The sequence below is a fragment of the Psychromonas ossibalaenae ATCC BAA-1528 genome (genome assembly GCF_000381745.1).
GTDB classification, from domain to species: domain Bacteria; phylum Pseudomonadota; class Gammaproteobacteria; order Enterobacterales; family Psychromonadaceae; genus Psychromonas; species Psychromonas ossibalaenae.
The window spans coordinates 1-57,671 of the sequence record NZ_KB906976.1 but is presented as its reverse complement, the minus strand read 5'-3'; the positions used below and the strand labels follow the sequence as shown (position 1 = coordinate 57,671).

The window sequence follows — 57,671 nt, the reverse complement described above, 5'->3', positions numbered from 1 at the left end:
GAATAGTATCAAGTACCTGCTTATATTTTTTTGTTTTAGCACTGCAAATGTTTCTGGCGCTCCTCTAATTGAGCATCCCCGTCCCATAGTATTACCCAAAATAACTAATCAGACTCCTATTACTCTGGTAGCTGAAAAGGGTTTCTGGACTGAGTACCTGAAAAATAATCTGATCAGTGAATTTACCCGTGCAACCGGTGTGCAGGTTCAGGTGAAGTCGGTTTCGCTTTCTGATATGTATCAACTGCAGACTGTTTCTATGCAGCGGGGGCTGGGGAAATATGATGTGCTGACCATTGAAGCCGGATGGGCAAAAGAGTGGGCGGCTAACGGTTATACTGTCCCGATTGCAGAACTGGTAGAAACATATGATGCGGCTAATATTAATGAGTTTACAGAGCTCTCTGGTAATTATTATCCAGCCTTGGTGAATATTTTATCCTACAACAATGATCTGCACAGCCTGCCCTATAACTCCTATGTGATGGGTAATCATTACCGCAAAGATCTGTTTGACAACCCGTTAGAACAACAAGCCTTTATCAAGCGCTTCGGTTACCCGCTGCGGCCTCCCGTGACGTTGGAGCAGCTCCGTGACACCGCTGATTTCTTTACCCGTAAAAAAGGCCTGACTCTGGCAGGAAAAGTATTAAACAAAGATTTTTACGGTGTTGCACTGATGTTAGGCAACCGTCCGCATATTAATGATGAACTGTCGTCAATTTTATGGGGATTAGAGGGCAAATGGTTTTTTCCGGAGTATGAAAAGGGCAGAATAAAAGGTTTTCATGTTAGGGCTGATTCAAAACAGGCAAAACAGGCTGCCCGGTATTATGTAGACCTTATGCAGTATGCTTATCCGGCGAATGTAAATTTTGCATTTTTGGAGGCGGCAACTGTGTTAAAAGAGGGGCGCGTTGCTATGTGGCCTTTTGCTTACAATAATTTATGGTCGGTTTCGGGGCAAGTTAACAACAGTATTCCGGGAGCACAATTAGGTATCAGCAATGTTGCCGGTGGGAAACCTTATCAGGGAGCTTACTCATTTGCAGTTAGCTATGATAGTAAAAATCCACAAGCCGCTTACTGGCTGCTTAAGTATCTGAATAGTTTTGAGAGTCAGCTGGCGTATGCTAACGGGGGGGGAAATCCCTGCCGTCTTGATGTTATCTTGTATTTAAAAGAGACATTAGCGCACGATTCCGCACAAAGACAGGCACTGCAGTCCAGCTATCTAGCAGATCAGAGCTGGCAGGGAAATGTGGCTCAGTATGGACATTTTTCAAGTACCGCGATGGGCAGTATTTATCCCGAACTGATGAAAGCCGCTTACCGCATTACACAAAAACCGCAGGATACCGACAATATTCTGCAGCACCTAAAAGTGCAGATCACAACTTTACAGAACCTTTATGGTGAGGAAGCCATGCTGGCGGAATAACGGATAATGAAAAAAAGGTCGTTAAAAAGACAGTTTAATATTGCTCTGTTCATCATTGCCGGGTTAACTCTGGTTACGGTACTTATCGCGAACCATACTGCCAGGCAGTTAAGCGATGCTTATCAAAGAGCTGCTTTAGATTTTATCCCGTTAATGCAGATCAGCAGTAACCTACAGTCCAGCAGTGCAAATTTAAAATCAGAATTGTTTGCGCTTAAATCGGAAGCGGAAAGTGATGTCATTTTGGCGCACCTGGATAAGGTCAGCCGCTTATGGACTAGTATTCGTGATGTTTCGGAAACGTTATCCTATTCTTCCCTGCTTAAAGAGCAGCAGCAGCAGTTAAATGAGAAGAATAAACGTATTACATTATACATTACTCATACCCGCCATCTTGCCCGTTTATTTAAACTGCGGGCTGAAATTCGTAGTCAGCAAAAAATAGTCAGTCCCAAAATTATTAGGTTATTTAGAAATACTGAAGCACAGCTGCTGCCTGAACTGAACCTGCTCGGTAATCAATTGGAAAATTCATTTGATAATAGCGGGCAGCTCGGACTGCCGCAAAAATTGTTAAAAAACACACGTAACTTTTTTAAAATTTATAAACGTGCACTGCTTCTGGCAGAAATGCTGGTGGAAGCCAGCAGTACAGACAGCACCGTGAAGCTTAATAAGCTCAAACGCAAAGTTTATCTGCTGGGTAACGAGATCGAGCAGCTGTCCAGCTTAAGTACAAACCGGACATCTCGTGAAGCTGCTATCATCTGGCTGCAGCAGGCTCAGGACATTTACAAAGGAAAATATTCAGTTTTCAATTCACGGTTAAGCGGTCTTCGTACTCAAGTGGTTATTAATACGCTGATAACCCAGCAGGTTGAAACTGCAGATCAGCTCCTGCTTAATGCGGAGAATATTCATTTTTATCTGCAGAACAGCTTGTCTCAGGAGGCGACTGCCGCTAAATCTGAAGTGGAGATTAAACAGTACCTTTTATGGGGTATTGCCGTTGGCGGTATTACTTTCAGCCTGTTTATCGGCTGGGCTTTTATTCATACCAAAATTATAAAACGGGTACTGGCTATCCGTGCCAATATGCTGCTTCTTTCTGATGGCAATACGCAGATGACCATTAAGCAGAAGCACAATGACGAATTCGGTGATATGGAAAGAACCCTGCAGCAGCTGCAGGGCTATGTAAAACAGGTTCAACTCATGGCGAACACAGATCCGCTTTCGCAGTTGAAGAATAGACGGGCCTTTGACACAGTGCTGCAGCAGGAAATAAAACGCAATCAACGCAGCCGCCTGCAGCTGGCATTATTAATCTTAGATATTGACCACTTTAAACAGTATAACGATCATTATGGGCATCCTCAGGGGGACGAAGCAATAAAAGATATTGCCCATATTCTGGTTAAGCACTGTCAGCGGGAAAATGATCTGGTTGCCCGTATCGGCGGTGAAGAATTTGCGGTTGTTCTACCCAATTCAGATCATCAAAGTGCTAGAGAAATTGCCAATAAAATTCAGCAGTCGATATTGAAGTTAAACAGAATTCATTTGTATTCAAGTGTTGCCGGGTACTTAACTATTTCTATTGGTATTAAAATTATTGATGGTAATCAGCCGCTAAGTCCTGATCAAGCTTATCGCCTTGCGGATGCCGCTTTATATCAGGCAAAAGAAAAACGCAACTGCATTGTGATCGATTAAACTGATCACAATACGGTTACGTTTTTCGCTAGAGCACAATAAACCAGTCGTTGTTTAGGTTTGTTGATTAAACTTTTTGAGTAGTCATAAAGTCCAAAGTTGGCGACTGGAAATTAATCAGGTTAGGAAACAGGCTGTGTATCTGTCCTGTGTTTAAACCAAACCATTCGCATAGAGAAGCATTTACCTGGTCCGTTGAAATTGAAGGAATAACCCGGCCGTTACTGTAATCATCCTCACTCTTAGAGGTCAGCTGCGGCCAGTTCCCGTAAGCTTTGCCGCCTTTGACTGCGCCGCCGGTTATAATCTGATGTCCGCCCCAGCCATGGTCCGTTCCCGTTGAGTTTGCTCTGACTCTGCGCCCGAAATCCGACATGGTGACAGAAGTGACCTGTTCTTCAAGTTTATGTGCTGCGATATCCTGATTAAAAGCAGCAAGCGCGTCACTGACCTGAGTCAGCAGCTCTCGATGTGTTGTATCCTGGTCATTATGTGTATCAAAACCACCCAGCTCAACAAAAAACACCTGACGTTTCTGGCCCATTGTTTTATTTGCCTGAATCAGACGGCTTACCATTTTCAGCTGATCTGCTAAATGAGTATCAGGATAGCTGCCGGTTGCCGGGTAAGCCTGCAGAACCTCATTTAGTTCTTCGTTCTCTAATACACTTGAAGACATACGCTTTGAGAAATTATGAGAATATAAATTTTCGTAATCACGGTTCACAAAATGTGAAAAGTAACCACTGACACGGTGTGAGCTATTCCAGCCGGTATAACTACCTACACCGTCACTGTTGACTACCGTCTGTTTGTATTTAGCACTACGCAGCAGTTTACAGTCATTACCGATCGCAATTAATGGAGACACAGAGCTGTTGACACCGATGATGTCCATCATACGTCCGGCCCAGGCATAACGGTTGGACATGCTTACGGTACCTGACTGAACCATTTCCTGCTGTAAATTATGCGCCATTAAAAAATCAGGTAATACTCCAAGTCCTTGCTCTATCGTAGAGCGAGTCAGCGGCTCAACAAGCGGGCCGCTGTTAATGACTGCTGTTGCCTGGCCGCTTTTGAACAGCGGCAGCATCGCAGACATAGCGGGGTGAATACCCAGTTCGACCGCATTGTCGGTGTTTAATCCGAGAGGCAGAACATCTTCTTCTTTTATCGCTAAAGCGGGGCGGGCAAGTGCATAATCGGAATAAGCTGATTCAGATAATGGTATGAGCATATTATAAGCATCGTTACCACCGTTTAAAAGAATACATACAATGGCTTTATGTGTACTTTCGCTGCTGTCTGCTGAAGCGATGCCGGGTATTGTTGTTAATGCGGTTGATGAAGCAACGGTTGCTCCCATCTTTAAAAAATTTCTACGTGATAATTTCATTATATTACTCTTGAGTGAAGAATTCAGGGGAAGAGAAAGCAACATATAAAGTATTTCTTATGCGCAGGTTCGGGCCGACTTTCTCCATTTCACTGGAGAGCATATTATGAATATAATCGTGCAGTTCAGTCGATATCAATCCGCCGAATAAGCGCTCGTTCAGCAGTGCCATATATTCATCTGGTGATGATTCTAAAGCGAGAAACTCACTATGATCCCAAGTCCACCCAGTAGCACTGTTTCCCCAGACTGCATAAATGTTGCCCCATAAACGGTTGTGGATGCGGCGCATGTTATCGGTTGTTAACAGGTAAAACTCAGGTGCAATTAAACCTGCATTAGAAATCTCGCCCTGAGGTGCAAATACAGGTGTGTAGAAATTAAAGACACTCGGCGCCAGCAGCGGTGCCTGGCCTAATTGTGATTCGGTGTACTGAATATCATACCAGCGTTCTTGTTTTGACTTCATATCAAGTGCACGGGCCTGGTTAGCAATAGTAATAACAGGCTCCTGCAGACGACCGAAGGTTTTTCTTTGTGTCGCTCCTTGTTCTGCTTCAGCATTGACCACATCACTGTCGGTGAGTACTGCAGTCAGCACTGCCTTAAAATCGCCTCTGACACCGTCACCGTTATTTTTGAAGGCACTGGCTACGCGTGCGATATACTCGCCGCGCGGGTTGCTGCCGGTCAGGCGTTTGATTAATAATTCAGCAAAAAGTACGGGAGTGTTTTTATGATTAAATAAAAGATCCATAGCCTGAGTCAGGTCCTGCTGAGGCGTTTTTCCTGAAGGGAAATATTCATTTAAAATTAATTTTTCGTCACTGTCATGGCGGTTGTCCACACCATGCATAGGTGCAGTATAATCACTGCGGCGCCATCCTGTTAATGCGCGCGCCAGTTCTTCAATATCCTGTTGTGTATAAGTGGGGATTTTGTTCCCGTCTACATCAAGAACCGCTTCACCGTTTTCCTGTAGTTCCCATAAACCCAAAGTAAATAACTGCATTACTTCGCGTGCGTAGTTTTCATCAGGATAAGTTTTTTTATTATGGTTGAACTTCTGGCTGTTCTGCAATGTAAGGTAATGCCCCATTACAGGGTTAAGTGTTACTTCTTCCAGTAAATCACGGAAATTACCAAAAGCATGTTTAACTAAGATATCGTAATATTGAGCCAGCTCAATATGCTTACCCGGTATACCGTGTTTCGACACTACAAAAATCTGACTTAAGGAATAAGCCATTCGCTGTCTGAGCTGGTCTTCTGCTTGTATGGTTCTCTGCCACCATGCGCCTAAACGCATATTTTCACTGACTTTCACATTAGTCAGATCAGCAAACTGCTGTGCTTTCGGGGCATGATAAGATGCCGGGGCTGCAAACTGCTCTTTAAACCAGCTTTCGTATCCTGCTTTCTGCAGAGCGTCTATTTGCCCTTTTTTAGGGCCAAAAGTTGCTCGATACAAAAATTTTGCATACTGCTCTCTTTCACTGTCAATCTTTATGTTATTTTCCATTGTCTTCCAAATAAGAAATGATTAGTTCATGTTAGTATCCGCAAGGGTGCCGATCACGATAATTAAGCTTTTTGTAAAGTTGAGCGGCACAGGATGAATGTTTTGTATCCATGCCGGGACAGGGTAAAACTGCCTTTAAAAGCACATATCGTAACAGCGGATAAGCGAAGTAAATTACTATCGTTTTCTTTCATAATATCGTAAGCACCTTTCTTTTAGTACCTAATTGGTGGTATCTCAATTTTTCAGTGCTGAGAAACAGTGTTTTTGTTGTGATTGTTTTTAATATTTTTTGACTAAATGTTGGTTTTTTAAGGGCTTTGTTGTGCCGGGGACAAAAATCCCGGCCTAAGCAATAGCTGTTCAATTTTTGTATCCCCTTGTATTTAAAAGACTTAAACTCAAGGTCTATATTTTTTATTTCACATAACGGCGTACAGCTGCATTGCTGTGGGTACCCCCCGTTAATTTTCCCGTCCCCTGAACGTTTTTTATCCTTATGCTGTTTTTTTATAAACAGATCATTGTTGTTGATGTTTTATTAAATTAAATGATTTAATTTAATATGATTGGTTTCACAAAAAGAAAATGCTTCTGTTGATCTTTTTAGCTGTAAAACTGTACATTTACATCATTGCTTAGGGTGCTTTGTGTTTTTAGGTGCCTGTTTATATAAATCAATAACAACATTAAATAAATTAATTTAATTTAAATTGGTTTTTATAGAAGCTGAATAATGAGTTGTCGTCTTATTAACATTTAAGTCCTTGTCATGATTGAATTGTTTGTGTAGTTCAGTATGCATTGCCTGGTTATAAGACCATATTTTTATAATGTATGTGGAGCGGGAATGAAAAAATCAATTGGAGCAGTAATTTTATCAATGGCTTTCCTCGGCGGTTGTTCAAAACAAGATGACAAGCTTGTTTTAGGTATATGGACGACAACACCTCAAGAAATGGCGTTTGTTCAGGAAAGGGTGGACAGTTATGAGCAAAGTACCGGAACAGAGGTTCAAATCGAGGTGATCAACGGTACCTATAATGATGCAATTCAGCTGCAGATTGCTTCAGGAGGCGGTCCAGATGTCTTTTATATGGACAGTTTATACCTGGACAGATTTGTCAATGACGGTGCTGTTCAGGATATTAAACCTTTTTTAAAGAAGACTGATTTAAACGACTTTAATGAACCGCTGCTGGCCGCTTACCAGAAGGATGACGCGGTTTATGGCCTGCCGAAAGATGCCAACTCTTTAGTCCTGTATTACGATCAGGATACTTTTAATAAATACAATATGAAGGTGCCGGCTAACTGGGACGAGCTGTTAAAAACGGCTCATTTTTTTGCCGATCTTGATAAGTATGATGCCGGTATAGTATTAGAAACAGAATTCCCCCGATTTTCACCTTTCCTTTTTCAGTCCGGCGGTAAAGTCTTTGATGAAAAAGGAAACTTTGCCTTTAATAGTGCTGAAGTCGCATCTGCCTATGATTTTTATTACCGACAGCTGCTGGGAAGCAAGGCCGCGAAAACAGGTCAGGAACTTGACGGTAATGAAACTGCATTTACCACTAAGCGCGTACCTATGATGATTTCCGGCGGCTGGGCAGTTCAGACACTGGAGCAGGAATCAAAAGACTTAAACTGGAAAATGGCTAAGCTTCCTGCTGGAAAAGAGCAGACCAGTATGCTCTTTACGGTGGCTTATGTCATGAATGCAAATACCGAAAAAACTCAGGAATCCGTTGATTTTATTGAGTATATGGCAAGTGAAAAAATTCAGCGCATGGTGGTGGACAGCAAAATAGCCGTACCGACGCGTAAAGCAGCCGGCGAGTATTATCAGGAAACGAACAAAGACTTTGTCGCTAATTCTGAACAGTTTGCCTATTCAAATGTGAATTTATACGGAGTGGACGGCGCAAAGATACATTCTGCATTAGGACGGGCCGGCGAGAAAATATACATCAATAACACCGACGTTGAGCAGGCACTTGAAGAAGCTTTACTTGAACTTCAATAGATTATTTTCATTTTTTAAAAGGTAATACTAATGAATGTTTCAGCATGGGTTAAATTGAAATTCGGCATGCCGTTTTACATATTTTTCGGATTGTTTTTTATTATCCCGTTATTTTTAAGTGTTTATTTAAGCTTTACAGAATATTCGCTTACTCAGGGCGGACTGGCAAATGCAAGCTGGATCGGCCTGGATAATTATATTCGTGCCTTTGGGGATGAGCGTTTCTTATCTGCGGTTAAGAATACTTTTATCATTGTTATTTTTGCGGTGCCTATTCAGCTGGCCGCGTCATTAGCTTTGGCACTGATTATTGAATCAAGCGCACTGAAGCTGAAAAAGGTGTTTAACGTTGGTTATTATCTGCCCACTATCGCAAGTACGGTGGCTGTTGCATTAATGTTTACCTTTTTGTTTAAGTCCGGCGGGGCGGTTAACTCTGCAGTTGCTTTTATTCCCGATAACTTTAACTGGTTAGAGTCAACACGTTTTGCCATTGTGCCGGTTATTTTAATGCATTCCTGGAGTCACCTGGGGCTGTATATGATTATTTTTGTCGGCGGCCTTAAGTCGATTCCTGCGGAGCTCTATGAAGCAGCGGATATGGATGGGGCGAATAAATTAACTCAGCTGCTGAAAATTACCATACCGTCATTAAAACCGGTCATTTTCTTTGTCTTTATTACTTCCATGATTAACGGCTTCAAGCTTTATGATGAAGTGGCGGTAATGACTAAAAATGAAGGCGGCCCCTTAGATTCAACGCTGACCACGGTTTTGTATATCTATAATACCGCCTTTAAGAGTTATGAAGTGGGGTATGCAAGCGCGATGGCAATGATCTTTATGTCATTAATATTAACTGTTGTATTTATTGAACGTAAGGTAAAACATGCTAAGTCTTAAAAAGATATCATTTCATTTATTTGCGCTTGGAATGTTGGTGATTACTGTTATTCCTTTTGCGCTGACCATTATTATTTCTCTGTCTCCGCTGGACTTGATTGCTCATGGAGAGGTTGATATATCGAAATTCAGTCTGGACAGTTATGTTTACATCTTAACTAAATTTCCCTTTGACAGCTGGATGATCAACAGCGTTATTGTGGCATTTTTTGTCACCGTGCTGAATCTGGTTATCAACAGTATGCTGGGTTATTCCATGGCCCGCCATAAAGGTATGGGCTGGTTACTGTTTGTTATTATTGCCTGCATGATGATCCCGTCGCAGGTATTAATGGCGCCGACCTATATGCTGCTTGCAGAAATGGGGCTGATTAACTCTTATCTGGGGCTGATTTTACCTTTCATATTTAATCTGTTTTTTGCCTTTTTAATGAAACAGTATTACGAAAGCATGCCTTTTGAGCTGGAAGAATCTGCGTATATGGACGGCTTGTCAGAAATGAAAACATTCTGGCTGATTATTTTTCCAATCGCCAAAATTCCGCTGATTTCTCAGGCAATACTGCTGTTCACTGCAAACTGGAATGCTTATCTGTGGCCGAGCATTATCGGCTCCAGCTCTGATATGTATACCCTGCCCGTCGGTCTGAACTCATTCCACGGCCAGCATGAGCAGTTCTGGAATCAAATCATGGCCGGGGTGGTACTGCTGACCATTCCAACCATTATCATCTTTTTAATCTTTCAAAAATATTTTACTAAAGGTATCGCGACCAGCGGTCTCAAATAGAGGAACAAACATGAAAATTGCACTTTCACACTATCGAGTCGGCGAAACAGACGGTGTTTCACTGGAAATGGATAAGTGGGCACTGATTTTAGAACGGCTCGGCCATGAGGTTGTTTATATTGCCGGCTCTAAAGGCACCTGTTCACGTGAAACCTATCTTATTGATGAAATCGCCATTCTCTATCCGGAAGATGAACAGCTGCGCATGGAGATGTTTAAATATCAGGATAAACCTGAAAGCGAGCTTAAACAGCGCTCTGCAGCCCTTAAAGAGACGGTAGCACTGAAATTGGAGTCTATTATCCGCGAGCAGAACATAGATATTCTTGTGCCGAATAATATCTGCTGCATGGGGCGCAGTATTGCTATCGGCGAAGCGTTTGCCGAGGTGATTAAAAAAACCGGGGTGCGTGTGGTTAACCATCATCACGACTTTTACTGGGAGCGGGAGTTCTTTTCCGGCTCTAAATATGATTTTGTTAAAGACAGTCTGGAGGAGAATTTTCCGCCTAAAGGCGATAATATTCAGCACTGCGTTATTAATACCCTGGCTAAAGAAGATCTTTTTGCTAAAAAAGGTGAGGACTCAACCTATGTGCCGAATGTGTTTGATTTTTCAATAGATAACTGGAAAAAAGATGATTACAACAGTGATTTTCGAGCGCGCCTAGGTATTAAAGAAGATGATATTCTGTTCCTGCAGGGCACTCGTCTGGTGGCGCGTAAAGGTATCGAGCTTGCCGTTGATGTATTAGAAAGAATTGAATCACTGAAAAGCAGCCTGACAGGTAAAACCCTGTATAACGGCAAAGTGTTTACTTCCGAGAGTAAAATTTATTACGTCATGGTTGGTCTGCATGAAGATCATGGTGATTACGTACAGCTGCTTGAACAGAAATGTAAGGATTCGGGCATTGAGTTTATTATCGATCCGACCATTGTTGACCATGAACGTACTACGCGTAACGGTAAAAAAATATACAGTCTGTGGGACGCTTATGTAGACTGTGATTTTGTGATGTATCCGAGTATCTATGAGGGCTGGGGAAATCAGCTTCTGGAAGCGATGTTTGCCAGAAAACCTGTGATGGTGTTTGAATATTCAGTTTATGAGAAAGATATTAAACCTGTCGGCTGTGAGTTTACTTCGCTGGGTAATCAATATGAAACTCTGGAAAGCGGTCTGGTGACTGTCAGCCCGGAAATTACCTGTAATGCGGCTGATGAGATCCTGGAGATTCTGTGTGATAAAAGGCGTTATCAGCAGATCGTTGATAAGAACTTTGCGTTAGGGCTGACTCACTTTTCCTATGCGACTTTACAGGACAGATTAGCCGCTGTGTTTTCTTGAGGTAATGAAATGAAAGATTATGTGTGTTTAAAAGATATCTGTAAGCAGTATGATAACTCCGATTCTCTTTCTGTAGACAGTTTCGAGCTGTCGATAAAGAAAGGTGAGTTCATTGTATTTGTTGGCCCGTCAGGCTGTGGGAAATCAACCACTCTGCGCATGATTGCCGGTCTGGAAAAAATCACATCGGGCAGCTTGTCGGTTGACGGTAAGCAGTTAAATGATGTGCACCCTAAGGACCGGGATATGGCTATGGTTTTCCAGAATTATGCGCTTTACCCGCATATGTCGGTCAAGGAAAACATCGTTTTTGGTTTACGTGTGCTTAAGCAGTCTGCTGAAGAGATTGCCGAAAAGCTTAAATGGGCTTCGCAGATTCTCGGCCTTGACGAGCTGCTGCACCGTAAACCGAAAGACTTGTCAGGCGGACAGCGTCAGAGGGTCGCTTTAGGGCGGGCGATTGTGCGTAATCCCAAAGTTTTTTTAATGGATGAGCCGCTGTCTAACCTGGATGCCAAGCTGCGTGTTTCCATGCGTAATGAGATAACTAAACTGCATCGCGAGTTAAGCGCAACCACTATTTATGTCACCCATGATCAGGTTGAAGCGATGACCATGGCGGACCGGGTTGTGGTAATGAAAGACGGTATTATTCAGCAGATAGGTAAACCCATGGATCTTTACCATAATCCGGCAAATACCTTTGTGGCCGCTTTTCTCGGCGCGCCGCAGATGAATCTCTTTGAAGTTGAAATTGTCGGCCGGTCACTGCGTTTTGCATCGGGTTTAACGATTGCGATTAATGAGCAGCAGTATGAAGCGGTTAAACATTTGATGCGGGTAAAGGTCGGTGTGCGCCCTGAAAATATTGTTGCAGATAAAGACAAACTGACGGACTTTCCTAAGGATAAGCTGATTTCAGCGCCAATTCACAATATGGAACGCATGGGTAATGAAAATTACGTGCATATTACACTGGGTGGTGAATCTGCTACGCTGCGAGTTGACAGTAAAAAAATGCACGAGTCAGTCGGGGACAGCTTCAGCTTTGCATTTGCCGAAGAGTATTTAAGCTTTTTTAACTCGGCAACCGGTGCGGCAATCCCTGTTGCCGCGTCGTAAAAAAGAGAGGTCCTTTATCTGCAGAAAAGGACGCTTTATTTGTTAAACCGGCCGGCTGTGCAGCACAGCCGGTCATTCAATTTATTATTACACTCAGCACCCGTAAGGCTGCTGAACTATCTATAGGCTTGATTAAATGGTTGATTTTGGTTCTAAAACCCAACGGACAATATTTTCGCTGATCCACAGCTCGGCACCTGTTACGCGAGCTGAATTAGCCGAACTTAGCGGCTTAACGCCGCCCGCGATAACCACCATCACCAAAAAGATGCTGGATGAGGGATTATTAGTTGTATTAGGGCGGCAGAAAAGTGCCCGCGGACAGCCGGGTATTGAGCTGGGCATTAATCACCAGGCAGCCTACAGCTTAGGTATTAATATTGAGCTGGAGAAGATCAGTATTGAAATTGTTGATCTCGGCGGCAGTGCTTTTTTCTCACGCTCTATATCCGGTATTTATAATTGTCCGGAAAAAGGCCTTAGCGAGCTGTTCAGTCTGCTGGAGATGGTTAAAATCAGCTATCCGGAGCAGTTCAGTGCGCTGATTGGTGCCGGTATTACAACCAGCTGCAACTTTAATCAGTCCAGCGGTCAGCTGCGCCTTCCCCCCTATTTTAAAGAGTGGGAGAGTGTCGATTTTCAGGAGCAGATCTCAGAATATTTACAGCTGCCTGCATGGGTTGAAAATGACGGTACAGCCGCCGCGCTGGGGGAACATATCCGCAACTGTAAGAGTAAGCAGGCTAACCTGTTTTATCTTTACCTTGGTTACGGTGTCGGCGGAGGGCATTTTTATAATGATACAAGTTATCGCGGTTATCGCGGCAACGCAGGCAGAATAGGGCGCCTTTTCCCGCATAACAAAAGCCGTCCCTCACTTAATGATCTGTATCAAAAACTCGGTCTGCATGAACCGAGCCCTCACCGTTATCAGGCTTTAGAGGTGCTGGTTGAAAAACATCAGGAAATCATTTCGCATTGGCTTAATGACGCCAGTGAAGATCTAGTGAACGCAATTCAGACCATCCATGCCTTAATTGACCCTGAGGAGATAGTGCTCGGCGGACTGCTGCCGGCAGCGCTGCTTAATGAGCTTTATCTGCTGACGGTTAATAAATTAAATGAGCATGAAGAGGACGTGCTGATGCCGACGGTTTCTTTAGCCACAGTGTCCGGCGATCAGGCCGCGGCTACGGGGGCTGCACTGATCCCCTTGTATAAATCTGTCTACCAGTAATTCGAATTATATTTATTCATCTACTTAGAAGCTATTTTATGTCACTCAATCAATATCAGCTCACTGCCGGGCAGTGGGAAAGTTTTGTTATTCAGCCGCAGACATATTGTAATACTGAGGCGCTTAACGGATTTCAGACTAATCAGTCTGCTAAAGGCAATCCGCTTCATCCGGATCTGCAGAGTGAAAAGGATTTTGAGCAGTCACTTGAACAGTCATTTCAAATTTCACAGCAGCAGCTTAGCGTTTTAAAATTCAAACGTGTGCATATGCTGATGCCGGCCGTTAATGCAGACAGGCTGCCCGGCGTACAGGATTATCAGCCGACAGCGCATCCGCTGCCGTTAAAAAGCACATCGGTGTCGGCAGTGTGGTTCGATCAGGAGGATATTCACCGCAGCGCTATCGGTTATCATTATAAAAACAGTCAGTTAGCGACTTTAAAGGAACGCCTTGCAGAGCAGAAGCCTTTTAAGGGGATCTGCGGCAATCTGGGTTATTTTATGACCCGGGAGCTTAACTGCGGCGATCATATCTGGTCTCACAGCAGGCGTTTTGCCGATCAGGAGTTTCAGCTTCCTGAAGTGTTATCTTACCTGGGCTTTTATTTCTTTAATAAGGCCCATGGTGAACGGGGAAGCTGCGGTTTTCAGGGAGTACACCGTGGTGCGCTTGCGGTAACTGCTGCCGGCAGCGTTGAAATTCTACCTGAGATTGAGATTCAGGCTTATGACCTGGAGATCGGCAGCGCAGCACTGACAGTGGATATTATCAATCCGGATTTTAACAGCCTGGATCAGCATGACATAGTTTTGTTTAACAGTGCCTGTCAGCTGGAACATGAAGGGGCTCTGCAGGAGTTTTCGCCGATGCTGCCGGTGCATAATCGGGTAAATTTATTTATAAGCAGCCGAGGTGACGGCAGTCAGCCCCATGAAGAGGTGATTAAAGTCTGGCACGGCAGAGCACCTCTGCCTTCTTTTGGTGTGGTTATTTCTATCAAAGAGGCGCTTTTTAATGAACTGTTTGCAGACCGGAAGCTGAGCGGCCTGCGGGTGGATGTCAGGCCGTATTCAGACAACTGTGATTTTTCCCGCTACCGTCAGATTCTCGGAGGCCTGGTGCCTGCGGTTATCGATGGCGAGCCTGTTGTACCTACCGGTGAAAAGCTCAGCAGTGCTGATGCTGAAAGGGGGCTGCATAAAGCCGCCGGCACTTTGTCGCCTTTAGCCAGAACCGGCAGAGAGAGTAATAATTTTGATGCGTTAATTCGAGAACCGGCCGGGCTGATTATTCAGACTGAACGCAGCATCGGCTGGCTGCTGTTTGACGGACGCCATGAACTGAGTATCGGCGCTAATATCGTTGACAGCAGTAATCTGCTGGTGCGCCTGCAGGAGCTGGATATAGATATCTTTGACGGTGAAAAAATCACTGCCGCGCTGTTTATTGACGGCGGCTCTGCGATGAAAGTTTATGCACTGACACAGTCAGAACAGGGTACAGATATGACCATCCTCAACCGTGTAGCCGCCGGAGGACGAAACGGACCGGGTAATGATCAGCAGGGCCTGAACCTTTACTCCACTGCAGTATTTGAATTCCCCCCTCTAGAATAAATTTTCCATCTAAATAATTTACCTGCTCGTTGTGATTTCAGGCACAGAGCAGAGGTTTAAACCTCTGCTCTGCACTGCCGGAAATCACTGTGAGGGGCTTGTTTTGCCTTTTTTTAGCCTTTACCACTGATTTTGTATAAAAAAATAGACAGAAACAGGCTGTTTTAACCGTTAAGCAATATTGTAAAAAACTCTTTTAACCACAGTAAACAGGAAGAAAAATGAATACAAAAACACTTTTATTACCATGCTTGTGTCTCTCTTTGTCTCCAGCAGTCTGGGCTGAAGATGCTGTTTCTAATGAACCGCTGGTGGAGAAAAAAAAGGCCGCCCAGGGGGTATTTTCCGGCAGCCTGCTTAAAGTAAGAGATGAAAACGGTAAAGTGATGGAGGGCAGAATGTCCTCCGAAAGTGTTATCACACTCGGTGACAATAAGTATGCCATTGTTGAATATGATAAACCTGAAGATGACGGTTTCGGTCTGCATGGTAACTGGCTGACCGAATATAAGGTTGAGCATTTTAAAAACGAAGGGACAGGGGGAAATACACGCCCGGTACATGAATGGGTATTTGGTGACGGACGGGTCAACTTAGGTGATACCGGCTTTAATCTGGGTTTTCTGTTAAAGAAGGTATCCTTTGAAAACGATCTGAACACTGCGGATCAGGATGAAACTGATTTCCGCATGACAGAATTAGAGTTAAGACCCGCTTATGCAAAGCATATTGGTAAGCACTGGTTTATGTTTGAGGCGATTTACCTGGGTAAAACAGGTTATGAAAAGAACAACTGGGGAGATGATACCAGCCTGATCGGTGGTGACGGTTACGGTTTCCGTCCCTATTACCGTTATCAGGTCAATGATAAGTTTGCTTTTAATACCGATCTTAAATGGCTGACTGAAGATAAAGACGCTAACGGCGCCGATCTTGGTAAATTTGTTTTTTATGAAGCACTGTTTAATTTTAATTATCAGCTGGCCGATAATTTAACTGCCGGTGTTGAATTCTTTTATAAAGATGGTAACGATTATGATACTGACGGAGTTAAGGGCGCAAATACAACTGAAGTTGAAGTTCGCCCCTGGGTTTCCTGGCGTTTAGATCAGCATAATCTGTTTTTTAAAATAGAGCCGAACGACAAAACAGTTACCCAGGCTGACGGACGTACTTCCTATGAGTCGACTGCGGTTAAATATATTTTCAACTACAGCTATCCGATCACAGATAGTATCTATTTTGTGTCGGAATATTTTTACCGTGTAGAGACTGATAAAGTGATTGACGGTAATTCAGGGTACGATGACACCATTACTAATTTCGGTAAAATCGGTCTTAATTTTGTATTTTAATTTAGCTCAGACCTGCTGTTTTTTGCGGGTCTAAATTATCTTTTTGTTCTGATGATGCTGATTCACAGGACAGGTTTTTATCTTCGGACCTTTATCTGCTGAGTGCGGTAAAGGTCCGGAATGTTTTTGAATTATTACTGTTTGTTTAGGTAGAGCAGCGGTTCAAAGGCAAACATATCACTGAAACGGCAGAAGGCGGGCGGGTTGTGGCTAAGCTGTCCGAATGATTCAGAGAGATGCTGGTTAATCCGCCGGCTTACCTGCTGCAGTTCTTTTTCGTCATCTTCATTTAATTCAATAATTTTATAACTGAGTGTTATATGAAAACGGTAACTGTGATGATCTGCATGACGAATCCCGGTTAATTCGCTCAGCTGCTGACGGCTTTGCTCCAGTGCCTGCTGACACTGCTGATCTGCCGGGAGCAGATGCAGTATGGTGCCGCCAACCGGACTGTTATAAACCGCATCATAAACCATAATATAATTTTCACTGTCCTTTACTGGTGCCAGTTCCTGCTGCAGTTTTTGTGTCGCTTCAGGCAGAGGCAGATCCAGCGGCAGTTTTGAACTCCATAATTCAGGAACTCTAACCTGATCACATAAACCTTCAAATAGCGTCATGTGAAAACTGGATGCAGGCAGGAAAGCAAACTTATGCGCACAGTGCATTTTTTGTAATGTCTGCTGCGCCCATAACAGTTTTTCAAAGACCGGATTTTCAGGTTCGATATGACAGACAAAAGTGTTGCCGGCGAATTGACGAACAGATCCGTTTTGATTAAATTTTTGACCTACTGCGGGAGCAAATTTCATAAATGTAATATTACCTGAGTTGAAAAATAGATGTACCAATAATACACCTTATTCTATGGGGGTTGGAGCGGATTTTTGTATCTTTACACAGCAGTTTTATATCTCTAAATAGTCAAATATTAGAACCTCCATATTGGCTTTTATATGTTTGTTTTTTGTCTTTGTTGTGATTAGTTTAAAGGGAAATAAGGACGCTGAAAAATTTCATAAATAATGTAAAAAAACGGCGTGTTCGAGAAAACAGCCGTTTTTTAATCGCCTTATTTTGGAACTGCTGTTTTTACTGTATCGGCAGCCGCTTTTCACCCTGAGGTTCAAGATAGGCAATCTGACTTGCTGTAAAATAATTATCTGTACGGCATCTATAAGCATAAATATCGGAACCCTGTGTCCTAAACTTATACATTTTGTACACTTTTTGTTTGTGTGTTTTCATGCAGATTAAACTCAACCCAGCGGTTTGAATCGGACTAGAAGCAGCGGTAGTAATGTCAGGTTGGCCAGCAGTGCGATTAACATCGAAAAGCCGGTTAACAGGCCGAAATAGATCGTGGGGATAAAGTTAGACAGCGCTAGGATTGAAAATCCTAGTATTACTGTGACAGAGGTGTAATAGATGGCATGTCCAATGCTTGCGTGGCAGTGCCGCACGGCGGTCCAGTAGTCCTGATGCCTATGGTATTCATCGATAAAACGATGCACGTAGTGAATGGCGTCATCAACTGCGATGCCGATGCAGATTGCTGCTATGGTAATAGTCATTAAATCCAGCGGGATCCCGAACCAGCCCATCAGACCCAGCACCATAGACGCCGCCGCCAGGTTTGGAACCAGCGTGACAGCCGCTATTTTCAGATCCCTGAACAGCAGTATAAACATTATGAAGATTGCCAGAAAAACCACGCCGATGGTCAGGATCTGAGAGCGAAACAAGCTCTGCAGCATGTTGTTGTAAAGCACTACCATACCGGTCAGGTGTACCTGTTCGTGATTCAGACCAAGCTGGCCGGTCAGGTGCCTGCGGATCTTATCTAACAGCACGTTTCGCTGCAGGGATAAATCTGATTCAAATACCCTCACGCTGAACCTGAGCTGATCACCATTCTCCGATAGATAGGGGGCAAATAGTACCTGCTTGACCTCATCGGGCAGATTCTTGTACAGGACGGACAGATAGAAGTTGTCAGCCAGCGAAGGCGGATCCAGGGTTTCCAATATCTCCATAGCGGTGGCGATAGACAGCACCTTGCCGGATTCCGGCAGCCCGTCTAGATAGTTGTGGATGGCCATGATCTCCTTGAACTTGCTGATTTTGAACCAGTAACTGCGGGCGGTAATACTGGCATCCTCTTCTGGGTCCGGCTCAAACTCTTCGGGATCAAAACCCAGCTCCTCCAGTAGAGCAATTTCTTCGATTCCCAGCTGCGCTTCATCCTGATCTGATAGTTCGGCCGGTGCATCGATCACTATATCCAGCGGGGTGGTTCCTCCCAGTTTGCGGTCAATCAGCTCCATACCTTGATAGATCTCGGTCGACTTCTTGTAGTAATCGATAAAGCGGTTTTCCACTGTCAACAGGCTGATGCCGATGCAGCTAAGCAGAAATAAAGCCGAAAAGACCGCTAGAACTACTTTCCCATGGGATTCTATCCGTCTAGCGAGAAAAGTGGTGATCACGCTGGTAATATTGCGCTGTCTGCTCGGGCGACCCGGCTTCAACAGCATTAAGGTGGTCGGAAACAGGGTAAATGTGAGTAAAAAGGCGACCGCCATGCCGATGGTCATCATCCAGCCGAAGTCAATCACCGGGCGTATATCGCTTACCAGCAGAGAGGAGAATGCTGCCATCGTCGTTGCTGCAGTATAGAAACAGGGCAGAAGCTTCTTCTTCACAGTTTCCAGCACCAGGGTATGCTGGCTGGCGTAGGGCTGCTGGGCATGCAGTTCCTGATAGCGAACAATCAGGTGGATGGTGAGTGATAATGTGATGATCAAGAGCAGAGAAATAAAGTTGGCAGACACAACTGTCACCGGCCAGTTGCTTAACCCGAGAAAACCGATCATCACTATCCCGCAAGAAAAGCAGGTAAGCAGGGGGAGAACAACCCAGCGCAGCTTGCCGAATGCAGCTGCCAGCAGAACGACTAATAAGGCCAGTATTCCTAGGCCGAAATTAAGCAGATCGTGACGGATAAAGTCGATGGAGTCGACCGTGATCATCGGTACTCCCCCCAAATACAACCTTGCACCTTTCCGGTGCTCAACCATTATTTTCCGGATATCTGCGATCAAGCTGCTCTGCCGTTCGAGCGACTCCGTGCTGTGGGCCGTAAATAGTTGTGAGACCGACGCAAGCTCATCACGCTGCTCTGCAGTGAGATCGCCGTCGATACGCATTTCACGCAGCTGGTTACGGCGACTGCGCAGTTCATAGTACGCCTGATCGCGGTTCATATTAATCTGCAGGGCGGTTGTTTCGCCGTCCTGGCTGATCAACAGGTTAGTATACAGGGGACTGGAGAGCAGTTCTCTACGGGCAAGGTCTCTGTCGGTATCCGGATTGTCCAGAGTACGGATTGAGTCGCGTATCTCCTCTAGGCTCACCGGCGGGCTGTCAATCAGCGGCACATCCATAATACTGATCACAGAGTCAACTCCCGGCAGCCGCCTCAGGCTGTCTCTTAATTTCTGCAGATCGGCCAGCACCGGCTCATCGAACAGCTCCTTGTTCGGCGTATAGGTAACAATCAGAAAGTCGTCTGAACCATAACGGGCTTTGATCGCGCGGTAATACTGAAGAGCTTGATCATTTTCCAGCACCAGAGTATCGGCGGAGGCATCCAGCCGGAACTTGCCCGCATAGGATCCGAAGAAGGCCACGATCAGGCTGATAACTATTAGGGACAGCCAGGGCCTGCTGAGCAACATTCGGTCATAAGTATCTGATGGTGAAAACAACATGCATTTGATCCTTCTGCCTGGTTAACATAAGAAATCATGCCCCTCGGTTAATAGGGGAATAGCAGAAATAAACGGCCTTTTTGACTGGAGTAAGTTGTCCACTATGTATCGTTGTCTTTTCATTTCTATGATTCCGACAATAGCGGGGTGTTCTGCACCTTTCGTTATATGAGTCGTTAAATCTGTTTTTCTTCGAAACTCAAATGAACGCAGTGCGACTACTTAATATTAGCCTAGTAGAGTATCTGTGCTTTTCTAATTAAATGGCATTAGTTGTGGCGGAGCTCAAGTATTCGTTCATGGGTTGGCAGGCACATATTAGCAAACAGGTACAATATGTTGATTTCTGCATCTTGAAGTAGTTTGGGTATAATACCAATCACACTAAATAGATGGCCTATTTTAACCTGCATAATAGATTAGATAATTAGTGCGATTGGTATAAAGTGAAAATCGGTTTCAAAGATAGGCTTGAGACCGATTGTGAAGTTTGCCGATGAATATTTAAGTCAGCTTAAATGCGATGGTTATTTGTATAATGTTCGTTCGCTGTTTAAACCTTTAATCAGGCTGAAACACATCAACAACAGGACAAAGGTGAACGGCAGGGCAGTTGCAACAACACCGGACTGCAGTGCCTGAAGTGCTTCTTTGCCGCCGATCCAGAGCATCACTGCCGCGATGGCTCCTTCTACTGCAGCCCAGAAAATTCGTTGTGGAATTGGCGCATCTATCTTGCCGCCGGCAGTAATGCTGTCGATTACCAGTGAGCCAGAATCCGACGAGGTAATAAAGAATATCAGTATTAATACAACTGAAATAACCGAAATTGCAGAGCCGAACGGCAGTGCATCATATACTTGGAACAAGGTTAGCGAAATATCAGTCAACCCATTAACACCCAGCTCGCCGACTTTATTGACCACCTGGTCGACAGCAATACCGCCGAAAATAGCCATCCAGATAATAGTCATTAGAGTAGGAATAAAGATCACTGCAAACAGGAATTCGCGTACTGTACGACCTTTAGAGATACGCGCAATAAACATACCTACAAATGGAGACCATGAAATCCACCATGCCCAGTAGAATACTGTCCAGCCGTGCATCCATGTTGTGTCTTCACGGCCGTGAGGGTTGCTCAGAGCAATAATATTTTCTGCATAAGCCATAAATGTGTCAGGAATAGAGACCTTTACAATATCAAAGCCGACGTAAGTAACGAACAGCAGCAGGGCTAATGCAAACAGCATATTGATGTTGCTCAGTACTTTAACGCCGCCTTCGATACCGCGAATAACAGATAAAATGGCAATAAAAGTCACGAAGACAATGATCCCCAGCTGCATACCAATGCCGCCGTTAGTACCAAATACGTGGTTAATACCGCTGGTAGCCTGCTGTGCACCAAGACCAAGAGAAGTTGCCAAACCAAACAGGGTCGCCAGTACCGCCATGATATCGACGACATGACCTAACCAGCCCCAGGCTCTATCGCCGAATATCGGGTAGAACACAGAACGAATTGACAGCGGCAGGCCCTTGTTATAGGTAAAAAATGCCAGCGAGAGAGCAACAATGGCATAGATAGACCAGCCGTGGATACCCCAGTGGAAAATAGTTGCCCCCATGGCCAGTGATTTCGCTTCCGGCGTATACGCCTCTACGTTAAACGGCGTCCCCCACCAGTCAGTAAAGTAAGCCGTTGGTTCTGCTACTCCCCAGAACAGAAGACCAATACCCATACCGGCGGCAAAAAGCATCGCAAGCCATGAAACCGTAGAGTGTTCCGAGGCGGCATCTTTGCCGCCGATCCGGATCTTGCCAAGCGGCGACAGCATCAACAGCAAAGCGAAGAGAAGAAAAAAGTTAGTTGACCACATAAATAAGAGGTCGAAATCTTCCATGATGCCGTTCTTAAGGCTGTTTAATGCTTCTTTAGCGGTACTGGGATCGACGATCAGAAGTGTTGAAAGGAATAGAAAAATAAGACCTGCGCTTATTCCGAATACGGGGTTATGAATATCGAAACCCCACTTTTGAACGTTGTCTTGACCAACATGATAGTCAGTCGTTTCTATACTGTATTTGTTTAATGTGTTATCCATAAATGCTACTCAAGTGTTTGTCCTTTAATACCTTTTTGATCGAAAAGTAAAAACGAAATGCTTCTTAGAAATAAAAGTGATTAGACCACTAAATAAAATTCTGCGGCGGATATTAACAATTTCAACATGAAAACTCAAAATTCATTGGTGATGCAAGGCCTAGTTGCCAGTTTTAATATTGGCTATCTCTTTCATATGATTTGTACTCTAAGTATTTGTTTGGCGGGGTTAGTCCTTAAATCCCGCTCTGATAAAATTCAGAGTCGAATACAGGGGAAATGAGCTGGTGAAAATATTTCGAAGTTTGTATCGATTTTACTTTAGGCTGCGTCTAGTTTGATTTCGTTTAAATTATTTAATGCTTTTAAAGGCGCTTAGAGCAAGCGCCTTGAGTCGTGAGTTGTTATTGTTCACTTAAATATGTCGTTTAATTTCATCGAACTGGTCTTTATCAATTTCGCCTTGTGCAAAACGCCTCTTTGCTATTTCTAGTGCAGAGTCGGATGTGCTTTTCTCACTCCGCAGGTGTCGAACTAACCATACAACAGCTAATATCATTAAGATCCAGAATATCAGCGTAGATAATCCCATGCCGAATCCCATTCCATGCCAGCCGAACATATTACCTCCTAAACATTGCGTTATACTCATTGTGCATCACCTGACGGCTGAGGTGCTGCATAGGGACAGTTATTTTTGCGCTGCATGTTAGCGTTTCTGCCCATTCCCGGCTGCATCTGGCCCACCTGCTGTGAATTCGCGGTTTGTCTCGGACAGTTAATATTGTGCTGCATATTTGCTTTTCTACCCATTCCCGGCTGCATCTGGCCTGCCTGCTGTGAATCGGCGGTTTGTCTCGGACAGTTATTTTGGCGCTGCATGTTTGCGTGTCTGCCCATGCCCGGCTGCATCTGCCCCGCATCGTTCTGGTACTGCTGGTTCATATGCCAGCCGTGGTGCCCGCGGGCGGCTGCTGCTGCCGGTAGTGACAGGGCAATAATAAATGCTGCTATTAGTGTTTTAGTTTTCATAATTTTTTCCTCCTCTGTTGTTCCTGCTTTAATTAAAGCAAAAAAATAGCGGGAAAGTGTGTCGCTGATCTTTTACTTTATTTCAAAGTATGTCAGTTTTAAAAACTGACATACTTTGAAATACTTGCGTATGAATACTGGTGTATAGTGAAGACATATAGAGAAGCAAAGAGCATAATTTATGGAATCAAATAATCGAATCTTAGTGGTTGATGACCATGCTGATATTCGTAATCTACTGAAACGTTTTTTAACTCAGCATGGCTATCGTGTTCAGACCGCTGCCGATGGTCACGAAATGGAAGTATTTCTTAAGCATCACAGTGTTGATTTGATTGTGCTTGATTTAATGATGCCCGGTAAAGACGGACTGACTTTATGCCGAGAGCTGCGCGCTGTCTCTAATGTACCGGTGATCATGCTCACGGCACTTGCTGAAGAATTAGATAAAATTGTCGGGTTAGAATTAGGTGCGGATGATTATCTGGCAAAGCCGTTTAATCCGCGAGAACTGCTGGCACGCATTAAAGCGGTATTAAGAAGGCATTACAGCATACCAGCTGCATCTGGCGATATAGCCGAAGCTGATTCACCGGTCAGGTACCTTTTTGCATCCTGGTCATTGGATACCACCACTAGAGAGCTTATCAGTCCTGATAACTGTTTGATTTCGCTAACCTCAACAGAGTTTTCGCTGTTACATGCATTTGTCAGTCATCCGCATGTGGTGCTTAGTCGTGAGGTTTTATTGAATTTAGCCAAAGGGCGGGGCGGGGATGTTTATGACCGCTCAATTGATACGTTAATCAGCCGCTTACGTAAAAAGATTGAACCGGACCCGAAGAAACCGTGTTTTATTAAAACCATCTGGGGTGGCGGCTATCAGTTCAGCTGTGAGGTTGAAAATGTCTAACTGGTTTAAAAGCAAAAGTTTACTGCTGCAGATTAGTTTGATTATGCTATTAGGTTTTAGTATCGGGACCCTGCTGACTGCGCTGTTAGTGACCAATGAACGGCAGCAGAATATCAGCAGTATTTCCAGCTCAGTAACAGTAAACCGTGTACTGGCCCTGGTAGAAATACTGTCAGGGGTGCCGGAGACACTGCATGGTAATATTATTGAAGCCAGTCAGGGAGCAGATCTGCAGCTGTCTATTGCTCACCAGCCTATGGTTTCAAAGCACCAGTTATTAAAGCTTTCTAAAGCGCAGCGGGCACAGTTTGCCAGAGTACAGGCTGTTGATGTCCGCCTTAGAGCGGTTAACAATAAACGCCATAATGGACATTCGAATAAGGGACATGCTAGAGGGCGGCACGGCGGCAAAGGTATGCAGGGCATGCACAGGCAGTCTATGGGATATCTGCCGGTCGTTTCCGGCTCTGTGCAGTTAGGCTCTGGAAAGTGGCTGAATTTCACCTCTTCGATTGATGAAAAATCACTGCAGTGGTCATGGTATCTGCTTCTGTCGTTGTTATTTATTGCTCTTTTAACGACTTTGTTAATGTTGTGGACAATAAAAAACTCTTTAAAACCGGTGAAAGATCTTGCTGATGCGGCTGACCGCATGGGGACACATCGGGACTTCACGCCTCTTAAACTCGATGTGCCCAGCGATATTAAGCCGACTATTGAGGCATTTAATAAAATGCAGCGTCAGCTGCAGGAATACATAAATGACCGTACTAAAATGATGGCGGCTATTTCCCATGATCTACGTACTCCTATTACCAGTCTGCGTCTGCAGTTAGAGTTTATCGAAGACAGTGAAGATAAAACCAATATGCATAATACGCTGCTGAATATGGAAAAGATGATTGCCGCCACTCTGGCGTTCGCACAGGATCAAAGCAATCTTGAAGCGTCTCAGAAGATCAATTTAGACAGTTTAATTCAGACAATTGTTGATGATTACCAAGATCGTAATATTAAAAATTTAAAATATGATCAAGACAGTATAGGTACCTGCAGTCTTCCTCCCATTAATCTTCGCCGTATGATCGAGAATTTAATTAACAATAGTCTGCAGTATGCAGGAGGGGAACAGGCCTGTATTTCTATTTTATGCAGATATTCTGGTAATAAACTGATTATTCAGGTACTGGATAGCGGGCCGGGTATTACTGAGGACAAGCTCCAGGAAGTACTTAAACCTTTTGTTCGTTTAGATAAAGCGCGTGATACTAATGCGTCGAGTGTGGGTTTAGGTTTAGCAATTACCCGTTCACTTATTCAGTCATACGGTGGTCAGTTAACCTTAAGCAACCGATCTGAGGGAGGGTTGTGTGCTGAGCTGATGTTTCCGTTTAACGCTGATCGGGAAAAGCTTAAATAGCATTGAGCCGGCGATAGTGTCGCCGGGTTTATTTATCCTGCCTGCGTGTTATCTGCAGAGACTGTTTATCTGTATTCTTTCGCTGTTTTACGTCCAAAGTATTCTCTTGTTTTTTGAATAAATTCCTATACTAGATATCCATCCTGAATGCATTTTATATTATTTCAGGTTAGTGTTTGCTCACTATTTCTTATTAAATTAAGCATATCTGGTTGTTTTCAATCACACATTGCAGTGGCTCTATTTGACTGTGTTAAACAGCATGCGGCTGTGAATAATGTCCTTTTATATGCATGCATTACCGTCGGTCATGAAATGGTTTATTAGCTCATTCATCACGGAATCACTACTTTTCACTTTTATTCACTTTATTTCACTGCCCTTATTGATGATTTTACTGTTAATTATATCTGTCGCCATGACATTTATGTCAGTGGTGATTTCTGGTGATTTTAAGTGATTAAAATAATGTTAAAAAAGGATTCTAACCATGAATAAATTTAAACGAACGCTATTAGCGCTCTCTATAACTGCGGCAATGCCGGCCACTGCATATAACAACTCTACTTCGATGCTGACTTATGGTGCGGAAGATGCGATTCTTACTGGAGCGGTATTAAAAAACCATTATCAGGGCTATAGCGGCGCTGCCTATATCAAAACAGAAACGAGAAAGGGAGATGTAATTTCTTGGACGTTTGATATTGCAAAGCAGGGGGATTACCAGCTTAGTTTCCGTTATGCGAGTAAAAATGACCGTCATATGCAGCTAAGTGCCAATGACAGTGAAGCCAGTACTTATCAGTTTCCCGCAACGACTAACTGGAGAACCTGGGAGCAGAGTGAAGCCGTTACTTTCAGCCTGGAGCAGGGCAGCAACACTATTAACCTGGAAACATTAAAGTCGCTGGGTCCTAATATCGATAACCTGCAGGTCACGTTTGTGCCGACGCCGGCTGATGAACTGCTTGCTCAGGCAGAAGGTATTTATCAGGATATTTTTGTAGAGCTGGAGCCACTCGGCTCTGCGCATGTAAACAAAATTATTCCGGAGATTTTCCCGGATCCAGTCAATTATAATCCCGGCCGTCATTCAGCTTTTATTTCTCTGCAAAAAGGAAACAGTCTGTGGGATAGCATCGCTCTGCCGATAATCAGTGCTGATAAAAGTAAAAAAACGCAGGCTGCTGTATCTACCGTTGAAGGTAATAAAGTGGCGGCCTTTTCCGGTGATGTTTTTAAATCTCTTGCCGCACCGAATTTAAACAGCCTGATCAGCTGGCTAACGGCTGGCAATGAGGGAACGATAGCAGATTCGCTGAGTGTCGCGACTTTAGGAAGTTATAACGGAACAAATATTGAAACCTGGGCGGCAGAGCGTGACATAGCATTCAGCCAGCAGGCATTAACTGAAATAGATCCGGAAAAACATATTGATCTGGTTGTTGTTAAGTCTAACGCAGATCAGGCTTCCCTGCAGATGCTCCAGGATCGTTTAACCCGCTTCCCGGAAACCAGTGTGCTTATTTATCATTATCAATACACTGCCGGAACAGCGCATATGAATGACTTTCTGCTGCAGTTCGGCATGAAGTTTCAGTCCGACGGCGCAGGAAATTATCACAGTCAGGACAAGGTTGTTGAGCTGCCGCCGCAGGAACAGATAAATCGTGTACTGCAGAATTCGATATATTCGGATTTGGATGCTGTTGAAGCGGCGGTAACCAATATGGCCGCCGGAACAGATACCTTTGAACTGGTTGACGGTAATGATGCTAATTTCGCCGAACTGTACGGCGCTGGTATTGTATCCATAGCGACTAATCAGAAAGCAGTTGAGTATCCCAACAGTCCGACTAAACTGCAGATGCTGTTTACTGAACTGGCGCGGGTGAAAGCAGAATTGACGCCGCTGCCGCTGGGCCTTGACAGCGGTGATAAACAAGCCTTTATTAATCGCTATTTTGCTAAAAATGTACTGGCTTTAGATTCAACTATCTTTGTAGAAGCACCTTTATTTAGTCTCGTCAATGGTTTTAGTGAAATGGCGGAAAAAGCGCTGCTGGATAGAGATGTGAAAAATTTCACTGGCAGCGATATTATTTATGATGATTTAAACAAAGCATTTGCCCTGCTGCCCAACGCAAAGGCAACACAAACTATTAACTATATTTTTTCTGAAACAGTAAATTTCAATCCAGGAAAAAATGCGCGTTTTATTGAACCTCTAAAGTCTGAATCAGCCTGGGGACCGAATGCTTTTCCATTGATTGTTGGCGAGAAAAACTCTGTATTTGCTTCTGCAAATGCGGCGCCGGGTAAGCGTTCGGCGGCATTCGGCTATGAACCGCTGAATCGTCTGGATAAAGCCGCCGTTTCTCAGTTGATGAGCTGGTTAATGAATACCTCATTAACCCAGTTAAAATGGGAAGAGGTAACGGTGCTGATTGCCGGTAATAACAGCGGCACTCAAAAACACCTGAATGCCTGGGCTGTCGATCAGGGTATTTCACTGAATGTGGTTTCCTGGCAGGAGTGGCAGGAAGGAGTCAAGCCGGATCTGATTATTATGCAGACCAGTCAAAATGAAATATGGACAGACTTGGTGAGCCGCCAGCATCAGTTATTCCCTGATGTGCCGCTAATGTTTACTCATTACGGCAGTTGGGACTGGAAGTTAAGCGAGCAGGCACAACAGATCGTGAGTGATTTCGGTTACCGCTCATCTGGACATAATTACTTTAAACAGGATAGTGCTGTGTGGGAGAGCAGCACTGAGATGTTAAACCTTGCTTTAAATAAACTAGATGATGATGCACTTGACTCTGTACAGGAAATGTTCGTTAACCTGCAGCATGACTCTTTTAACTTTACTCTGAGTGAAGGACGGGGGCCTGCATATCAAGCTGAATTTGTTGATCCGATGACCTACTTAAATGCCAGTATTGAGAAACTTAATGAACTGGCTGTGGATCCCTTTGACGCTGATGGTTTTGATGCGATCAGTCTTATTCATCTGCTGCGCGACAGTTATGCGCTGCAGTTAGATGATTCAATTGCTATTGATGATCAGCATCAGCTGCCGTTTTTACAAAGCCAGCTGTTAGACAGCATTAACAGTAATGTACAGACTGCTCAAAGTGAACAGGTTGAGGCGAAACAGATCACCTACATTACTGAAGATGACGGCAGCGGGGTGGGAGATTTCTCTTATATCAAACCGCGTCCTGATTCTGATGTAATGCAGCTGGCATTAAACACGGGGGATATCAGTGCGATTGATGATATTGATGTCCTGCATCAGCAGATCAACAGCAGTCTTGATAATAGTATGCGGCTTGAGCAGGCGCAGGAAGCTGCAGACTTTATCTTTGACGGTGAGTTGATTGATTTAACTGCCGCGGGCACGGCTAATTTTATTGAGCCGAATGTATGGGGCTCTGCTGTTCCTGCTTTCCCGCTGGTGATTGGTGAACAAAATCAGATCCTTGCTGCCGCTAATATTGCTAATGACAGGCGATCTTTTGCGGATACTGCAGGGCTGAACTGGTTATCAGATGAAAGTTTTTACCGCTTGATAAAGTGGCTGACTAATAAAAACGACACACAGTTGTCCTGGATACCGCTGTCTGTAATGTCTGTCGGTAAAAACCCTGTTGACCTGAGTGTTGGTGCTGACGGAGCACCGCTGCAGATCAAAGAAGTCTCTTTTAATAAATTTATGCAGCCGGACCTTCTCGTGATCGGCGGTAAAGGTCTCTATGAGCACGAGGTCGAAGATATTCTGGAGATGATCCACACTTATCCTGAAATGCCGGTTATCTTTACCAATAACAGCCAGTATAAAGGCTCAGATGCTTTGGTTAACCAGCTTTTAGCTGAGCTGGGTTATGTTTACGGTACTAGTAACAAGAAGATTGCTGATACGGCAAATGCTTTTGATCCTGACGATTTGTCTGATGCGGCGCTGCAGAGTTCACTGTACAGCTCATTAATTCGATTCAAAGCACTTAACCGCAGCCTGCAGAATGAAAGTTATGATTTTGTACTTGCGGAAGGTAAAACACCTGAATTCCTGGAGCAGTTTGACAGTTTAGTGAAAACCTTAAGAAGCAGACTGACTGCGAGTGACGTTAAAAATATTCCGTTATTCCAGAGTGAGCATAGTTCAGACGTGCTGAAATCAATGATTTTATTGGGGGATATTTACCGTACGCAGATCGCTTATCGCTTATCATCTAGTGCAGGTGATCAGACTCCCTGGCTGCGTGCCTGGTTTGCCGATCATACGGTATATTACAACCGTAACTTAGCGCCTGCACAAGGTGACCTGGGCAACTTCGCAGAGCCTGTTGATCCAAGTTACCTGCTGGAGACTTATCAGAGTCTACTGCAGCCGCGAGCAGGCGTAAGCTGGCATCCGACAGGTGCTTATGCACATCCCGGTGTCCCGTTTACTGTTGAACTTAGCAGTGATGCGACACAGTCAGTGAAGGTATTTATGAATACCATGCGTACCGGTTCAACGAAGGAATGGGGTACGAAATACCAGAGACCTAAGTACTTAAGATCACCTTCTTTTACGGTTAATCCGGGTGAAAAACTCACCTTAACTTCGCCTTACGGCGGTCCTGTGCAGATTAATGCAACACTACAGGAAGAAGTCGAAATTAACTTCACTAATGTCGGTCAGCATCTAGTCGGGACCATGGATAATATTGATAGTTTTAGATCTGATTTAGCTGCAACACCGTATAGCTGGGTATATGTGGATGTACCTGGATTTCAGATGTATTCACAGCGACTGCATATGGTTAAGACGGTCGAAGAGTATTATCAGGGGGATGTGCAGAAAATGTTTGATAACATTATCAGCACTACGGTTGGCTCTATCAGTTCTTTAGGTGGTTTTGTCGGCAATGGTATTGAACTGACTCCGGCAGTCACAAAAATCTGTATAGAGAAAGGTTTAGACTGTTTTAATGAAAATTGGCATAAACGTTCTATTACGCAGCGTGCTAATCATGACTTTGCTTCACATTGTGGTGTAGGTTGTTCAGGAAATCCCTATGATTCTGCAGGATACTTTAGAGCTGATGGCTGGCTTGAGGGACATGAAATAGGGCATAACTTACAGATTGGTGAACTAAAGGTTTATGGCGGTTTATCAACGGAAGTGTCTAATAATATTTTCCCTATGCATATGCGCAAGTTTCACAACCCGAGTTCAACTAAAACAGCTTCTTCCATGCCTAAGATTTTTGCCTGGATGCAGGAGGGGCAGAATAGCGATGATCCAACAGCGTATGTGAAGAGTAAATTGTGGACCAAAGGAGACATTGACCAGTTAGCCTTATATATGCAGATCGTTTATGCGCTTGAGTATTTAGAGTTAACGGAGCATGGTTTTGATGCCTTCACGCTACTTTACTTACATGCTAGGGAGATGAGAAATACATCAGACTGGCTTGCTAATAAAGATCGCTTAGGTATGAGCCTTTATGAGTCAAAAACACGTTTAAACGGTAATGACTTTATGCTGGTTAGTTTGTCATTTTTGACCGATAAAGATTGGCGGGAACAGTTTGCAGCATGGGGAATTGAGGTTTCGGAGAAAGCCGTTGCTCAGGTTGCAACTTATGACTTAGAGTCTCTCGGTAAACATTTCTACGTGCCTAGAGATACCATGCCGTTTCTACCCTTTGAACGTACTATACCTTTAGATGGTAAAACAGCGTGGCAGTAGTTATTGCCGTAAATATCTTTATTTGATAAAGGGAACATAAAGCCAATGCAGGGAGGATAACTCCCTGCATTTTTTATTTTTTGAGTCTATTCTGCACTACTGTTCAGAACCCCTTAGTGATTACCTCCGTTTCAATTTCAATTTCAGTTACATATTTAATGTTGTCATGATCCTGTTATATATTGATATCATGGCCAATAGCCATCTTAATGATGTTGTAACTCACTGATTACTTTCGTTATTTCATTTTCTAAGTACGACATAAACTTTGCGGCTGATAAAGACAATGGATAGTGGTTGGAAGTGAGTAAAAAGAAATTAAAAGGTATTTTTTCTTTCAATTTAATAAGCTTGATGCCGAGCTTTTTATAGGAAAGGGCCGTCATAGGATCAATGATGCCGATACCTAGGTCGGCGGCTACTAGGTGGCAGCAGGTCGTATTATGATTGGTGGAGTGCATGATGGTCGGCGACGACAACAGCATATTGGCAATATTATCATTGAGTGGTTTAGTGATATCAGAGCTAATACCGATAATGTTGTACTTTGTTACCTCTTTTAATGACACAACTGATTTAGACGCAAGCGCGTGATCATTAGGACAGATGCAGACGCTGTGCATTTTTACCATGTGGTGAGTATAGCCCTCCGATTGAGGGACACGCATTGCTATTCCTATGTCTCCGGAGCCACCTTCGATAGATTCAACGACTTCCTCTGAACTACTGATAACCAGATTTATGCGTATTGACGGGTGTAGCAGAGAAAATGATTTGATCACTCTGGTTAACATTCCGTTTGCAAGCGCCGGCATAATGCGCAGGTTTACTACACCCAGTTCTTTATTACTTATCTGTTCTGCGGAATTCATTAGTGAATCGAAACCGGAAAGCGTCTTTAAGGATAGCTTATAAAATAAACTTCCGTCAGAGGTTGGGTGCAGTCGCCCTTTAATGCGTTCAAATAGTCGAAAATTAATTTCTTTTTCTAATTGAGACAATAACTTACTTGATGATGGTTGAGTGATCCCTAGCTCTTCAGCCGCCCTGGAAACGCTCTTATGTTTCATAATGACAACAAAGTTTCTTAATAACTCTATTTTCATAGTATTCCAAAATGTTATAGCTTTGTGTGATAAATATACTTGTTTGTGCATCCATTTAAAAGGTAAATTTAAGTTAACAAAATGTTAAATAACTAAAGCGGAAAATGATGTGCATAACTATCTCGTAATTGGTTCAGGTATTGTCGGCTCAGCTGTTGCTTATGGGTTGCTTAAGCGCGGGCATAAGGTAACTATTTTAGATGAAGGGGAGCCTGGTTTTAAAGCTTCACGCGGTAACTTCGGGCTTATCTGGTGTCAGGGAAAAGGTTATTTAAATAAACCCTACGCAGATATCACTTTTGAATCGTGTCGTTTATGGGCAGAGTTTAGCCGAGAATTAGAAGCCCTAACCGGATTAGAGACGGATTACAGATGTGAGGGGGGATTGTATTACCTACAGGATAAGATTTCTGTGGAGCAGAGGGAAAAGAAACTGCAGGCAATTTATAAAGCGTCACAAGAAAAAATTGTTTACCGCATGCTTAGCAAAACGGAATTGCAGCAGAAATACCCTGAAATTGGTGATGGTGTGCAGGGGGCTTCATTTTCACCGTTAGATGCTACTTGTGATCCATTAAAACTGCTTACGGTGCTTAAACGGGCAGTCAAGCTACTTGGCGGGCTGATTATCTACAATAGCCGAGTGTTGAGCGTTAATAAAAACCAGGTTTCGGTTGAAACTGTGCAGGGGACGATGTGCGCAGATAAAATTATTCTGGCTGCCGGTTTGAGCAATAGACAGTTAAGTCGCGATGTCGGTTTGAAGCAACCTTTAAAACCTATTAAAGGGCAGATTCTAGTCAGCCAACGTATGAAGGATAAAAAAATACCGCCTAGTCTGCAGGTTCGTCAGACCAGTGAGGGAACCTTTATCTGTGGAGATTCGCATGAAGATGTCGGTTTAGATACACGAACGAGCCTTGATGTTATCCGTCAGATAGCACAGCGTGCGTTGGTAATTCACCCTTTTTTAGAGCAGATACCGGTTAACCGGGCCTGGGGAGCTCTGCGTGTTATGACGCCTGATTCATTACCTATTTATGAACGTTCTACAGTTAATCCGGCTGTTTACGGTGTGTCCTGCCACAGCGGGGTCACGTTGGCAGCCTATCACGCACTGCAGTTAGCTGCTTTTATAGACAACAATCATCTGCCGAGTGATTTGCAGACATTTAGCGGGAGTCGTTTTAATGATTAAAAATATCAGTAGTCGGGACATAGTTCCTATTTGTGTTAACGGGGTAAATATTGTTGTGGCAGATAAGCAGAGTGTGGCAGCCGCTTTACTGGGAGCCGGTATCACTTCTACGGGAAACGCACAAAGAGAAGACCGAGAGACGGGGCCGTTTTGCATGATGGGAGTGTGTTACTCATGCCTAGTTGAAATTGACGGTGCTCAGTTTCAGCGTGGCTGTATGGTCGAAGTGCAGGAAGATATGGTGATTAATACCGGAGCTGATTATGAAAGTATATGATCTGATTATTATAGGATCAGGACCTGCCGGAATGCGGACTGCCATAGACGTGGCGCAGGCTGGTTGTGAGGTTATTGTGCTAGATGAGCAGAAATATCCAGGAGGCCAGATTTATCGTGCCGTGCAGAAATGTCCCCCGGAACGGCTCCATTTACTGGGATCTGATTATGCAGAAGGGCTTGCACTGGTTAATGAGTTCAACCAGGCGCCACTTACGTTTATTGGTTTGGCATCGGTCTGGGATATTGATTGTGAAAGCAAAGTGATTACCTATAAGCAAAATAGGGGTAGCTGCAGTTTGGGGTATCGGAAATTAATCCTCGCAACAGGTGCCATGGAACGCGCTTATCCTTTCTCGGGATGGGAAAAAATAGGTGTAATGACAGCCGGTGCTGGACAGATTCTGTTGAAAGATGCTGGCAAAGTTTGTGACAAAGTAGTGATTGCCGGATCTGGCCCTCTGCTTGATTTACTGGCTTGCCAGTATATTAAAGCGGGTATTAAACCACTCGCGGTTGTTGATATGACAGTGAAAAAAAATTATCTGAATGCTGCTAAGCATTTTTTGTCAGCTCTTAAAGGTTGGCGCTATCTGTTCAAAGGACTGATTTTAAGATCGAAGATTAGGACTTCCGGTGTAAGACGGTACTCTTTTGCAGGACAGCTTCAGGGGCATGGTAAGAAAAACTTAGATGCTGTTTCTTTTACTGTATCAGGTAAAAAAATCACCTTGAAAACAGATCATTTACTGGTTCATTTCGGGGTTATTCCCAATATTAATTTAACTGCTTCAATTAATGCAGACCTGTACTGGTGTGAGCGCCAGCAATGTCTCAGGCCTCGTCTCAGCCGAACATTTGAGTCATCGGTTAGGGACGTGTTTATTGTTGGAGACGGTATAGGTATTTTTGGGGCGAATGCTGCGCAGTTAAACGGCCGGCTACTGGCCGCTTACCTTACGGGTAATGAAAAGTTAGCCGAGTTGTTACAAAAAAAACGCCAGCAGGATATCGTGGTGCGTCCTTTTCTAGAAAAATTATTTCTTCTTCCGGCACGAAGCCTCACTGAACTGGCAGATGATACAGTGATCTGCAGATGTGAATCAGTGCGCTTAAAGGAGATAAAAAAGGCTGTCTCATGCAGTGCTGGGGCGCTAAACGATATCAAGATGGCGACGCGTGCTTCTATGGGACCTTGTCAGGGACGTCAGTGCGGTAATGCACTCGTTCAGATTACAGCACAGATGACGAGTACCCCCCCCCAAGAAGTGGGTTATATAACTACAAGGTCTCCGGTAATACCTGTGACTTTTCTCGAAGTATCTACTAAAAGGCAAATATAATATGGAAAATATAAATTGGACTCCTCTCATTGTGATTGGGCTATTTTTAATTGGTATGCTCTATATCGGTTATTTATCATCTAAAAAGCTGAACAGTAGCGCTGACTTTTTAGTGGGTGGACGAAATTTTGGCTTATTAACGGTAACAGCAACCCAGTGTGCTTCGGCATTCGGTGGCGGTATGATGATTGCTCACGTCGGTATTGGTTATCAATGGGGATTTGCCGAAATCGGTTATATGGCAGGAATTTTTATCGGAGGTATTTTGCTTGCCGTACTGGTGGCTAGGTGGTTACGGCAGCAAGAATTTTTTACCACTACTGACTGGATGGTTTCTCAGTTTGGAGAGTCAAAAGCATTACGCTGTATATCATCGGTTATTTCTATGATGTTAACCATGAGCTGGTGGGTTGCACAACCTGTAGCTGCCGGTAAATTGCTGAATGTATTAACCGGGTTACCCACTGAATTTGGTATTGTCATCTGTGCGGTTGTGGTGATCATCTATACCAGTGGTGGCGGTATTTTAGCGGTTGCCTATACCGATGTCGCACAGCTACTGTTGATGTTGATTGCAGTTGTGATTGTCCTCCCTCTGGCTATGACTGAAGCGGGTGGAATCGATGCTATATTTGCAGCCGTGCCACAGGAAAACCTTGGATTATGGGCTCCCGGGGAAGCTGTAGTCTGGGGATGGTTATTAACCCTAGTGCCAGGACAACTGGTTTCACAAATTTACCATCAGCGTATTTATGCTGCTAAAACCGATAAAATAGCGCGCGACAGCATGATTATAAAATCAGTCGCTTCTGTTGTTATGGGGGTATGGGCTGCGTTGCTGGGCATGAGCGTATATACATTAAATGCTGAACTCTCTGATAAAGAAGCCGCTATGACTTGGGTCATTATGGAGCTTCTGCCGGAATGGATTTCGGTTATTATGCTGGGGGCGATAGCCGCTGCGATTGTTTCTACTGCCGATTCAGCCCTGCACAGTACCGTTTCATCATTGACGCGAGATATTTATCAGCAGACTTTCAAACCTGATGCAACGGATAAGCAGATTTTACGTTTTACTAGAATATCTGTTTCTGTTGTCGGCATACTGGGCCTAATGATCGGACTTTTTGCCCCATCTGTATTCTCTATTTTATTAATGGGGTCGATGCTAACGGCCTCCGGGTTATTTATTCCGCTTTATGCCGGCCGTTTCTGGAAACGCGGTACAAAAGAGGGAGCGATAGCGGGAATGGTCGGCGGTGTTACAACTTCTTTTGCTTGTAAACAGTTTGATCTACTTCCGCAGTATCCGGATGTTGTCTGGGGGATATTGATTTCTGCTGTGCTGTTTTTCAGTGTCAGCCTTATCAGTAAAACGGAAACCGTTATTAAGCGTGCAGAAGATGAAAAACAGAAGGTATTAAACGATTAATAAAAAAGTTTGTACAGTCAGCCTGTCATGATAATGCTTATCATGACAGGCTGACTGCAATCAATGCTGATATTTTAGGACTATCTGATGCTTAAGTTAATAACAGATACGGTGTATCATGATTTCACAAAAGCAGCCTCCGGAGCTGCTAGAAAATGCATTTTAGACTGCCTTGGTGTGGCCTTAGCGGGAGTGAATCAACAGCCCCTTAAAAAATTGCACAGGGCACTCTCTTTATGTTCAACACAAAGCGGACAATCTCCATGGGGATGCAAGCTACAAACAGATTATACCTGGTCAATATTTTTGAACACCCAGGCAGCATCTTACTTTGATCTTGATGACGGTCACAGATTAGCACAGGGTCACCCTGGAGCAGTTATTATCCCGCTGGTTATTGAAGAAGCTGTAAAAACTAATAAAAGTTATCAAGCAGTACAAAGCGCAGTAATTGTTGGTTATCAGGCTGCTGTAGAGGCTGCTGTGATTATCCGCTGTAACGGCGGGCCGAGAAAAGGGTCCAGTGGCTGGGCGGTAATTGGCGCAGTTGCTGCGTTATGTCATCTGCATCAGTTGGATGTTGCGACAACAACTAATGCATTGGGATTTAGTGAATATTTAGCCCCTCAAGCCCCCCAAGATCGTTCTCTGGCTTATCCTTCTGATATGAAAGAGGGCATGGCTTATGCGCCGCTGTTAGCTTTACAATGTGTAGCACTGGCAAAGGCCGGGGTGACAGCAATGAGACCATTTATTGTCGATAAACAATATCAGGGGAAAAACCAGTTTTTCCACATAGAAAATACCTATTTCAAACAATATGCCTGTTGCCGCTTTGCACACCCTGTTATTGATTCTCTTGCATCCTTGATCGCGTTATATCATTTTAGTTTTCGGGATATTTTGCGTATAAGGGTATTTTCATTTGAAAAAGACGCTTTATTATCAAGGACAAACATAACCAATTCAGTTGAAGCTATGTATTCTATCCCTTATGCAGCAGCTGTATGGTTGGTGGAAAAGGCGGTTAACCCTGAACATATGCTTGAGCATGCATTTACTAACAAAGTTTATTTATCACTGGCAGAAAAGATCAGTATTGAAATTGAGCCCGAAATAACGGCCAGATTTCCTGTTGAATGTTTAGCAAGAACAGAAGTACTGCTTCGTTGTGGCAGTGTATATACAAGTGCGCTGACAACAGCCAAAGGTGATCCGTCGAATGCATACCGGTTAGATGAACTGATTGATAAGTATAAGCGTTTAGTGTTTCCGGTTATTGGGCAGGTGGAGGGCGAACGCCTAGCAGATGCCGTTCTTTATGGTGATAGCATATCCGCTGTTAAGCTGTATTTGTCTTGAATATACAGAGTAGGTAGGTTTGTAGGGGCTTACTTTGTGTCATTGTGCGAACGGAGAAGATTAACACCTTAAACGCTGTTTGGCCTAAGGTGTTAATCTGTTTATTTTAAACCGGGTAATGTTTGTATCCCAGCTGCTCTGATATATTTCTGCACGCCTGATGCAGCAGTTCTACATAGTAGGAAAGGCGCTTTTCATCAAAACGTATGGTGGGAAAAGAGATCGACAAACCGGCAGTCACATTGCCAAAACGGTCGTAAATCGGCGTAGCGATACAGCGTAAACCCGGCTCCTGCTCTTCGTTGTCTTCTGCAAAATGCTGTTGTTTAACCAGTGTCAATTCTGACAGAAGCTGCTCGGTATTTTCTAAAGTTTTTTCCGTGTGCTTAATAAACTCGACCGGTGCTAATTGAGCGCGCACAAACCCTTCCTGTTTTTCTGCTAACAGCACTTTACCGATTGCAGTACTGTACAGCGGATTTCTGCGTCCTATTTTTGACTGCATGCGCAGGTTATAACCAGAATCAATTTTGTGAATATAGATGATCGCATTTTCGTCGAGCATTCCCAGATGCAGGGCTTCATTAGTCTGCTCTGAGATATAACGCATCTCTTTATCGGCAAGGTCGATAAGGTCGACATACTCTAATGATTTGGCTCCTAGTTCAAATAACTTCAGCGTCAGTGAATATTTGTCTGCTTCACCTTCCTGAGAGACATAACCAAGCATTTTCATGGTTTGTAAAAAGCGGTAAGTGGTACTTTTGGACATCATCAGACGCTGCGACAGTTCTGTTATGCCGATATCTTCCTGGTCACCAAGCGCTTCCAGAATAGCAAATACTTTCATCACCGAAGAAACGGCTTCCGGCTGATTGGGTTTGTCCATGAGTGATACCTTTTCTGCTGTGTTATAAAATAATATTTCCATTATATACATAAAAACAGCTGCTCGGCCATTTTTTTAAAAAGGTGTTTCATAAATTTTAAAAAAAGAAAATTCGATTTGAGTTTGATTTGGACTGCTATTTAATTATTTTTGAAACGTTGTTTTAAAAATATATTGCGAGGTGTTTTTTTTACTGTTACTGTATATCCAACTTAAGCAGCTTAGTAAAACAAACAGCTGATATTCGAGACTAGCGGAGAAAATAGTATGATTTTAAATTCTTTTAATTTGCAGGATAAAGTGGCGATTGTAACGGGCTGTGATACTGGGCTGGGGCAGGGCATGGCTTTAGGTTTAGCGCAGGCCGGCTGTGATATCGTTGGTGTTAATATTGTTGAGCCGTCAGAAACTATTGAAAAAATTGAAGCGACAGGGCGTAAGTTTATCGATATCCGTGCCAACCTGATGAAACTTGATGATATTCCAATGATTGTCGAGCGTGCTGTTTCTGAGTTGGGAAAAATTGATGTTTTAGTAAACAATGCGGGAATTATTCGCCGTAATGACGCCATCGATTTTTCTGAGCAGGACTGGGATGATGTGATGAATATCAACAGTAAATCTGTTTTCTTTCTATCTCAAGCGGTTGCTAAACAGTTTATAGAGCAGGGTAACGGCGGCAAAATTGTTAATGTGGCTTCCATGTTATCTTATCAGGGCGGTATCCGTGTACCTTCTTATACTTCATCAAAAAGTGCTGTAATGGGCATTACCCGTGCCATGGCGAATGAATGGGCAGAACACGGGGTAAATGTAAATGCGATTGCACCTGGCTATATGGCAACTAATAATACCGCTGCATTACGTGCAGATGAAGCACGTAATAATGACATTGTCGGTCGTATTCCAGCGGATCGCTGGGGAACACCTGAAGATGTAGCCGGCCCCTGCGTATTTTTAGCATCGGCGGCTGCTGATTATATTAATGGTTATACCATTGCTGTTGACGGCGGCTGGCTGTCACGCTGATCTTATAAAAAAATAAGCTGATCAAAGTATCGGCTGTCAGGGAGTATTGTGACTTATATATTTGAATTACCGTTTGCACAATGGTTAGGTCTGCTGAGTTTTGCTTTAGGTATTATCGCTTTTAGCCAGAAAAATGACCGAAGCTTAAAAATTGTGATGCTGATTTTAAATATTAATCATATGCTCCATTATCTCTTTTTAGGCTCCTTTATTTCTGCATTAAGCGCTTTACTGGGGGCTGTACGCACGGGCACTTCGATTTATACATCGTCTGTCTATGCAGCACTGTTTTTCGTCGGCGCAGGTATTCTAAGCGCTTTTTGGGCCGCTGACTCTGTGCTTGATCTACTGCCTGTTTTGGGCGGGATTATCGGTACCATATCGGTATTTATGCTGCAGGGCATTAAGATGCGTATCGGTTTTCTGCTCGGGGCGTTGTGCTGGTTAATTAACAATATTGTGGTCGGCTCAATCGGCGGCGTTATGCTGGAAAGCACTTTGGTCAGTGTTAATTTACTGACTATTTATCGTCTTCATAGTGAAGGAAAAGCAGATTATGCCATTGAGAAATAACACTTAACAAATAATTTAAAAACTATAACTGGAGAAATTTATATGAAAATCGCATTAATGATGGAAAACAGCCAGGCGGGTAAAAATGCAGCTGTATTAAATGAACTGAACGCTGTAGCTACTGAGAAAGGTTACCCGGTATTTAATGTCGGTATGTCCGATGAAAATGATCATCACCTGACTTATGTTCATCTAGGTATTATGGCCAGTATCCTGATTAATTCTAAAGCGGTTGATTTTATTATAACCGGATGCGGAACAGGTCAAGGTGCAATGATGTCGCTTAATCTGCATCCGGGCATTGTCTGCGGTTACTGTATTGATCCGACAGATGCCTTTTTATTCGCGCAGATCAATAACGGCAATGCATTAGCTTTAGCTTACGCTAAAGGCTTCGGCTGGGCCGGTGAGCTGAACGTTCGATATATTTTTGAAAAGGCATTCTCAGGTGAAAAAGGTCAGGGGTATCCGGTTGAGCGTAAAGCGCCTCAAGTTGCTAATGCGGCTATTTTGAGTGAAGTAAAAGCAGCGGTTAATAAAGATAACTACCTTGATACGCTGCGCAGTATTGATTCTGAGCTGCTTAAAACGGCAGTTAGCGGTGGACGTTTCCAAGAATGTTTCTTTGAAAACTGTCAGGAACCGGAAATTGCTGAATATGTACGTCAGGTTTTAGCGTAAAAGTTATGTCCCTGCCGCTTTTGCGGCATTTTTTTACATCTGTTATGGAGATAAATAATGCAAGCGGATCGTATTGCAGTTATTGGTGAATGCATGGTGGAGCTGCAGAAAAGCGGTGCATTATATAAACCGGGTTTTGGCGGAGACACATTAAATACGGCTGTTTATTTATCCCGCCTTAGCGGCGCAGAGCAGATAACTACCTCCTATGTTACCGGCATTGGTGTCGATAGTTTTAGTCAAAATATGTTTGATGCCTGGCTTGAAGAAGGGCTTAATGTTGATTTAGTGCATCGTTGTGAGACTAAACTGCCCGGTTTATATGCTATTGAGACGGCTGATGACGGCGAGCGGACTTTTCAATACTGGCGTAACAATTCAGCTGCACGAGACTGGCTGCTGGAAAGTGATATTGAGCAGCTGACTGCGCAGCTGAAAACGCACCAGCTTATCTATTTAAGCGGTATCAGCCTGGCAATATTAACAGACGAATGTCGAGAAATTTTATTTGAGCTGCTTCAAGAGTGTAAAAACTCAGGGGTATTGATTGCTTTTGATAACAATTATCGTCCTTCGTTGTGGTCCGGGCCGGTGCAGGCTCAACAGAGCTACCAGCGTATATTGAAACTGACCAGTATTGCCTTTCTGACTTTTGACGATGAAGTTTTACTTTATGGTGATACCTGTGAACTGCAGGCAATTGAGCGCAGCCGGCAGTTGGGCGTGGATGAAATTGTTATTAAACGCGGTTCCGATGACTGTATTGTGGTCAAGGGTCAAGAGCAGATATCTGCACCGGCTGCAGTGCTTGGGACCGATAAAATAATCGATACAACTGCTGCCGGAGATTCCTTTAGTGCAGGTTATTTAGCCAAACGTCTTTCAGGTGGTGATATCAGTGAGTCAGCTGCCGCTGGACACCGCCTGGCGGCTGAAGTTATTCAGCACCCAGGCGCGCTTATTGAGAAGCACTATATGCCGTCAATTTAACTATTTAATTTAAAGAGAAAATTATGAAAACTATTAATCAGCGTTTAAGTGAAATTAAAGTCGTACCTGTTATTGCGATTAAAGATGCAGGCAAAGCCGCTAAGCTGGCACAGGTATTAGTGGAAAACGGTCTGCCTTGTGCTGAGGTAACCTTTAGAACAGAAGCGGCTGCGCAGGCAATTAAAAATATGCGTGAGGCTTATCCTGATATGCTGATCGGCTCCGGAACAGTATTAACTACGGAGCAGGTTGATCAGTCAATCGATGCTGGTGTGGATTTTGTAGTAAGTCCTGGTTTTAATCCGACCACGGTTAAATATTGTCAGCAGCGCTGCATCACTATAATTCCTGGTGTTAATACACCAAGTCTGGTGGAGCAGGCGATGGAAATGGGACTGGATACGCTGAAGTTTTTCCCTGCTGGACCTTCCGGTGGTGTTAATATGCTTAAAGCCCTAAGCGCTGTTTACCCGGTTAGTTTTATGCCGACGGGCGGGGTGAACCCTGAGAATGTCAATGATTACCTGGCTGTTTCATCTGTACTTGCCTGCGGCGGCACCTGGATGATCCCGACAGATCTTATTGATAATGAAGAGTGGGGAAAACTTGGTGCATTAATTGCGCAGGTAGCAACTATTATAAAATAAATAAAAAACTGTTTCGCAGCAGCGGACAAACCAACCGCTGCTTTTTTGAATAGAAAACTCCCGCAATTCCTCCCTCATTAGTTAAAATTTTGAACTACAGCAAAGTGTTACAGACTTTCTGTGTGTCCCTGTATAGGAAAGACGTCAATTAGTGCACTATGGTGTTAATAAACAACAGACACTTTTATTCTCAGGAGCCGTTAATGTTTGCAGAGTCGCTGATTTTTTCTTTTTCAGTTACCGGCCCAATATGCTTGATGCTGTTTCTCGGCTGGTTTTTAAAACATATCCACTTAATTAACGAAGCCTTTATTGATACGGCTTCAAAATTGGCTTATCAGGTGACCCTGCCGGCATTATTATTTTTAAGTATTGTTAATGCAGATAAAAACACGGTCATTAGTATTAGTTATATAAGCTATTCACTTGCTGCTAATTTACTGTTTTTTCTTCTGACTATTGTTTTAATTAAGCGCTTTATAAAAGATAAACAGGACCATGGAGTTATAATACAGGGTAGTTTTCGTGCTAACACTGCGATTATCGGTTTAGCTTATGCTGCTAATGTGTACGGCGAGTCCGGCGTGGCGTTGGCGGCCGTTTATGTTGCTTTTGTGACCGTGTTATACAATATTCTAGCGGTGATTGTTTTAACGCAGGGACAGGCAGGCATTAGTACTAGGCGTCTGGCTGGTGTTTTCACTTCAATCGCAAAAAATCCATTGATAATCAGCATTTTTATTGGTGTTATCTGCTTCAGCTTAACGCTTCGTATTCCGCCGCTGGTTAGCCAGACCGGACAATATTTCGCAGATATGACATTACCTTTAGCACTGCTCTGTACCGGCGCCTCTCTGAATTTGCAAGAGTTACAAAGCGGCCGCCGCAGTGCCTGGTTTGCCGCTAGTTTAAAACTTGTACTAGCACCGTTGTTAATTACCGGCTGTGCTTACCTGTTAGGTTTTTCTGAGATAGAGATAGGTCTGCTGTTTTTTATGAGTGGTGCGCCGACAGCCGCCGCCAGTTACGTGATGGCACGTTCAATGGGCGGCAATGCAAATTTAGCTGCTAATATTATTGCCGTAACCACTGCTGGATCACTGCTCAGCTGCAGTATCGGTATCTCTGTGCTTTATGCTCTGGATATTATGTAGAAGCATGGTAATACCAAATCCACTAATTTTCTATTCATTGATGCTTGTTAAAATGGACGCTAGCTTCGTTCTTGATTTTGTAATTAGAATAACTAGTTACTGCAATCAACGCCTTGCTTTCATCCATTTTTCCTACGCCTAAATAGAACATCTAATTAATGGAATTGGTATAAAAATCAACGTCAGCAGTAAACTCAGGCAGCCCCAACCTCCAATGTAAGAAACAATAAGCAGCGGCTCCGAACAGGTGAAATGTTTCAGTTCAGCTCAGGAGCATATTTTTTAAAGCTATCCTAATTTGATAATCATGTTCAATAATTAAGTAAGTGCTTAACATATTTTTCACGTGCTGAAAAAAAAATCTTTTTAACTAAGGCTGCTATTGTTAAACTCCATTTAAATTATATGAAATAAATAGATTAAATTGAGGCTTAAGTGCGTCAGCGCGGTTTGTCTGAAATGGAATTCATATATTTAAATAAGGAATGAAAAGAGTATTCTGCTGTTTTCTGTTTTACCAGCCTCTGTCTGCACTTTTAATAACTCAAAAATGAAGCGTAAGTTATAACAGCACTTTACCGTGCTGCGGTTTTTGTTATTTCGTCTACTGCCGCTGAAGGCGGCATTAAGAGCAAATTAATAAGTTGAGGAACAGCCGTTGACTAATTTATTTTTTAAAACTTCAGCACAATTCGAATCTCGTGCTCAGGCATCGCTGCTTGGCCTGGCACTCGGCGATGCGCTCGGTACCACATTAGAGTTTCAAAGCAAAGACAGTTACCAGCCGTTAACCGATATGATCGGCGGCGGCCCATTTAACCTTAAAGCAGGTGAATGGACGGATGATACTTCAATGGCGCTCTGTCTGGCAGACAGCCTGCTGGCCAAGGGGAGGCACTGCGCAGAAGATCAGATGGAACGTTATCTGCGTTGGAAAGAATTTGGTGAGAATTCGGTAACCGGCAGCTGTTTTGATATCGGTAATACAGTTGCACAAGCCTTAAATCGTTACCAGAAAAACGGCAATGCGAATGCTGGTTCAAGCGAAGAGAATTCAGCTGGTAACGGCAGTCTGATGCGTCTTGCACCGATAGCCATTTTTTACAGTGCAGCTAAAGGTGTCAGCATTGAAACTGCTTTGCAGATGGCGGTGGAAAGCTCAATAACAACCCATGCAGAACTGCGATGTATTGAAGCTTGTCAGGTTACCGCCTGGCTTTTATACCATCTCTTTGCTGAAACCTATGCGGACAAACATGCTTTATTTGCGGCGCTGCAGAAAAATTTTCCGGCTCCGTTATCTCCAGAAACGGCAGCTGTTGTTCAGGGCAGTTTTATAAATAAAAGCCGTGAACAAATCTACGGCTGCGGATTTGTTGTACAGTCTCTTGAAGCCGCCCTATGGTGCTTTGCACATAGCGATACTTTTGAACAGGGGGCGTTGTTAGCAGCAAATCTTGGTGATGATGCAGATACTACAGCGGCAGTTTACGGGCAAATTGCCGGCGCTTATTACGACTTAAACGGTTTACCTGAACACTGGCTAGAGAAGTTAGCCTGGTATGCAAAACTACTGCAGACAGCTGAGCTTCTGGCTGCCTGTCCGCTGCACTCGCATTGTGCTGCGTTTATCCGCGAGGCAGAAAAGCAGCGGAAAAAACTGACAGACGGCTCAAGAAAACTTGTACATGAGTTCACTGCTTCTCTTTATCCGGCATTTCATGATTATGGATTTATTCTCAACTGGGACTGGAGCAGTGAGGAACTGCCGGGATATGCACAGCATGTGCAGTTGTACGGCGAAGGCAATCTTGAACCGTGGTTAGCACAGGCTGATTATATTACCTGCCTGAAATTTATAACCCGTGCGGTACGCGGCGATCGTTTTTGTAACGGTCTGCTGGCAAGTATGAGCGAGACGGGAACAATTACGGCCTGGCTGGCACGTATAACTGAGCTTACGGACAGGAAGCTGGACGGAGTAAACTATTGTCTGCACTCAGATGAGACCAGACAGCTGCTGTTCATCGGAGACGTGCATGGTCAGTATAAAAAGCTTAATGAGCTGTTAACATATGCTGATTTTGTCGAGCATGATCCGAACAGTGCTTTTAGCCGCGGCAAAGTGGTATTTGTTGGTGATCTTATTGATAACCATAATGAATCAGGCGCCGATCATGTAAATACGTTAAAACAGGTTAAACGTCTGTGTGATAGCGGACTTGCCTGGTGCGTGATGGGTAACCATGAATTCAATGCTATCGGCTGGACATTAAAAAAACGCACGGGTAAGGCGGATTGTTGGGCACGTGCGCATTCAGATAAAAATCAGCGTCAGCATGCACTGTTTTTAGAGCAGATGGTCGAAGACTCCCTGGAATATAAAAAATGGATCAAGTGGTTTAAAACGCTGCCTCTGTTTATGGATTTTGGTGCGGTGCGCTGTATTCATGCGTGCTGGAATCAGCAGTCTATAACCCGTTTACTGCCGTATCTTAATAGCGATAATAGTTTAAAAGAGCATCACTGGAATGACGCGTTTGATCCCGCTCACGAGCTTTATGAGCTATGTGAAACTCTGCTTAAAGGACCTGAAATCGAACTGCCTCAGGGACACAGTTTTTTTGATAAAGGCGGTTGTGAGCGTCGTCATATTCGCACAGCATGGTGGCGTGATCAGGTTCAAACCTACCGTAGTATTGCGCAAGTGCCTCCGGAGCAGCTGGCTGATATTCCCGAACAGGAGCTGTCGGGGCTGCTGCACAATGAGCGTCAGACGCGGCCTGTAGTGGTAGGTCATTACACGCTGAGCGGCATGCCGCAGGTGCAGAGTGATAAAGTAGTTTGTGTCGATTATAATGCTGCGGATCAGAAAGGAGATTTAGTCGGCTACCTGTTTGATTTAACCAACTCACAAGGGCAGATGCCTGGCCGTATGAGTAACGAAAATTTTATTTATGTTAATCAGCCTGTATTAGGACAAATGACAGAGTCGGGCATTCATCAGCTGATAAAAAACAGTGTCAGCGAGCTGCCCGCTTTTGATCTCGGAAATTTAGATGCCCGAACGAAACGTTTTTGCGAACAGGTCAGCTGCATTTTATATAAAGACTGGGATCCGGCCGGTATATACGGTGAAGCAGGTTATGAAGCTGAATATTTCGCTTATGAGCAGGATGTCATCCGCCTGGGCATGTTTGCAGACAAAGAGATGCTGGCGGGGTACTTATGCTTAACGCAGACTTACCTTATCGGGTGGGAACTGGAAAAGAGTAAAAATAACTGTGCACGGGTTGCGCATAAAATTAAGGCGCTGCTTCAGAATAATTCCGATGCAGCTTATCATCCGGAAATTCAAAGCATGGGGTAGTTAACAGCACCGGAAATGACGCTGTTACGCTCTGATACTTTTCAGATAACTTTTAATTAAACAGCCGCTTTACTAAGCGGCCGTTTTTTCTGTATCTGTATGTTTAATTCTCTTATTTATGGGCATTTCCTGCACATTAACAGGCTGCAGCTTGATGACAGGTAGAAAACACGTATGCTCTTTAGCGGATAAAAAACAATAATATGACTAAGTTTTCTTACGCATAAACCGATCACTCATATACTTGAATGGTACTATATAATTACGAAACGAAGTGTCGGGTTAAGGTTATAAAGGATGAGATTTTGTAGTTCAGGTGTTTAAGCTCAGTTTTCAGCGTTTATAATATTGAGCCGTAAAAAGGATTTTTGGTGGAAGAGTTTATGGAAGATAAAAAATTGTGTACGGATGCACTGCTGCTTAAAATTAATCAGCTGGAAAGCGTGTTAAATAACGTTGGCGCGTATATATATACTAAAGATATACACGGTAATTATACGTTCACCAACCAGCCGCTGCTTAATCTTTTTAATAAGAGCTGCGATCAGGTGATAGGCAGAGATGCCAGTCACTTTTTTGATTTCTCATTCTCGGATTCACTGCGCCGCAATGATCAGCAGGTGATGCGGGAAAATATTACTCTGGAGACCGAAGAGTCAAATTTCGTTAAAGCGCTCGGTGAAAGCCGAGTTTTTAAAACCATAAAAAAGCCGCTGCATAATGCCCGGGGAGATGTCATTGGTATGTGCGGCATCTCCACTGATATCACCGAGCAGAAAAAATACGAAACGATTATCAAAGAGCAGAAACAGTTATTAGATGCAGTGCTGGATAATGTCGACTCCCATATTTACATGAAAGATCACTTACGTACTTACCGATATGTTAACCGTAAAGCAGCCGGGCTGTTCGGGCTTCCAGTCGAAGATATTATTGGTAAAAAGGACATAGAAGTTATTGGCAGAGAAACGGCTGATAATTTCTGGATTTCGGATAAACAGGTGCTGAACAGCAATCAGAAACAAACCTGTGAAGAGATCTTTAAGGATGAAAATAATAATCCACGGCGTTATATGAGTGTAAAAATGCCTTATCAGATTAATGAAACGACACCTGCTGTTATTGGTTTTTCTACCGATATTACTGAATTATATAAGCTTAAAGAAGAGCTCCAGAAGCAGGCGAATACGGATTCACTGACCGGGTTAAATAACCACCGTTTCTTTATTGAAAATGCGCAGCGGGAATACCATCGTGCCGGACGTTATCATTTACCTTTAACTGTTATGACCCTGGATATCGATAATTTTAAATTTATTAATGATAACTACGGACACCCAGCCGGTGATCAAGTCTTAACTGCATTAAGTCAGAGTCTTTTATCTATTGTGCGTTTTGAAGATGTGTTAGCCCGGACCGGTGGAGAAGAGTTTTCAGTTTTACTGCCTGAGACTGATATGCATCAAGCTGGAGTATTAGCAGAAAGGATCCGCTTTGAATTACAGAAGTTGAAAATAGCCGGAAGCTGGTCAGGAGAAATAAAAATGACGGTAAGTATCGGTCTTGCCGCTTTGAAAAAGACTGACGATAGTTTTGAAGCACTCTTTTCAAGAGCAGATAAAGCTTTATATAAAGCTAAGAAACAGGGGAAAAATCGGGTTTGTACCAGCGCCTAGAAACAAAAACAAAAGATGTTTATCACTATGCATGATGTTGTCTGAAGTTTTGTGCTAGCTGCGCGGTAGTTTATCAGGCTGGTCTTTTAATAAGACGAATAATACTAAGGGTAGGAAATTAAAGCCTAATAAGAAAAAACTGATAATAATGGGACAGCTGCACTATTGGTGTCACGCTTTGCGTGAACCGGCAACTGCTGATGCCCATTATATTAGTAATATCTGTAAGTGTTAGCTGCAACTGATGATACAGAACGTGGAGATGATGCTTCGTAGTTATTAGTATTAGCGAAACCAGTTACTTTTTTGATAATTGAAAACATATTGGAACCTCATTTATTTAAAAATATTTGTTTGTTTTGTAATAATCATGTTCGAGGTAGATCCTCATCACATGTGGCGTATATTAATGTTGAAAAAGTGTGATGTCAATCACGTATTTTAATTTATTTGAAAGTTTATAAATTTTGCTGACTGATAAATTTAGATAAAAACATGACTGCAAGATGTGAAAATTAGTGACGGGATTTTAAAAGCGCGGGATGTTAATTAATCTTTACTTATTGTTTGTATCTGACGCTGTGCAGGATAGTGTACATGTTCGGTCTATTTTCTCCTTGCTCGCTTCTAAAACATCTTTATAATGTGCGACCCCGACAAGGGCTGCAATAGAATAAATTGCGATTTTTTTCGCTTTCTACTGTAACGTCAGGGAATAAAATTTAAACAGCGGGTTCCCTCACCCCGCAAAAGTTAATTAGTCATTAAAAAGGTCACAATATGTTAATGTTAACAACCGCTCAAATTCGTCGTGCGCTGCTGGTGCTGGCGAGCTTTCATATATTAATCATCTGCGCCAGTAATTATCTGGTTCAGCTTCCATTTCAAATCTTTGGATTTCATACTACATGGGGCGCTTTCAGCTTCCCGTTTGTATACCTGGCAACGGATCTTACCGTAAGAATTTTCGGTCAGGAAGCCGCCAGGCGCATTATTCTTAAAGCGATGTTCCCGGCACTGCTGATATCTTATGTGATGGGTGTTGTTTTCCATCAGGGCGGTTTTCAGGGATTAGATTCATTGTCAGAATTTAATAATTTTGTTTTCCGTATTGCTTTTGCCAGCTTTGCGGCTTATCTGATCGGTCAGTTAATGGATATCACTGTTTTTTCTAAGCTAAGAAAAACACGATCCTGGTGGGTGGCTCCTGCCGCATCAACCTTGATAGGTAATTTAGTAGATACGTTAGTGTTTTTCTCATTAGCATTTTATGCATCTAATGACAGTTTTATGGCGGCACACTGGCCGGAAATTGCCAGTGTCGATTACGGCTTTAAACTGGTTGTTAGTTTAGGTCTGTTTTTACCGGCTTACGGACTGCTTTTGAAAGTGCTGGAGCAGAGGTTAGTCAAACTGCCTGAACAGCCGAGCCTGGCTTAAGTTGTTGCAATTCTGGTTTTCCGCGTTTAAATGCTGAAAACCAGAACTGCGCCTGAAGTTGAGCACTGTCATTTATTAACATTATTATCGTAGGGAATATTATGAAAATTATGCAGATCAGCTGGGCAGATATATGTGCTTACGGTGACTGGTTGAAGCCGGAGAGCGCTTTAAAATTTGCTTTAGGCGGCTATACGCATGTTGAGTTTCAGGGTGAAGTAAGCAAATGTGAGCTGAGTTATGCGGATGACGGCACTCCGTTAGTCGGTTTGGGCAAGGAGAGTAATTAAATCCACGGACTACTCCTGACAGCCTCTTTTATTTACTTCTTTTTCTTCTAAAATCAAGCTGTTAAGCTTCTGGCAGTTTGTATCATGCTTCTGTTACCATGCCTGCTAAAGATAATAATCATAAAAAGGAATACTTAATGAGTACATTCACTATTAATTCTAAAACCATGCATTACCTGGATAAAGGTCAAGGCCCGGTATTACTTTTCGGGCACAGTTACCTCTGGGATAGTGAAATGTGGACGCCTCAGATAGAGATATTAAGTCAGCATTACCGCTGCATTGTTCCTGATTTGTGGAGTCACGGACAGTCAGACGCAGCTCCCGGCGAAACACAAAATCTGACGGATTATGCGCAGGATCTGTTAAGCCTGATGGACCACCTTGAAATTGAAACATTCTCAATTATTGGTTTATCGGTTGGTGGCATGTGGGGAGCGGAGTTAACCCTTTTAGCCCCGGCGCGGGTTAAAGCTTTAGTACTGATGGATACCTTTATCGGACTTGAGCCGCAGGTCACTCATCATAAATATTCTGCCATGCTGGATATGATAAGTGCGGCACAGCTGGTGCCGGAGCCATTAATTGAGCAGATAAGACCTTTGTTCTTTGCTCGTGATGTAGAGCAGGAAAACCCTGAACTGGTGAGCCGCTTTAAAAAAGGACTGCAGGGGATTCGCGGACAAAAGGCCGTTGATCTTGCCCAAGTAGGACGCATGGTATTCGGGCGCCGGGATCTCTTTGATGAAGTTGAAAAACTAACATTACCGACGTTAATTATGACCGGAATGCAGGATATTCCTCGTCCGCCTCTAGAAGCACAGCTGATGCAGGATGCAATCAGCGGCAGCCGTCTGATCCTGGTGCCCGATGCCGGTCATATCTCAAATCTGGAACAGCCTGAATTCGTGATAGAGAAATTATCTGACTTTTTAAACAGTGTGTATGCCTGAGCTGAGAGTCATGCTTGTTTGTAAAGGTTTTCCCTGCCGGTTCTTATGAAATGATTATCGGGCTGTTCTTAAAGACAGCCCGGTAGTAAAACCTTTCCCTGCTTTTTTAGCCTTCTTTTATAGTTTTTAATACTGACTATACTCAGGTAAGTGCTGTTACTCGTATCAGTTATTTACTCGAGGTTTACGTTATGAAAACAATTAATATATTAAGTGCTTTGCTGCTGCTGTGCTCTTTCAACGTTGCTGCCCAGACAGAAGTCAAGATTTATGGCGATGATGATTATGCACCATACTCCTATGCACAGGCTGGAAAGATGACCGGACTCTATACCGCCGTCTTGAAAAAAGTCGCAGAGAAAATGCCTGACTATAAAATATCATTTGTCAAAACGCCCTGGAAACGCGGGCTTTCTGATATTGAAAAGGGCAAAATTTTTGCGCTTTATCCACCTTATGCTCACCCGGAAAAACGTCCCTATATGGAATATGAAACGGCTATTCTCGACGAAGAGTTGAGTCTTTTCTGCAGTGATAAAATAGCTAAACAAGACCGGCCTGCCTGGCCGGTCGATTATTACGGCTTAACAATTGGTAATAATGCTGGATTTACTGTCGGCGGAGATGCGTTTCTGGAGGCTGTTAAAGATGGAAAAATCAGTTTGAAAGAAGTAAAGGGCACTTCAAAAAACTTACAGAAACTGATTAACGGGCGTATTGACTGTTATTTGAACGACGGCCTTGCCACCGAATGGGAACTGAAGAAGCTTCAGGATAATGGAAAATACAGTGGCAGCGGCGTATCTAAAGCACTGGTTATCTCAGCTGAGCAGGGTTATTTAGGTTTTGTCACTGACGGCGGTAAATTTCCTTACAAAGATGACTTTAAAAAACAATATAATCGAGTATTAACTGAGATGAAAAAAAGTGGTGAGGTTCAGCAGATTGTTGATAATTACCTGAAATGAACTAAGTCGGCATGTTAGCCGCTAAATGAGCGGTTAACATACTCTAGAGCGGCTGTTTTAATTCTATAATGCCAGTCTTCACTGTATGTGCAGTCCTTTTTATTCCTCCCGTCCGTTGTTTTCTTGTGCCTTTATACCCAAGCTACTTGAAGATGCAGGAATCAGCCAGTTGAGAGGTGACCATATTCAAGGCATGGAGTTGAAGGTTTAGTCATTCTAAATCAATGCTTCATAACGCCGAAGATGGTTGCCTCTCAACTGGCCCTATGGGAGGCTCACTCGAAAGCCAGCTCTTTGTTACAACACTTGAAAAGGAATAACCATTCTCTTCATGTTGTGCCTTGATCTGGCATCCGAGCGAGCCTCTGAATCTGCATCTTCAGGTAGTTTGGGTATATATATAGATATGTTTTATTTCCTGAACATGTTTAAAGCGACTGCAGGACGGCACGCTTTTTCTTCCCTGCTCTGCAAATGTTACGCCGGCAAATAAAATCGTCCAATTTTCACTCAATTGTTGTGCGTTTTTCTTTCTTTATTGTCACCTGGTTATGTAACTGCATGAATATATTGCGTTTTATAATTTTTATTTTATTAGTAAAATAAAATAAATTTCATTTCAAAAGGGTGACGAACTTACTACTATTGCCTGCTTTTGTTGTTTAATATGACCACCATATCAAGGCGCGTTGACGGATAAATAACCCTTGCTTAATCGCTTAGTTTATTACTTTTTATTTATGTTAAACAAAAAATCCATAAGGATTCAATAATGAATAATACTTCCAAATCTCTTCAGTCTGAAACTCGTCTTGAGCATGATCTTCTTGGCGAACGTCACGTTCTTGCCGATGCTTATTATGGTGTGCATACATTACGCGCCATTGAAAATTTTAATATTTCAAAAACCACTATTTCCGATGCTCCTGAGTTTATTCGCGGCATGGTAATGACTAAAAAAGCGGCTGCTATGGCGAATAAAGAGCTGGGGGTTATTCCCAGCAAAGTCGGCCGTTATATTATTGAAGCTTGTGATTTGATTTTAGAAACAGGTAAATGTATGGATCAGTTTCCGTCGGATGTATTCCAAGGCGGTGCGGGTACCTCGGTTAATATGAATACCAATGAAGTGATTGCTAATCTAGCGCTTGAGCTGATGGGCAAAGAGAAAGGGCAGTACGAATTTATTGACCCTAATGATCATGTTAATAAGAGCCAGTCTACTAACTGTACCTATCCGACAGGGTTTCGTATCGCGGTATACAACAGTATTTCCAGCTTAGTAAAAACGGTCGAATATTTAGAAGCTGCATTTGAGCTGAAAAATAAAGAGTTTAACGGCATTTTAAAAATGGGACGCACCCAGTTACAGGATGCTGTTCCGATGACAGTCGGACAGGAATTTCACGCTTGGGCTGTCACACTGAATGAAGAGGTGCGTAATTTAAATTACACCTCAAAATTACTGCTTGAAGTTAATCTAGGGGCAACAGCTATCGGTACCGGGCTAAATGCAGCTCCTGGATATCAGAAGCTGGCAGTAAAATACCTTGCTCAGGTAACCGGTCTTGCCTGTGTGCCTTCGGAAGATTTAATTGAAGCAACTTCGGACTGTGGTGCATATGTGATGGTACATAGTGCATTGAAACGACTGGCGATAAAACTTTCCAAAATATGTAACGATCTACGTCTGTTATCATCGGGCCCTCGTGCTGGTTTTAATGAAATTAACCTGCCGGAAATGCAGGCCGGATCTTCGATTATGCCGGCTAAGGTAAACCCGGTTATTCCGGAAGTGGTAAACCAGGTATGCTTTAAGGTAATGGGTAACGATACAACTATCTCTTTTGCCGCAGAGGGCGGGCAGCTTCAGCTTAATGTGATGGAACCTGTGATCGCGCAAAGCATGTTTGAATCGTTAGATATTTTAAATAATGCCTGCATCAATTTACGTGAAAAATGCATTGATGGTATTACGGTCAATAAAGAAGTATGTGAAAGCCACGTGTTTAATTCAATTGGTATTATTACTTATTTAAATCCGCTGATTGGTCATCATGAAGGTGATCGTGTAGGTAAAATATGTGCACAAACTGGTAAAAGTGTTCGCGAGGTTGTTTTAGAGCTTGAACTGCTTACTGAAGAGCAGTTAGATCATATTTTCTCTATTGAGAATCTGATACTTCCAGCTGATAACGCTAAACGCTACGTGTAATTTTCTGCTTCTGCATATCCCCTTCAATAAATGAAGGGGATACTTTTGTCTCGCTTGTTATTTCAAGAAGATAAAATCAACAATATTGTTGCTGCTGTCATAGCGCCCATTATCCGGTTGAAATAACGTTTTCTAGACTCTGTGGTCAGCAAACTTCTTATCGCCACCCCTAGACAGGTCCATAAACTGATTGCTATAAAACCGGTGACAGCAAAGGAGCCCATGATCCATAAACCCGATTCCAGGTAGTGCTCTCCTGCAACGGCAAAACTGCTGATACTGCCGATTGCCATTGCCCAGGCTTTGGGATTTACAAATTGAAATAATGAAGCCGATAACAGATTCATCGGGCCGGCGTGTGCCGATTTTTGTTTAGGATTAAGCGCATTCTCATCTGTCGGGGCTGTGCTTATTTTCCATGCCAGCCATAATAGATAAATACTGCCGGCGGCTTTCAGAAGATCATATAAAACCGGATAGAGCTCAAATACTACCCCTAAGCCTATTAATACAGATCCGAGCAGGCATGCGATTCCTATAATAATACCGAATATATGCGGCAGCGTGCGCAGGTAGCCAAACTGTGCACCTGAAGCTAATAACATCATATTATTCGGGCCCGGTGTCACGGACATGACAAACGCAAACAGTATAACTGCAAACAACAGTGTCTGATCCATCTATACTTCTCCTAAGTTGTTTTCTGATTGTGGTTAACATTTTGTGCGCTTATAAATGCTATTATTTTTGCGCTGAAACTGGGTTGTGAACTTTAATAACGGTTTATGTTTGTTATTGATAAATCATTGTAAAAAATCTTACATTTACAATACAGATGCAAAAATCAATTATTTTAACCATACAGACGTGGCTGAAATAACCTGTATTGTCTTTTATGTGAGCATCTGTATGGTAAAAATGTCCCTGCTTTGGTTATTATGTGTTTACCTTTACTGTGTTGACTGTCTGAGAAAATATGAAACTGTATGAAAAATTAGCAGCTGTATTAAGAGAACATATTAAACAGGGGCTGTTTCAGCCCGGTGATAAACTGCCTTCAGTCCGTCAACTTTCTGCACAGCATGAGGTCAGTATTTCAACGGTTCAGGAAGCTTATCGACAGCTGGAAATGGAAAACTTAGTGGAAGCTCGTGCTAAGTCCGGTTATTTTGCCACAGCGCAGACCCCTCCTTACAAACTACCGCAGATGTCTCGTCCGCCGCAAAGACCTCTGGATGTTTCACAATGGCAGGAAGTGCTTTATCTGCTGCTCAGTACAGATACTATCGGGACGATACAGTTACAGCATGCGATGCCGATTATGGATGCACCTTCACTGAAACCGCTGCTCAAGAAAATTACTGAACTGCATAAACATCAAAGTGCATTGAGTCTGCCCTACGGAGATATAAGAGGCGCGCTGGTATTACGGGAGCAGATCAGCAGACTGGCACTTGAGTCGGGCTGTCATCTGCATCCTGATGATATTATTATTACATCTGGCTGTCAGGAAGCGTTGTCCGTCTGTCTGCGGGCTGTCACTGAGCCTGGTGATATTGTGGCTATCGAATCGCCGAGTTTTTACGGCTCGATGCAGGCGATTAAAGGCTCTAATTTAAAAGCAATGGAAATCCCGACGCATCCAGAAACGGGATTAAGTCTGCAGGCACTGGAGCTGGCATTAGACCAGTGGCCGATAAAAGCTGTTTTATTAACACCTACCTGTAACAATCCTATGGGATATACCATGCCCGATGCGCATAAGAAGCGCCTTTATCAGCTGGCTCAAAGCTACGATATTGTTATTATCGAAGATGATATTTACGGAGATATTTCATACCAGTACCCGCGTCCTCGAAGTATTAAATCTTTTGACGAGGATGGACGTGTACTGCTTTGTTCATCGTTTTCTAAAACGCTGGCACCGGGGCTGCGGGTCGGCTGGATTGCACCGGGACGCTACCGCGATAAAGTGACTCATAATAAGTATGTCAGCAGCTCTATGTGTCCGACCCTGCCGCAGCTGGCGATTGCTGATTTTATCAAATCAGGCGGTTACAGCAGGCACGTACGGCGTTTACGCCTGGAATATAAACTGGGACGGGATAACCTTATCTGCGCCCTGAATAAATACTTCCCCGCTGACACATGTATCAGTTTTCCAACCGGCGGTTATCTGCTCTGGGTTGAATTACCAGCGCAGGTTGACGCGGTGAAAGTTGCGCAGCAGTCGCGGGAAAACGGGGTTAATATCGCAGCTGGTCCTATCTTTTCAGCAACGGGTAAATATCGTCATTGTATGCGTTTGAATTTTAGCGAACAGAGTGCCTTAATTCGAGAAGAGGGAATTCGTCAGCTAGCCAGCCTGATCAGCACGGCAAGATCATTATAAATTGAACTTTTCCTCCAACTAGCGATCTGATCACCATATACTAACAATTCGCTATTTGGTGATAATAATGAGCGCTACTTTTTTGAAATACTTCGATTCCATCTCAGACCCTCGTATTGAACGATGTAAGAAACATAATTTACTCGATATTCTTTTACTCGCTATTAGTGCCGTTATGTCTGGCTCTGAAGGCTGGGAGGATATTGAAAACT

The 57,671-nt window shown here is 43.4% G+C and carries 43 protein-coding genes (1 of these 43 running past the window's edge); 33 read left to right on the top strand and 10 right to left on the bottom strand.

Going from position 1 to position 57,671, the window contains the following annotated elements:
* Positions 1–1,441, top strand: partial view of an extracellular solute-binding protein gene (locus G327_RS0106905; protein WP_019614031.1) — the 3' portion only. Its footprint begins 2 nt before the window's first position; only the last 1,441 of its 1,443 coding nucleotides appear in the window; the start codon is cut by the window's left edge — 1 of its three bases falls inside, at position 1; it ends in the stop codon at positions 1,439–1,441.
* A gap of 6 nt (positions 1,442–1,447) precedes the next feature.
* A complete protein-coding gene (locus G327_RS25965) occupies positions 1,448–3,157 on the top strand; it encodes a GGDEF domain-containing protein (RefSeq protein ID WP_019614030.1) in 1,710 nt (569 codons plus the stop codon).
* A 67-nt stretch (positions 3,158–3,224) separates the two neighbouring features.
* On the opposite strand, the gene G327_RS0106895 is transcribed toward G327_RS25965, so the two are convergent.
* Positions 3,225–4,556, bottom strand: coding sequence for a DUF1501 domain-containing protein (locus G327_RS0106895; RefSeq protein WP_019614029.1), 1,332 nt, complete (start codon positions 4,554–4,556; stop codon positions 3,225–3,227).
* A 4-nt stretch (positions 4,557–4,560) separates the two neighbouring features.
* Entirely contained in the window at positions 4,561–6,078 is a 1,518-nt protein-coding gene (locus G327_RS0106890) for a DUF1800 domain-containing protein (RefSeq protein ID WP_019614028.1), read from the bottom strand.
* Positions 6,079–6,928: 850 nt separating this feature from the next.
* Here G327_RS0106890 and G327_RS0106885 point away from each other — a divergent pair.
* The 8 genes from G327_RS0106885 (at position 6,929) to G327_RS0106850 (ending at position 16,481) form a co-directional block, all read left to right on the top strand.
* Positions 6,929–8,104, top strand: coding sequence for an ABC transporter substrate-binding protein (locus G327_RS0106885; protein WP_019614027.1), 1,176 nt, complete (start codon positions 6,929–6,931; stop codon positions 8,102–8,104).
* A 30-nt stretch (positions 8,105–8,134) separates the two neighbouring features.
* Complete coding sequence (locus G327_RS0106880) at positions 8,135–9,007, top strand: carbohydrate ABC transporter permease (protein ID WP_019614026.1); 873 nt, start codon at positions 8,135–8,137, stop codon at positions 9,005–9,007.
* A complete protein-coding gene (locus G327_RS0106875) occupies positions 8,994–9,797 on the top strand; it encodes a carbohydrate ABC transporter permease (RefSeq protein WP_019614025.1) in 804 nt (267 codons plus the stop codon). Before G327_RS0106880 ends, G327_RS0106875 begins: the two co-directional genes overlap by 14 nt.
* A 10-nt stretch (positions 9,798–9,807) precedes the next feature.
* Positions 9,808–11,148 carry a glycosyltransferase family 4 protein gene (locus G327_RS0106870; protein WP_019614024.1) on the top strand — a complete coding sequence of 447 codons (1,341 nt, stop codon included), beginning with the start codon at positions 9,808–9,810 and terminating at the stop codon, positions 11,146–11,148.
* A gap of 9 nt (positions 11,149–11,157) precedes the next feature.
* The gene (locus tag G327_RS0106865) at positions 11,158–12,270 is read left to right on the top strand and encodes an ABC transporter ATP-binding protein (RefSeq protein WP_019614023.1); all 1,113 of its coding nucleotides are present in this window, start codon (positions 11,158–11,160) and stop codon (positions 12,268–12,270) included.
* Between the two features lie 136 nt (positions 12,271–12,406).
* Positions 12,407–13,507 (top strand): ROK family transcriptional regulator, encoded by a 1,101-nt coding sequence (locus tag G327_RS0106860; protein WP_019614022.1) that lies wholly within the window; start codon positions 12,407–12,409, stop codon positions 13,505–13,507.
* Between the two features lie 38 nt (positions 13,508–13,545).
* The gene (locus G327_RS0106855; protein WP_019614021.1) at positions 13,546–15,126 is read left to right on the top strand and encodes a hypothetical protein; all 1,581 of its coding nucleotides are present in this window, start codon (positions 13,546–13,548) and stop codon (positions 15,124–15,126) included.
* A gap of 221 nt (positions 15,127–15,347) precedes the next feature.
* Complete coding sequence (locus G327_RS0106850; protein WP_019614020.1) at positions 15,348–16,481, top strand: OmpG porin family protein; 1,134 nt, start codon at positions 15,348–15,350, stop codon at positions 16,479–16,481.
* 134 nt (positions 16,482–16,615) lie between these two features.
* Here the strand turns inward: G327_RS0106850 and G327_RS0106845 are convergent, their stop codons facing one another.
* The 5 genes from G327_RS0106845 to G327_RS0106820 all read right to left on the bottom strand — a co-directional run bounded on the left by G327_RS0106845 (position 16,616) and on the right by G327_RS0106820 (position 23,396).
* A complete protein-coding gene (locus G327_RS0106845) occupies positions 16,616–17,296 on the bottom strand; it encodes a DUF1868 domain-containing protein (protein WP_026339233.1) in 681 nt (226 codons plus the stop codon).
* A 447-nt stretch (positions 17,297–17,743) separates the two neighbouring features.
* Complete coding sequence (locus G327_RS0106835; RefSeq protein ID WP_019614017.1) at positions 17,744–20,257, bottom strand: efflux RND transporter permease subunit; 2,514 nt, start codon at positions 20,255–20,257, stop codon at positions 17,744–17,746.
* Between the two features lie 527 nt (positions 20,258–20,784).
* Entirely contained in the window at positions 20,785–22,365 is a 1,581-nt protein-coding gene (locus G327_RS0106830) for a BCCT family transporter (RefSeq protein ID WP_019614016.1), read from the bottom strand.
* 414 nt (positions 22,366–22,779) lie between these two features.
* A complete protein-coding gene (locus tag G327_RS0106825; protein WP_019614015.1) occupies positions 22,780–23,016 on the bottom strand; it encodes an SHOCT domain-containing protein in 237 nt (78 codons plus the stop codon).
* On the bottom strand, positions 23,013–23,396 hold the full coding sequence (locus G327_RS0106820; RefSeq protein WP_019614014.1) for a hypothetical protein: 384 nt from the start codon (positions 23,394–23,396) through the stop codon (positions 23,013–23,015). Before G327_RS0106820 ends, G327_RS0106825 begins: the two co-directional genes overlap by 4 nt.
* A gap of 181 nt (positions 23,397–23,577) precedes the next feature.
* Here G327_RS0106820 and G327_RS0106815 point away from each other — a divergent pair, with 181 nt between their 5' ends.
* The 3 genes from G327_RS0106815 (at position 23,578) to G327_RS0106805 (ending at position 31,475) form a co-directional block, all read left to right on the top strand.
* Positions 23,578–24,309, top strand: a complete 732-nt coding sequence (locus tag G327_RS0106815; protein ID WP_019614013.1) for a response regulator — start codon at positions 23,578–23,580, stop codon at positions 24,307–24,309.
* Entirely contained in the window at positions 24,302–25,729 is a 1,428-nt protein-coding gene (locus G327_RS0106810) for an ATP-binding protein (RefSeq protein WP_019614012.1), read from the top strand. Before G327_RS0106815 ends, G327_RS0106810 begins: the two co-directional genes overlap by 8 nt.
* Before the next feature lie 490 nt (positions 25,730–26,219).
* Positions 26,220–31,475, top strand: coding sequence for an ImpA family metalloprotease (locus G327_RS0106805; protein ID WP_019614011.1), 5,256 nt, complete (start codon positions 26,220–26,222; stop codon positions 31,473–31,475).
* Between the two features lie 206 nt (positions 31,476–31,681).
* On the opposite strand, the gene G327_RS0106800 is transcribed toward G327_RS0106805, so the two are convergent.
* On the bottom strand, positions 31,682–32,581 hold the full coding sequence (locus G327_RS0106800; protein WP_019614010.1) for a LysR family transcriptional regulator: 900 nt from the start codon (positions 32,579–32,581) through the stop codon (positions 31,682–31,684).
* Between the two features lie 109 nt (positions 32,582–32,690).
* On the opposite strand from G327_RS0106800, the gene G327_RS0106795 reads away from it, so the two are divergent.
* The 5 genes from G327_RS0106795 (at position 32,691) to G327_RS0106775 (ending at position 38,192) form a co-directional block, all read left to right on the top strand.
* Positions 32,691–33,779 carry an NAD(P)/FAD-dependent oxidoreductase gene (locus G327_RS0106795; protein ID WP_019614009.1) on the top strand — a complete coding sequence of 363 codons (1,089 nt, stop codon included), beginning with the start codon at positions 32,691–32,693 and terminating at the stop codon, positions 33,777–33,779.
* On the top strand, positions 33,772–34,056 hold the full coding sequence (locus G327_RS24125; protein ID WP_019614008.1) for a (2Fe-2S)-binding protein: 285 nt from the start codon (positions 33,772–33,774) through the stop codon (positions 34,054–34,056). The genes G327_RS0106795 and G327_RS24125 overlap by 8 nt, the downstream gene beginning before the upstream one ends.
* Complete coding sequence (locus tag G327_RS0106785; protein ID WP_019614007.1) at positions 34,043–35,398, top strand: FAD/NAD(P)-dependent oxidoreductase; 1,356 nt, start codon at positions 34,043–34,045, stop codon at positions 35,396–35,398. Before G327_RS24125 ends, G327_RS0106785 begins: the two co-directional genes overlap by 14 nt.
* Before the next feature lies 1 nt (position 35,399).
* Positions 35,400–36,830, top strand: a complete 1,431-nt coding sequence (locus G327_RS0106780) for a sodium:solute symporter family protein (RefSeq protein WP_019614006.1) — start codon at positions 35,400–35,402, stop codon at positions 36,828–36,830.
* Between the two features lie 87 nt (positions 36,831–36,917).
* The gene (locus G327_RS0106775; RefSeq protein ID WP_019614005.1) at positions 36,918–38,192 is read left to right on the top strand and encodes an MmgE/PrpD family protein; all 1,275 of its coding nucleotides are present in this window, start codon (positions 36,918–36,920) and stop codon (positions 38,190–38,192) included.
* A gap of 106 nt (positions 38,193–38,298) precedes the next feature.
* Here G327_RS0106775 and kdgR read toward each other — a convergent pair whose 3' ends face one another.
* Positions 38,299–39,081 carry a DNA-binding transcriptional regulator KdgR gene (gene kdgR / locus G327_RS0106770; RefSeq protein ID WP_019614004.1) on the bottom strand — a complete coding sequence of 261 codons (783 nt, stop codon included), beginning with the start codon at positions 39,079–39,081 and terminating at the stop codon, positions 38,299–38,301.
* A 267-nt stretch (positions 39,082–39,348) separates the two neighbouring features.
* On the opposite strand from kdgR, the gene kduD reads away from it, so the two are divergent.
* The 13 genes from kduD to aspA all read left to right on the top strand — a co-directional run bounded on the left by kduD (position 39,349) and on the right by aspA (position 55,067).
* Positions 39,349–40,110 (top strand): 2-dehydro-3-deoxy-D-gluconate 5-dehydrogenase KduD, encoded by a 762-nt coding sequence (gene kduD, locus G327_RS0106765; RefSeq protein ID WP_019614003.1) that lies wholly within the window; start codon positions 39,349–39,351, stop codon positions 40,108–40,110.
* 48 nt (positions 40,111–40,158) lie between these two features.
* Positions 40,159–40,683, top strand: coding sequence for a YgjV family protein (locus tag G327_RS0106760; protein ID WP_019614002.1), 525 nt, complete (start codon positions 40,159–40,161; stop codon positions 40,681–40,683).
* A gap of 42 nt (positions 40,684–40,725) precedes the next feature.
* Positions 40,726–41,364: an RpiB/LacA/LacB family sugar-phosphate isomerase gene (locus G327_RS0106755; protein ID WP_019614001.1), complete on the top strand. Its 639-nt coding sequence runs from the start codon at positions 40,726–40,728 to the stop codon at positions 41,362–41,364.
* Positions 41,365–41,421: 57 nt separating this feature from the next.
* On the top strand, positions 41,422–42,354 hold the full coding sequence (gene kdgK / locus G327_RS0106750) for a 2-dehydro-3-deoxygluconokinase (protein ID WP_019614000.1): 933 nt from the start codon (positions 41,422–41,424) through the stop codon (positions 42,352–42,354).
* 23 nt (positions 42,355–42,377) lie between these two features.
* A complete protein-coding gene (locus G327_RS0106745) occupies positions 42,378–43,001 on the top strand; it encodes a bifunctional 4-hydroxy-2-oxoglutarate aldolase/2-dehydro-3-deoxy-phosphogluconate aldolase (RefSeq protein WP_019613999.1) in 624 nt (207 codons plus the stop codon).
* Positions 43,002–43,204: 203 nt separating this feature from the next.
* A complete protein-coding gene (locus tag G327_RS0106740) occupies positions 43,205–44,155 on the top strand; it encodes an AEC family transporter (RefSeq protein WP_019613998.1) in 951 nt (316 codons plus the stop codon).
* A 658-nt stretch (positions 44,156–44,813) separates the two neighbouring features.
* Positions 44,814–47,525 carry an ADP-ribosylglycohydrolase family protein gene (locus G327_RS26435; RefSeq protein WP_019613997.1) on the top strand — a complete coding sequence of 904 codons (2,712 nt, stop codon included), beginning with the start codon at positions 44,814–44,816 and terminating at the stop codon, positions 47,523–47,525.
* A gap of 383 nt (positions 47,526–47,908) precedes the next feature.
* Positions 47,909–49,201, top strand: a complete 1,293-nt coding sequence (locus G327_RS0106725; RefSeq protein ID WP_026339228.1) for a sensor domain-containing diguanylate cyclase — start codon at positions 47,909–47,911, stop codon at positions 49,199–49,201.
* 780 nt (positions 49,202–49,981) lie between these two features.
* Positions 49,982–50,641, top strand: coding sequence for a 7-cyano-7-deazaguanine/7-aminomethyl-7-deazaguanine transporter (locus G327_RS0106720; protein WP_019613995.1), 660 nt, complete (start codon positions 49,982–49,984; stop codon positions 50,639–50,641).
* A 101-nt stretch (positions 50,642–50,742) separates the two neighbouring features.
* A complete protein-coding gene (locus G327_RS0106715) occupies positions 50,743–50,931 on the top strand; it encodes a hypothetical protein (protein ID WP_019613994.1) in 189 nt (62 codons plus the stop codon).
* A 137-nt stretch (positions 50,932–51,068) separates the two neighbouring features.
* Positions 51,069–51,884, top strand: a complete 816-nt coding sequence (locus tag G327_RS0106710) for an alpha/beta fold hydrolase (RefSeq protein ID WP_019613993.1) — start codon at positions 51,069–51,071, stop codon at positions 51,882–51,884.
* A gap of 191 nt (positions 51,885–52,075) precedes the next feature.
* Positions 52,076–52,852: a substrate-binding periplasmic protein gene (locus tag G327_RS0106705; RefSeq protein ID WP_019613992.1), complete on the top strand. Its 777-nt coding sequence runs from the start codon at positions 52,076–52,078 to the stop codon at positions 52,850–52,852.
* Between the two features lie 772 nt (positions 52,853–53,624).
* Complete coding sequence (gene aspA, locus G327_RS0106700; protein ID WP_019613991.1) at positions 53,625–55,067, top strand: aspartate ammonia-lyase; 1,443 nt, start codon at positions 53,625–53,627, stop codon at positions 55,065–55,067.
* Between the two features lie 62 nt (positions 55,068–55,129).
* On the opposite strand, the gene G327_RS0106695 is transcribed toward aspA, so the two are convergent.
* Complete coding sequence (locus G327_RS0106695; protein WP_019613990.1) at positions 55,130–55,747, bottom strand: LysE family translocator; 618 nt, start codon at positions 55,745–55,747, stop codon at positions 55,130–55,132.
* Positions 55,748–56,043: 296 nt separating this feature from the next.
* Here G327_RS0106695 and G327_RS0106690 point away from each other — a divergent pair, with 296 nt between their 5' ends.
* Positions 56,044–57,459, top strand: a complete 1,416-nt coding sequence (locus G327_RS0106690; RefSeq protein ID WP_019613989.1) for an aminotransferase-like domain-containing protein — start codon at positions 56,044–56,046, stop codon at positions 57,457–57,459.
* A gap of 67 nt (positions 57,460–57,526) precedes the next feature.
* Positions 57,527–57,671, top strand: a 145-nt coding sequence (locus G327_RS25960; RefSeq protein WP_019613988.1) for a transposase family protein, incomplete at its 3' end; no start/stop codon positions are given.

Bases quoted from the DNA above. Each gene is read 5' to 3' on its own strand.
- G327_RS0106775 (WP_019614005.1), top strand. From the start codon at position 36,918: ATGCTTAAGTTAATAACAGATACGGTGTATCATGATTTCACAAAAGCA.
- G327_RS0106845 (WP_026339233.1), bottom strand. From the start codon at position 17,296: ATGAAATTTGCTCCCGCAGTAGGTCAAAAATTTAATCAAAACGGATCT.
- G327_RS0106810 (WP_019614012.1), top strand. From the start codon at position 24,302: ATGTCTAACTGGTTTAAAAGCAAAAGTTTACTGCTGCAGATTAGTTTG.
- kduD (WP_019614003.1), top strand. From the start codon at position 39,349: ATGATTTTAAATTCTTTTAATTTGCAGGATAAAGTGGCGATTGTAACG.
- G327_RS0106855 (WP_019614021.1), top strand. From the start codon at position 13,546: ATGTCACTCAATCAATATCAGCTCACTGCCGGGCAGTGGGAAAGTTTT.
- G327_RS0106800 (WP_019614010.1), bottom strand. From the start codon at position 32,581: ATGAAAATAGAGTTATTAAGAAACTTTGTTGTCATTATGAAACATAAG.
- G327_RS0106850 (WP_019614020.1), top strand. From the start codon at position 15,348: ATGAATACAAAAACACTTTTATTACCATGCTTGTGTCTCTCTTTGTCT.
- G327_RS24125 (WP_019614008.1), top strand. From the start codon at position 33,772: ATGATTAAAAATATCAGTAGTCGGGACATAGTTCCTATTTGTGTTAAC.
- G327_RS0106860 (WP_019614022.1), top strand. From the start codon at position 12,407: ATGGTTGATTTTGGTTCTAAAACCCAACGGACAATATTTTCGCTGATC.
- G327_RS0106710 (WP_019613993.1), top strand. From the start codon at position 51,069: ATGAGTACATTCACTATTAATTCTAAAACCATGCATTACCTGGATAAA.
- G327_RS0106890 (WP_019614028.1), bottom strand. From the start codon at position 6,078: ATGGAAAATAACATAAAGATTGACAGTGAAAGAGAGCAGTATGCAAAA.
- G327_RS0106865 (WP_019614023.1), top strand. From the start codon at position 11,158: ATGAAAGATTATGTGTGTTTAAAAGATATCTGTAAGCAGTATGATAAC.
- G327_RS0106740 (WP_019613998.1), top strand. From the start codon at position 43,205: ATGTTTGCAGAGTCGCTGATTTTTTCTTTTTCAGTTACCGGCCCAATA.
- kdgK (WP_019614000.1), top strand. From the start codon at position 41,422: ATGCAAGCGGATCGTATTGCAGTTATTGGTGAATGCATGGTGGAGCTG.
- G327_RS0106745 (WP_019613999.1), top strand. From the start codon at position 42,378: ATGAAAACTATTAATCAGCGTTTAAGTGAAATTAAAGTCGTACCTGTT.
- G327_RS0106695 (WP_019613990.1), bottom strand. From the start codon at position 55,747: ATGGATCAGACACTGTTGTTTGCAGTTATACTGTTTGCGTTTGTCATG.
- G327_RS0106725 (WP_026339228.1), top strand. From the start codon at position 47,909: ATGGAAGATAAAAAATTGTGTACGGATGCACTGCTGCTTAAAATTAAT.
- G327_RS25965 (WP_019614030.1), top strand. From the start codon at position 1,448: ATGAAAAAAAGGTCGTTAAAAAGACAGTTTAATATTGCTCTGTTCATC.
- G327_RS0106815 (WP_019614013.1), top strand. From the start codon at position 23,578: ATGGAATCAAATAATCGAATCTTAGTGGTTGATGACCATGCTGATATT.
- G327_RS0106715 (WP_019613994.1), top strand. From the start codon at position 50,743: ATGAAAATTATGCAGATCAGCTGGGCAGATATATGTGCTTACGGTGAC.
- G327_RS0106880 (WP_019614026.1), top strand. From the start codon at position 8,135: ATGAATGTTTCAGCATGGGTTAAATTGAAATTCGGCATGCCGTTTTAC.
- G327_RS0106875 (WP_019614025.1), top strand. From the start codon at position 8,994: ATGCTAAGTCTTAAAAAGATATCATTTCATTTATTTGCGCTTGGAATG.
- G327_RS0106820 (WP_019614014.1), bottom strand. From the start codon at position 23,396: ATGAAAACTAAAACACTAATAGCAGCATTTATTATTGCCCTGTCACTA.
- G327_RS0106805 (WP_019614011.1), top strand. From the start codon at position 26,220: ATGAATAAATTTAAACGAACGCTATTAGCGCTCTCTATAACTGCGGCA.
- G327_RS0106870 (WP_019614024.1), top strand. From the start codon at position 9,808: ATGAAAATTGCACTTTCACACTATCGAGTCGGCGAAACAGACGGTGTT.
- G327_RS0106895 (WP_019614029.1), bottom strand. From the start codon at position 4,556: ATGAAATTATCACGTAGAAATTTTTTAAAGATGGGAGCAACCGTTGCT.
- G327_RS0106690 (WP_019613989.1), top strand. From the start codon at position 56,044: ATGAAACTGTATGAAAAATTAGCAGCTGTATTAAGAGAACATATTAAA.
- aspA (WP_019613991.1), top strand. From the start codon at position 53,625: ATGAATAATACTTCCAAATCTCTTCAGTCTGAAACTCGTCTTGAGCAT.
- G327_RS0106885 (WP_019614027.1), top strand. From the start codon at position 6,929: ATGAAAAAATCAATTGGAGCAGTAATTTTATCAATGGCTTTCCTCGGC.
- G327_RS0106755 (WP_019614001.1), top strand. From the start codon at position 40,726: ATGAAAATCGCATTAATGATGGAAAACAGCCAGGCGGGTAAAAATGCA.
- G327_RS0106830 (WP_019614016.1), bottom strand. From the start codon at position 22,365: ATGGATAACACATTAAACAAATACAGTATAGAAACGACTGACTATCAT.
- G327_RS0106825 (WP_019614015.1), bottom strand. From the start codon at position 23,016: ATGAGTATAACGCAATGTTTAGGAGGTAATATGTTCGGCTGGCATGGA.
- G327_RS0106785 (WP_019614007.1), top strand. From the start codon at position 34,043: ATGAAAGTATATGATCTGATTATTATAGGATCAGGACCTGCCGGAATG.
- G327_RS0106705 (WP_019613992.1), top strand. From the start codon at position 52,076: ATGAAAACAATTAATATATTAAGTGCTTTGCTGCTGCTGTGCTCTTTC.
- G327_RS0106720 (WP_019613995.1), top strand. From the start codon at position 49,982: ATGTTAATGTTAACAACCGCTCAAATTCGTCGTGCGCTGCTGGTGCTG.
- kdgR (WP_019614004.1), bottom strand. From the start codon at position 39,081: ATGGACAAACCCAATCAGCCGGAAGCCGTTTCTTCGGTGATGAAAGTA.
- G327_RS0106835 (WP_019614017.1), bottom strand. From the start codon at position 20,257: ATGTTGTTTTCACCATCAGATACTTATGACCGAATGTTGCTCAGCAGG.
- G327_RS0106780 (WP_019614006.1), top strand. From the start codon at position 35,400: ATGGAAAATATAAATTGGACTCCTCTCATTGTGATTGGGCTATTTTTA.